Raw genomic sequence first — 54953 nt, 5'->3', positions numbered from 1 at the left:
GTGGCTCCCGAAAATGCCTTCAGCAAAAACAAAAAGAGTACCAGGCAAGCCCGATACTCTCTTTTTGCTAGGTCGATGCAAACTCAGCCTCATCAAGGAATGCGGCAACGGTTTCTCTGTACTCCTCGGGCTGTTCCCGATACGGCGAATGCGCGCTTTTTTCAAAAATATGCAGCTTTGCGCCTGGCACCCGGCTGCTGAAATAACTTGTCGACTCCGGGGTCGCTTCGTCAAAACGCCCGCACAGGAAAAGCGACGGAACGCTCAGGTCATGCAGCCTCGGTGTGCAGTCGAATTCCTTCAGGTTTCCGGTTACGCAAAATTCGGACGGTCCCCACATGGTGTTGTAAACTTCCAGGTTGGCGAGTTGCGATGTCATTTCCCTTTCCTCCGGGCTGATTTCAATCCGGCAGACGAAGTTTTTGGCGAATACACGCATCGCCTGCTGGTATTCCTCAGAATCGGTCGTGCCGTCCGCCTCGCAGCGGGCGATGACGGCCTGGGTTTCTTCCGGCAGCTCTTTTAAAAGGCGCTCCTGGTCTTTTGCCCAGCGGGGTGCGTCAAGGCAAGGGCTTGAAAAAATGGCGCTTTTCACGCCGTCCGGCTTTGTCAGCAAATAAGCCGCGAGTAATGTCGTACCCCACGAATGCCCGAGAATATGGACTTCTTTCAGCCCCAATTGCTCACGGACCTGCCCAAGCTCTTCGACATAGCGGTCGAGGTTCCACAGCGCTTTATCCGTAGGCCCCTTTGAACGCCCGGCGCCAAGCTGGTCATAGTAGACGACAGTCCGGCCTGTGTCTTCGGCAAGCTTGTCCAGCCGCTGTAAGGCATAGTATGAAGAACCGGGCCCTCCGTGCAAAACCAATAAAGGAACGGCGTTGGCTGCGCCATTTACCCACCGGTACCATACCTTTCCGCCCGTTACGTCCACAAAACCTTCTTTAATGTTCACAATTGTTCTCCCCCTGTTAAAACCAAATTTTGATTTGCAAATCCTCAACCAGTTAAAAATTCATAGACGACGTCATTTACAATATCGCGCATATCCGCCTCAGCTTCTGCTTCTTTCAGCCTATACACCCGTTCGCAAATGTCATTTACATCACGTTCGCCAAGCGGCTGGCTTTCACTCCCGTAATATTGCTTCAGGCAGTTTTTTATCATTTTTTTCACCAGTTTTTCGTCCATGAAAAGCACCTCAAGCCTTATTATAGCTCTTTTCCAAGGCATCCTGAAATGGTAATGGACCCTTTTTTTATAAAAGCTGTCGTAAAATTTCCATTGAATACGAACGCATATTCGCTTAAGATATGGGTATAATGATACGGAACAGATGTTCTTATTTTGGAAAAAGAAGGAGGGGAATTCAATGGTCGATTACAGCACATTGCCGCGGCACAAAGTTCTTTGCGTCGATATGAAGAGCTTTTACGCCAGCTGCGCGGCGGTTATGGAAGGGCTTGACCCGCTTGGCTGCTATCTTGCTGTAGTCGGCGACAAAGGGCGGGAAGGAAGCGTCGTTCTCGCCGCCTCGCCGCTTTTAAAAAAAGAATTTGGCATCAAAACCGGATCGCGCAAATTTGAAATTCCCGATGATCCGAAAATCCATGTAGTCGAGCCTAAGATGGGCATGTTTCTGAGGATTTCGACCGAAATCAGCCGCGTCTTTCACCGATATGTCCCGAAGGAAGCCATCCATACATACAGTGTCGATGAAAGCTTCATCAAAGTGGACGGGGCCGAAAACCTTTGGGGGGATGCGAAAACAATCGCGAAAAAAATAAAAGACGACATCGAACGGGAATTCCAGCTTCCGTGCGCAATCGGCATTGGCCCGAATATGCTCCTGTCAAAGCTGTGCCTTGACCTTGAGGCCAAGAAGCACGGGATTGCCGAATGGACGTATGAGGATGTCCAGAAAAAGCTTTGGAACGTCTCGCCGCTTAGGGAAATGTGGGGCATCGGCCGGCGGGTTGAAAGAACGCTGAATGGAATGGGAATTTTCACGGTCGGCCAGCTTGCCCGCTATGACCTTGAAACGCTTGAGAAGAAATTCGGCATCATGGGCAACCAGCTCTATTACCATGCCTGGGGCGTCGACTTATCGGAAATGGGCGCGCCGATCATCGAAGGGCAGATCAGTTTTGGAAAAAGCCAAATCCTCCTTAGGGATTACAAGGACGAGGAAGAAATTAAACACGTCATCCTTGAAATGTGCGAGGAGGTGGCGCGCCGGGCACGGACGCACCGGAAGGCGGGCAGGACGGTCACGCTCGGGATCGGCTACAGCCAGGATGAATTCGGTGGCGGGTTCCACCGCGCAAAGACGGTTGCCGAGCCTACCAATGTGACGATGGATATTTACCGGGTCTGCCTGGACCTGTTCCACCGGCATTATTCCGGCAAAACCGTCCGCCAGATTTCCATTTCGCTTGGAAATATTGTCGATGACGTTGAACTCCAAATGAGCCTTTTTGATATGGGTGCGGGGAAAAGAAGGGACCTCGGCTATGTGGTGGACCGTATCCGAAGCCGGTTCGGGTCGGGGGCACTGCTCCGGGCTGTTTCCTATACAGCAGCGGGAACTGCCAAACACCGCGCATCGCTGCTCGGCGGCCATAAGAAGTAACCGGGAAAGAGGGGAAGAAGATGATTCGCGACCGCGGCAGAATAAAATGGACATCCATGATGCTTCCCGAGCACGTGAAAATGCTCAGAGACTGGGTGAAGGAGGATTCGTACGAACAAAAAACGGAACTCGACGAGCAGCAGCTCGAACTGATGAACGAAACGCTTGCTGAAGCGATGGAATTCAACCAGGCGGTGGCGATTACCCACTACCGCCGGCACAACTACGAAATTTGCATCGGTAACATCCACTATTGGGACGAACTCGCCCACAAGCTCCACATCATTGACTCCGCGGGCACTGCCCGCCTCATCCCCATTGAAAACATTGCTGACATACGGCTCGCTGACAAATAGCTGCCGCCACAGGCAAAGACAAGCAGGTTCTCGACAAGAGCCTGCCTGGCTGCTGAAAATCTGCACTCATCCCACTAAAAGTAAAAACTGTTAACCAGTCCAATTCTCTCTATCGTAGAATCCCGAAACTCACTCGCCACCTTTTTTAAAAATTATCTTGAATTTCCCGAAAACTCTGATAGGATAATTTTAACAAAAGTCAAAGGGTGGAATCTTTATGGAAATTGAAATGATTTATGGGGACTTGCCAAAGCTGGAAACGGAAAGGCTCATTTTGCGGAAAATAACAATGAACGATGCGGAGGACATGTTCGCATACGGCTCCAATGAAGAGGTTGCAAGGTATGTGACATGGGATAAGCATAACACGATTGAGGACACCCGAGCCTTTATCGATTTCGTGCTTGGCAAATATGAAAACAAACAGCTTGCTCCGTGGGCGATTGAATCCAAGGAAACCGGAAAGATGATTGGAACAATCGATTTTGTAGCATGGCAGCCAAGGCACAACAGCGCGGAAATCGGGTATGTCCTTGCCCAGGGCCAGTGGGGGAAGGGAATCATGACGGAGGCCGCCACAGAGCTCATTAAATTCGGCTTTGAACATATGGACCTTGTCCGTATCCAGGCACGGTGCTTCACCGAAAACATTGGCTCAGCAAGGGTTATGGAAAAAGTGGGCATGTCGTTTGAAGGAATCAACAGGAAGGCCGCGTTCATTAAAGGAAAGCACCGCGATTTAAAAATGTATGCCATTCTCAAGGAAGACTTTGCACATTTGCAAAAAAAGGAAATGGAAGAAGCGGTCTAGCAAGGGGAAAAGACATGATCAGGCCAATCGATATTACAAATGAAGAAGAAGCACTCGACGTATTGCAAATTCAGATTCCATCCTATCAGGTCGAGGCGGAGCTGATTGATTTTCATGGCATTCCTGCTTTGTATGACACAACGGAAACATTAATGAAGTCCGGTGAAACTTTCTATGGCTATTTTGAAAATGGCAGCCTGTGCGGGGCCATTTCGTTTAAAACAGAAAACGGGACGATTGATATCCATCGCCTGATGGTCCATCCGAAACATTTTCGGAAAGGGATTGCCCGGCAGCTTTTGCACTGGCTGGAGCAAAACAATCGGGAGGCAAATAGATTAATAGTATCAACTGGCGCAAGGAATACCCCGGCTGTTCGTTTTTACGAGAAGAATGGGTTTAGGAAAACAGGGGAAGGAATAATTGCCGGGACACTTTCCATTGCTCATTTTGAAAAGCGACAAGCCGAATAGACTGAAAGCGGGGGATGCAAGATCGTTTTCCTGTGGCAACTGTCGATGGTAGTAGCGGTAATAACTCTCTTTTACGGCATTTTGGCAAAATCAAGGATTCTCCTGTCCATAAGCTTTGTCACCTCGCTGCCAATTGCCTATTACTTTTACGGGGCGAATAACGCATGGAAAATGGTTGCGCTCGTGCCATTTGCAATCCTGGCGGCAATCTTTGTTTTAGGAAGGAAGCGGAGCGGAACCGGGCGGCAAGGCTGAGGGTTTTAACTTGGTGGCCATCCGCTTTTCTCCTCTGTAACAGGAGCTGGCAGGAGCATTCTTAAAGAAAAAATAGCCGGAACCCGCTTGGAATAGTGATGGTTTCCGGCTTAGTTTTTATAGAGGCCCAATCATGTTCCTGATGTAACAGTCAGTCAATTTCCTTTATTGTTTCCCCGTATTTCAGGACAGTGTAAAGCGCTTTGCCATCACTGGGGTTGTCCTTCCCATAATCAATTGGCAGCAAAGCAAAAAAAATAAAATAGACCGAGAAATAGACAAATTGATAGAAAAACAGGTGCTTCGGCAATATTCCGAGATGGATGAGCGAGTTTACGATTAAAATGGAGAGGGCATTAAAGAGGATGCCTCCCGCATATATAAATGCGTATTTCCATCGGGACTCATTTTTAATTTCGGTATATTGGCAGGAAGCATCAACAAAGTACAGACTATGAACGTGAAACGTGCCAACGGAAAATAGTTTCCTTCCCCTGCCCATCGTTAATACCGGTTTGCCCCCAAAAAGGACAACAAAGAATGTATGGCCGGCGGCATGAACGAAGGATGTTAAAGGCAAAACGATAAAGAAGGCCCAAATAAACGTAATCATATCATTCCAGGAAAACATGCTGTCACCTCATTATATATGCTTCATTGGGCTTTTACCTCAAGAGGGACAGCTAAAACGTGTCAATATCTGCTAGCGGCAAGCAAAACGCAAGGCACCTGCGCATTTTGGCCGGTGCCTTGTAGTTTGCTATGCAGTTATTTATTGCCCGGCGGTTTCTTCCGGTACGCGCACCTGGGATTCGAACTGACCCTTATGCGTGCCGTCACAGAACGGCTTGTTTGAGGAAAGGCCGCAGCGGCACAGCGAGAAAGCAGGCTTTGACGGATACACATTTCCCTGGCCGTCAAGCAGTTCAACATCCCCGGTAATCCTGATTGAACCGTTGTCATTTACTTTAATTTGGACTTTTGACATTCATAATCCCCCTTTGTAATGATACTCCTTGATGGTAGATGCTAACCATGAAAAACGCAAATTTTTAGAATAACTCCCTCTTAAAACGATGAGCCAGGCAATCCCATTTTGGGCAGCCTGACAAAGGCTTCGAGAAATTCATCGATTGCTTTTTCATACTCTTCCCGGTTTTCATTGAATGACTGGGCGTGAAGACCGCTTTCAGCCATAAACAGCATTTTTGGCCCCTTTTTCTTGCTGTATAACGCTTCTGTCATCGATGGGAGGATAAAATCGTCTTTGGCGCTATGGATGAACAGAATTGGATGCTTAATATTATCGATTACAGATATCGGGGAAACCTCGCGGATTGAATAGTTGTCCCGAAATCGGAGGAAAAGATCCGCAAGCGGCAAAATCATGCCACCCGGCAAATTCATCTCCTCTTTCAACCGGTAGGCAAGCTGCTCCTTGAAATCGGAAAAAGGGCAGTCGGCAATATAAAAATCAGCGCCATCTTCAAGCATCCCGGCATAAAGGAGCATGGTGGCGGCGCCCATCGATTCACCGTGGATCCCAAGCAGCAGCCCGGGCCCGATTTCCCTTTTCAGCCAATCAACGACCGCTTTCAGGTCGAATTTTTCATAATGGCCGTAACTGGTCGTCTTGCCACCGGATTCCCCGTGGCGGCGATGGTCGAAAATAAGCACATTGAAACCGCGGGATAAAAATAAATTCATGTATTTAATTGAATTAAATTTGTTTTCGGTCACCCCGTGGCTAATGATCACATAACGGTTCGTCTCATGCGGCTCGGCAAGGATGCCCTTAAGGTCGTAGCCAAAAGGGGAGGGGATGCGGACGTCCCTTTTTTTCAAGGACTCATACTCCGTGTCGATAACCCTGCCAGCCTCGCGTTCACGTTTCAGGATAAATTCGTCCTCTTTTTTCTTCATGTACATAAGCCGATTTGTAAAATAAATCCCGGCTGCGGCAACAATCGTAAGCAGCGAGACAAACAAGCGAAGTGCTTTGCGCAAAAGAATCCCTCCGGCCACAATTTGCTTTCTTTCATTATTTTACCATCCGGGCAATTTTAAAACACGGCTGCAAGGAAAAAAGCCGCCCGGGGGAACGGCTTTAGCTATTGTTTCGAATTTTGCCTGTTTGTTGGATGAATTTCCTTTTCCAAATCCTCACGGGCAATCATCTGCCGTCCATCCTTTGCGGAAGGCTGGCCTTTCTGGCTGTATCCTTTGTCGCGCTTCTGGCTCATCGTGCATAACTCCCTTCATCTCACTACTATTAAGATGAACCCGGGAAGGATGGCTTATGCACCGGCCGAGGCGTGCAATTTGAAATAGGTGCTTTCGATAGGCCTGCTTACATGGGGCCGGACGATTTCAACGGCGTCCATCAAACTGTCCAGGGAAATGCCGGTCCTTATTCCCATCCGTTCAAGCATGTACACAACATCCTCAGTTGCGACATTGCCTGTTGCGCCGGGTGCGAACGGACAGCCGCCCAAACCGCCTGCTGAAGTATCAAAACGGTCGATTCCAGCCTGCATTGAAGCGAGGATATTCGCTAGAGCGAGCTTTCTTGTATCATGGAAATGGGCGGTAAGAAGGATTTCTGGAAGTTCCGCTTTCAGCTGTTTAAAAAGTGAGTAGGCCTCCGTCGGTACGGCCATGCCAATTGTATCCGCAACACTCAGTTCGTCGACTCCCGCCTTTGCAAAATCGGCGCAAAGCTTGATTGTATCCTCTTCGGGAACTTTTCCTTCAAAGGGACAATGCCAGGCAGTCGAAATGCACGCCCTTACAAAAAAACCCTTTGTTTTTAAGTCGGCGATAATTGGGCGAAGCTCTTCCATACTTTCGGCTGTTGTCTTATTGATATTCTTTTTGTTGAATGTATCACTGACGCCGACGAAGACGGCTACCGCTTTGCAATTTGTTTCCTGGACGCGTTCAATTCCTTTTTTGTTCGGTGCGAGAACGATGGAACGTCCCATCGGACTGGCGCAAGCGCTTACAACTTCAGCCGCATCCGCCATTTGGGGGACCCATTTTGGTGAAACAAACGACGTTAATTCCATTTCCCTGATCCCTGCATCCCGTAGTGCGTGGATGAATTGGACCTTGGCCTCCGTCGGTACAAAGCCTTTTTCATTCTGCAGCCCATCCCTCGGACCAACTTCAATAATTGTTGCGTTTTTAGGCAATTTAATTGCCATAAAACTCCCCTCCATTCATACTCATTTTAAGAGGATTTTTTTAAAAAATGCAAGTAGTGGATTAATTTTGACAATTTGAAAGGAATTTCGCACCTCAAACGAGAAACTATGTAGGGAAAAGAAAAGGGAAGGGGTAATGAAATGGAACGAACGGAAGTAGTTATCGTTGCAGCAGCGAGGACTGCGATCGGAAGCTTTAATGGAACCCTAAAAGGGATTCCGGCTCCCGAACTTGGGGCGCATGCCATTAAAGGCGCGCTTTTGCAGGCAGGGCTGAAGCCGGAGCAGGTAGATGAAGTCATCCTCGGCAACGTTTTGCAGGCAGGCCTTGGGCAGAATCCGGCGCGCCAGGCAGCCATTAAGGCGGGCATTCCTGAAAGCGCTTCCTCAATGACGATTAACAAGGTATGCGGGTCCGGTTTGAAGGCGGTCCACCTTGCCGCACAGGCAATCTTTGCTGGCGATGCGGAAATCGTCGTGGCCGGCGGAATGGAAAACATGAGCCAGGCGCCCTATCTTTTGAAAAATGCGAGGGATGGCTTCAAGATGGGGGACCAGAAGCTTGTCGACAGCATGATCAGCGACGGGCTCTGGTGCGCGTTCAATGATTACCACATGGGGATTACCGCTGAAAACCTGTGCGACCGGTACGGATTGACCAGGGAGGAACAGGACGCGTTTGCTGCGGCGAGCCAGGAAAAGGCCGCACGCGCAATTGAAGAAGGAAAGTTCAAGGACGAAATTGTTCCGATACATATACCGCAGCGGAAGGGGGAGCCGATTGTTTTTGATACGGATGAATATCCGAAAAAAGGGACAACTGCCGAGAAATTGGCCGGCCTCCGGGCTGCTTTTAAAAAGGACGGAAGCGTGACAGCAGGAAATGCATCGGGAATCAACGACGGCGCAGCTGCTGTAATCGTGATGAGCAGGGCGAAGGCAGAGGAACTCGGTATTAAGCCGCTTGTTGTGATTAAAGGAAACGGCAGTGCAGGCGTCGATCCAAGCGTAATGGGGATCGGTCCGGTCGAGGCGGTCAGGAAAGCGCTTCGAAAAGCTGATACTTCCATGGAAGAAATTGATCTAATTGAGGCGAATGAAGCGTTTGCCGCCCAGTCGCTCGCTGTCGGCAGGGATCTTGAATTCAATCCCGAAAAGCTGAATGTGAATGGCGGCGCGATTGCGCTCGGGCATCCGATTGGCGCTAGCGGAGCCCGTATACTTGTTACGCTTATCCACGAAATGAAACGCCGCGGCGCGAAGAAAGGCCTGGCGACGCTTTGCATTGGCGGGGGCCAGGGCGTTGCGACCATAGTAGAACTTGTTTAATTTTTGCCGGATGAAAGGAGAATTTTTATGAAAAGGATATGTACTTCGTTCCAGGAAGCAGTGGCGGATATCCAGGACGGCTCGACCCTGATGGTTGGGGGCTTCGGCCTGTGCGGGATCCCGGAGAATCTGATTCTTGCCCTAGTTGATAAAGGTGTGAGGGATTTGACGGTCATCTCCAACAATTGCGGAATCGATGATTGGGGGCTCGGCCTTCTTTTGCACAACAGGCAAATCAAAAAGATGGTCGGTTCGTACGTTGGCGAGAACAAGGAATTTGAACGACAGGTTCTGGCCGGCGAGCTCGAGGTCGATTTGCTGCCGCAGGGAACGCTTGCTGAGAAAATCAGAGCGGGCGGGGCGGGGATCCCGGCGTTCTACACGCCTGCGGGAGTGGGGACCCCGATTGCGGATGGAAAGGAAATTCGGGTATTCAACGGCAAGGAATATTTGCTCGAAGAAGCACTCGTTGCCGATTTCAGCCTGGTTCGCGCGTGGAAGGGCGATAAAATGGGGAATCTGGTGTACCGGAAAACAGCGAGGAATTTCAACCCGATGATTGCCGCGGCTGGAAAGGTGACAATCGCGGAAGTGGAAAACCTCGTTGAAATCGGGGAACTCGATCCGAATAACATCCACACGCCAAGCATTTATGTGCAGGCGATCATCCAGGGTGACCAGGAAAAGCGGATCGAGCGACTGACAGTCAGGAAATAGGGGAAAGGAGAGACAGGAATGTCCAACGATAAAGCAAACGTGCGTGAAAAGATTGCGAGAAGGGCAGAGCGCGAGATTCAGGATGGCTACTATGTGAATCTTGGAATCGGAATGCCGACGCTTGTAGCAAATTATATTTCCGATAATAAGCAGGTTGTCCTGCAATCGGAGAACGGGCTGTTGGGAATTGGTCCGTTCCCGGTTGAAGGGGAAGAGGATGCCGACCTGATCAACGCGGGGAAGGAAACGGTAACCGCGATTCCGGGCGCGGCTTATTTTGACAGCGCCGAGTCATTCGCGATGATCCGCGGCGGCCATGTCGATATTGCGATCCTTGGCGGAATGGAGGTTTCCGAAAAAGGCGACCTCGCCAACTGGATGATTCCGGGTAAAATGATCAAGGGAATGGGCGGGGCGATGGATCTTGTCCACGGCGCAAGGAAAATCATCGTCATCATGGAGCATACGAATAAAAAGGGCGAGTCCAAAGTCCTGAAGGAATGCACCCTGCCGCTGACCGGCAAAGGAGTCGTTACCCGGATCATTACGGAACGGGCGGTAATGGATGTAACTGAATCAGGATTGAAGCTAGTGGAAGTCGCCGAGGGCTACAGCATTGACGATATCGTCAATTCCACGGAAGCAAGCCTTGATACAAGCGGGGATGTCGCACTTAACGCATTTTAAGAACAAAATGCGCAAGCGCCTTGGTTAGCCCCGACAAGCATAAGACGGAGCACGCAGGACGAGCCAGCTCTCCGGAGGGAACCGGCTTATGACCTCGAGGGGCTAGGCGCTGGAGCTGGATTACGATAACTAATTTCGAGTTATCAAAAATGTTCAATTTTAAAGTTTGTTATAAAACCATAACAGGCGGGGGCCATGGTGCTTCCGCCTTTTTGCATTTAAAAAATATTGTATAATGGGAGTATCTGCTTAGAGGGAGATGGATTTATGGCAAAGAAAAAAAGACAGCCGCAGACAGCGCGGGTGCAAAAAGAAGATAAACCGCTTACCCTTGGGGATATGCTCAACAAGGATTTGGTCAACCAGCTGAAAAACCGCCAACAGGAGCTGAAGGCCGAGGAGGCGCGCAAGGCGGAAGAGGAAGAAAAACGCAAGCGTGAGGAGCGCAGGCTCAAAGAGAAAAATAAAAGCTTCGAGGAGCTTTTAAACGAGAGCGGAATGAACTGGAAGGAATTCAAATAGTGAAGCCGCCGCGTAAAGTCGAAGTTGTACCTTACCTGGAAGATTGGCCGGAAAGATTCGCGAAGGAAGCTGCTATTTTAATAGAAGCTTTAGCGACGGACGATACTGTTTTCCATCATATAGGAAGCACCTCGGTACCTGGCTTGAGTGCGAAGCCAATTATAGATATATTGGCTGAGGCGGGTTCATTTGATCATTTTGATAAGGCCGTGGATAAGCTGCGTCTGGCAGGCTATGAACCTCGTGGGGAAAACGGCATCCCCGGCCGCCGTTATTTCATTAAATATGATGAGGATGGGGAAAGGCTTGTTCACCTCCACGCCTTTGAAAAAGGCAGCCTGCAGATTAGGAGGCACCTCGTGTTCCGTGATTATTTACGGGTGCATCCAGAGCGGGCGGCAATTTATGGAAACGTGAAGGAAACCGGGGCCGGGCTGTTCCCCAGTGACATCAGTTCATACATAGCCTATAAAGAAAAGACAGTACTTGAAATTGAAAAGGAAGCATTCGTTTGGGCCGGCATCCGGGAATAGGTGCCGGCTTTTTAATCGTATTGCTGATTCCGTATGAAAACGCCCCGAGCCTGCCCTGACAAGAACCCTGTACAGTTAGAAGGAGGCCTCCCTCTAAGGAAAGCCCCCCATATTATCGATGCTCCGCATACACATTTGCTCTTGTCAGTTCCCTAATCAGGCTGATTTCCGCATCCGAGAGCGGTTCCCCGCGGACGGCGCTGGCGTTTTTCCTGACCTGTTCCACACTGCTTGCACCGGCGACGACTGCCGCCACGGCCGGGTGCACCAGATTATAGTGCAGGGCAGCCTCTTCAAGCGGGCGGGAAGCAAGTTTTTCTTTTAACAAAGGCATGAGGCTCTCAAGCTCGTCGAGGCTGTAATCAAGATAGCCTTTCCCGGATGCCTTATCGAGCATTTTTTCGGATAAAAGACCTTTGGCGACCGGGCCCCTTGTGACAACGCTGATTCCTTCCCTTTCCAGGAGGGGAAGGATTTCCTCTTCCGGGCGTCTGTCCAGCATGCTGTATTGGACCATGACGGACACAATTCCCGACTTTTCGGCATACTCCCGGACGACGTTGGGCCGGATGGAAGAGATACCGTAGTAACGGATCAGGCCTTCCGTTTTCAAATCCTCAAATGCTTCAATGGTTTCATCTATTGGATCTTCAATCGTCCCCCCGTGAAGCTGGTACAAATCAATATAATCGGTTCCGAGTCGCTTCAGGCTTCCTTTGACAGCTTCTTTAATATGTTTTTTGGACGGGTCCCAGCTCCATCCAGTTTTGGCTTCGTTCCAACGATTGCCCGCTTTCGTGGCAAGTATGACTTTATCACGGCACCCTTTCAGGCATTCACCGACGATTTTTTCATTTTCGCCAAAGTCATACAGGTCCGCTGTGTCAAAGTAATTAATGCCTTCATCGAGGGCGGCATCGATAATGGAACGTGCCTTGTCCAAATCGGTGCCAAGCGACATGCAGCCAAGCCCGAGCACACTTACATTCAAATCCGAATTGCCAAGCTTATTTTTCCTCACTGCTATCAACTCCTTGGCTCCTATTCTACCCAAAGCGCGGGACAGGCGGCAAACTGTTTGTTTTAACTGATCCACAAAGGTTTCGGGAGTGAGGCCAAGGACAGTTTCCGCTTAAAAGGCTTTCCAAAGCAGTCTGAGGAGGGTTTTGTATAAATAAAAGATAAACCCCTGATGTAGCGCAATCAGCGGCGTGGCCCCTTACGTTTTTCTGCCTCCGATTTAACCAGTTCAGCGACAGTCATGTACAATGTGCTGCACTCTCTCAATATATAGCGGATTTCCGCCGCCTTCCCGGATAGGACAAACCCTTTATCATGTATATAAGCCTTCATGAGTGAACTCCCCCAATTAAAGTATGATAAAATGTATGAACACCAAAATTGGAATAGAACAGGAGTGGCTTAGATGGGAAAGCTTGAAGAAAAAACGATCAGCACAGAAGAAATATTCAGCGGGAAGATCATTTCTTTAAGAGTCGAGGAAGTTGAACTTCCGAACGGAAAAACGTCCAAGCGGGAAATCGTCAAGCACCCGGGCGCGGTTGCGGTCATTGCCGTGACGGATGAAAAAAAGATTGTCCTTGTTGAACAGTACCGTAAAGCGATGGAAAGGGCGATGGTTGAAATACCTGCCGGGAAACTGGAGAAAGGCGAAGACCCAGCCGAATGCGCGAGCCGGGAGCTGGAAGAGGAAACAGGTTATGAATGCAAGGAAATGGAATGGCTTGTTTCCTTTTATACTTCACCGGGCTTCGCGGATGAACTCGTCCATCTTTATATTGCGAAGGGCCTTTCGAAAAAGGAGGGGGCAGCGGGACTTGATGAAGACGAATTCGTGAATGTCGAAGAGCTCACCCTCGACGAAGCGCTCGCTTATGTTAAAGAGAAGAAAATTTATGACGCTAAGACAGCCTATGCCATCCAATACCTTCAGCTGCGGAGGCTTTGAAAAACTAATGGCCCGATACTTCGCGGATCTCCATATCCATATCGGCCGGACCAGGAGCGGCAGGCCTGTAAAGATAACGGGGGCAAAATCGCTGACTTTTTCAAATATCATCAGCCATGCACGGAATGAAAAAGGGCTGGATATGATTGGCATTATCGACTGCCACTCGCCGGAGGTTATTGTCGAAATGGAAAGTCTGATAGCATCCGGGGAAATGGCCGTGCAGGCCGGCGGGGGGCTTCTGTACGGGGGAATGGCGGTCATTCCCGGTTCCGAACTGGAAATTTACGATGAACAGTGCAAAGGACCGATTCATGTACTTTGCTTTATGCCGGGTATTGAAGAAATGAAGGAGTTTTCCGTCTGGCTGTCGGAACGGATGAAAAACATTAACTTAAGCTCTCAGCGGATTTATACATCGGGGCGCAGTCTCCAGGAAAAGGTGAAACAGCTTGGCGGCCTGTTCATTCCCGCCCATGTTTTCACTCCCTTCAAAAGCCTTTACGGAAGAGGGGTTAGCCAATCGCTGAAGGAAGTATTCGACCCGGATCTGATTGATGGCATTGAGTTGGGGCTTAGCTCGGACACCAACATGGCGGACGGGCTCACTGAACTGCACCGTTACCCTTTTCTAACAAATTCGGACGCCCATTCCCTCGCAAAAATCGCACGGGAATACCAGGCGATTGAAATGAACGAACCGTCATTTATGGAGTTTTCACTGGCGTTGAAAGGAGAAGGCGGAAGAAGGATTCTTGCCAATTACGGGCTTGATCCGCTCCTTGGAAAGTACCATGGAACCGTATGCGCCGAGTGCCTGGCACCATTGGCTGTGGAAGGGGAGCCGTGCGGGGAATGCGGTTCGCGGAAAACAGTCAAGGGGGTGGCCGACCGGATTTCGGAGCTCTCGACTGCCAAAAATGGACCAGGTGGCAGGCCGCCTTATGTCCATCAAGTCCCCCTTGAGTTCATTCCCGGCCTTGGCCCAAAGCTGCTCCAAAAACTGTTATGGCATTTCGGAACAGAAATGGCAATCCTGCACGAAGTTCCCCGGGAGGCGATGGAAAAAGTCATTCCCGAAAAACTTTTGAAGCTAATCATCCTTGCCCGGGAAGGGAAGCTTTTACTGAAAGCGGGCGGTGGAGGAAAATACGGAAAAGTCGAGTCTTGAAGACAGTTAGCCCGCCTTTATTAAAGGCATATCGCTAATGGACAGGCATACAATGGTATAAACCGTCCTACAGGGGGAAATGCCATGAAAAAACGTATGAACCAGTCCGTCGAAGCAGCATATTTGGGCGAGAACTCCTCAGTTTTCCTGTTTGTATCCATTCTTTTTATGATGGGGGTTATTTTCGGAGCTGTAATCGTCAATAGCATGAGCTTCGATCAAAAAGAGGATTTGTTTTATTATTTATCACAGTTTTTCAGCCAGATTGCCAATGGAAAAACATATGCATCCGGAGAGCTATTCCTACAGAGCCTCCTTCATAACAGCAAATTTATCGCACTGATGTGGGTGCTCGGCATCTCGATCATCGGGTTGCCTGTCATCCTCATCCTTCTATTCATAAAAGGAATGGTTGTCGGATTCACAGTAGGCTTCCTCGTCAGCCAAATGGGCTGGAAAGGATTCGTTTTCGCATTTGTTTCCATTCTTCCGCAAAATGTGATCATCATTCCGGTGTTTATTGTCATGGCGGCCGTCTCGATTGTGTTTTCACTCAAGATGGTTGGCAGGCAATTTACAAAAAAGTTCAGCCAGCCAATCCTGCCCTTTTTTGGGCGGTATGTTCTTGTTCTGGCGGCCGCGATTGTCCTTCTGGCGCTGGCATCAGGCATCGAAGCCTACTTGTCACCAGGATTAATGAAAGCCGTCGCTGGTAAATGAACTGATAATCAATCACACCTAATAATGATTACAATTAGTTGTTGATAATTATTTTAGTTTTTTTCTCGCAACCTATCTGATATAATGAGAAAGGACAGTTGCGAGGGAGGACGAACGGATGGAAACAAGAATTGAAAGAATAAAAAAACAGCTGCATTCATCAAGCTACAAGCTTACTCCGCAACGAGAAGCTACCGTTCGGGTTTTATTGGAAAATGAGGAAGACCATTTAAGTGCGGAAGATGTCTATCTTCTTGTAAAGGAAAAATCTCCGGAAATTGGATTGGCAACTGTTTACCGGACTTTGGAATTACTTACAGAATTGAAAATTGTCGATAAAATTAACTTTGGGGACGGTGTCTCCAGATATGATCTTCGCCAGGAAGGGGCGGCCCATTTCCATCACCACCTTGTCTGCATTGAGTGCGGGGCAGTTGATGAAATACAGGAAGACCTTCTTGAGGATGTTGAGGAAATTGTTGAAAGACGCTGGAATTTTAAAATAAAGGACCATAGGCTTACGTTCCATGGCATTTGCCACCGCTGCCAGGACAAGGAAGAGCCGGCTGAAGAGTAACGTGCCCCATGGGAAACCATTTAAAAAATCAAGAATACTTAAAACCTGCCCTTCTCCAATGAAGGGCTTTTTGTATGGCTACGTTAAAGTACAATGTTCATTTTTTGGCCAGCTCGTTAATTACCATTTCTTGATGCATTCAGGAATCTTATTAAGACATATTCCAAGCAGTTGCTTCGGCCAATGAAAACCGTGTCGGCTGCGCTCCAAAAACACATGCAAAAATCAATGCCTTCCCAACACTTAAAAGGTTTCGAATTGCCGCGCCGGATTTTTCAGGTATAATATTCACTGTTTTGGGCATACCCTGTACTAAAAACCTGAAGATTCGGGGGAGCCGCCATGCTTGTATTTTGCCGGGCCATGTACAATGCCCTAAAAGTCCTGATCCTGTTCATAGCCTGCACGTTCCTCTTTTATTATGGTATGATGTGGGTACACGAGGAATATCAGAATTACCACCGGTACGACAAACCGAAAGGGGCCGCTGTCAAAGTGTCCAAACCATTGGATACCGGTAACCCCGAATGGCTTGACCGGTTGATGTTGTTCTATAAGAGCGGGGAGTAATGCAGTATGTTGGAAGATCATTTGAAAGATTTTATGCATTTTTTATTGGTGGAAAAAGGGCTCTCGGAAAACACGATGATATCGTATGAGAGGGATCTTAAAGCATATTTGCGCCATTTGAAAACGGTACAGACTATATCGGCGATTGATGAAATCCAGCGGACCCATATCCTCCAATTTATTGGGGAGCTTAAAAACGAGGGGAAATCGGCGAAAACAATCGCCAGGCATGTCGCGTCCATTCGCTCCTTCCATCAGTTTTTGCTGAGGGACAAGGCTTCGGACCACGACCCAACCGTCCATATTGAAACACCGAAGCTTGAAAGGAATCTGCCAAAAGTGCTTAGCATGGAGGAAGTTGAAACCCTTCTTGAAGCGCCTAAAGGATCCGGGCATTTTGGGCTCCGGGATAAAGCGATGCTTGAAATCCTTTACGCGACAGGTATAAGGGTGAGCGAGCTGATTGGACTGGACTTGGACGACCTTCACTTGAGCATGGGGTTCGTTCGCTGCATAGGAAAAGGAAACAAGGAGCGGATTATTCCTGTCGGCCGTACAGCAACAGAAGCGCTGCAAAGTTATCTGGATGCCGGACGCCCAAAATTTTTGCGACAGAAATCGAGGGAAGATGCCCTTTTTCTGAACCACCAGGGGAAGAGGCTTACCCGGCAGGGATTTTGGAAAATCCTCAAAAAACTTGCTTTCGATGCGGGTATCGAAAAGGATCTTACCCCGCACACACTCCGCCATTCGTTTGCGACCCATCTTCTTGAAAATGGGGCGGACTTAAGGGCGGTTCAGGAAATGCTCGGCCATTCAGATATCTCGACTACGCAAATTTACACACATGTAACCAAAGTGAGGCTAAGGGATGTATACAGCAAATTCCATCCAAGAGCTTAATAGAGTACGAGAGCGGGAACCGGCAAATATTGTCCGGTTTTTGCTATTTTTGTCATGGATAAACCGATTATTATTCTTGTAATTTCATAGCCGTTTAGTAAAATATAGATGTCAGACTTCTGACGTTTTTCCTATGGTTAGAGGATTTACTGATAGGGTAAACTAGCCCTGTCGTTGTCTCCATGAAGAAGGAGGAATTTGTAATGAGCAATACACATGAATTTAAAAGGATTTTTCTGATTGTAATGGATTCAGTTGGAATCGGTGAGGCGCCAGATGCAGAAAAGTTTGGCGATAAAGGGTCGGATACTTTTGGTCATATAGCCGAAGCAATGAATGGCCTCAATATGCCGAACATGGCAAAGCTTGGCCTCAGCAATATCCGTGAAATCAAAGGAATTGAAAAACAGCAAAAGCCGCTTGCCTATTTTACAAAAATGCAGGAAGCATCGAATGGAAAGGACACGATGACAGGCCATTGGGAAATCATGGGCCTAAATATTCAGACTCCGTTCCGTGTCTTCCCTGAAGGATTTCCGGATGAACTGCTTTCGGAGCTTGAAGCACGGACTGGCAGGAAAATCATCGGAAACAAGCCCGCGAGCGGGACGGCCATCCTTGATGAACTCGGCCAGGAACATATGGAAACCGGCGCGCTAATCGTATACACTTCCGCCGATTCGGTTTTGCAAATTGCCGCACACGAAGAGATTGTCCCTTTGGATGAATTGTACAAAATTTGCGAAATCGCCAGGGAACTCACTCTTGATGATCCGTACATGCTTGGACGCATCATTGCACGCCCATTCATAGGGGAGCCGGGGAACTTCAAAAGAACAGCGAACAGGCATGACTATGCATTGAAACCATTTGGCCGGACAGTCATGAACGAGCTGAAGGATTCAGGTTTGGACGTTCTTGCCATCGGGAAAATTTCCGATATTTACGATGGGGAAGGCGTTACCAAATCCCTTAGGACCGTTTCGAATATGGACGGAATGGATAAGCTTGTCGATACGCTGGAAATGGACTTTACAGGGCTCAGCTTTTTGAACCTCGTCGATTTTGACGCGCTCTACGGGCACCGCCGAGACCCGGAAGGCTACGGGAAAGCGCTGGAGGAATACGATGCACGGCTGCCTGAAGTTTTTGAAAAAATGAATGAAGATGATTTGCTGATCATCACGGCGGACCACGGAAATGATCCGGTCCATCCGGGAACCGACCATACACGGGAATATGTACCGCTCCTCGTTTATTCCAAAAAACTCGACGGAGGAAAGGAACTGCCGGTCAGGAAGACATTTGCCGATATCGGCGCCACGGTTGCGGAAAACTTTGGCGTGGCAATGCCAGAACATGGGGAAAGCTTCCTTCGCGAGTTGAAGTAACCTCCGCAGTGAAATTTAGGGAAAGCTTTCGGATTTCGAAAGCTTCCCCTTTTAGTATTAAGTGTACGGAAAAAACTTATCAGTGGGTGATAGTAATGAGGATGGTAGATTTAATCGAGAAGAAACGCGACGGACTGGAATTGTCGACGGAGGAAATCAAGTATATTATTGAAGGCTATACAAATGGCTCTATACCTGATTATCAAATGAGCGCGCTTACAATGGCAATCTTTTTCAAAGGAATGACAGAAAAAGAACGTGCCGATTTGACGATTGCAATGGCTGAATCCGGAGATCAAATCGACTTGTCGGGCATCGAGGGAACCAAGGTTGATAAACATTCAACCGGAGGGGTCGGCGATACAACGACGCTCGTACTCGGCCCGCTTGTCGCTTCGGTTGGCGTCCCTGTCGCGAAAATGTCCGGGCGCGGCCTCGGCCACACAGGCGGAACAGTCGATAAGCTTGAATCGGTAGCCGGTTTCCATGTGGAAATTGAGAATTCCGAGTTTATCAACCTTGTAAACAAAAATAAATTAGCTGTCATCGGGCAAAGCGGGAATTTAACTCCGGCAGACAAAAAGTTGTATGCGCTCCGGGATGTAACTGCTACGGTCAACAGCATCCCTCTCATCGCAAGCTCGATCATGAGCAAAAAAATTGCGGCAGGCGCGGATGCCATTGTCCTGGATGTGAAAACGGGCGCGGGAGCTTTTATGAAAACGCTTGATGATTCAAGGGAGCTTGCTAAGGCCATGGTCCGCATCGGAAACAATGTCGGACGGAAAACAATGGCAGTCATTTCCGATATGAGCCAGCCGCTTGGCTATGCAATCGGAAATGCCCTTGAGGTCCAGGAAGCAATCGATACATTAAAAGGCGAAGGCCCGGCGGATTTGACGGAGTTGAGCCTGACGCTCGGAAGCCATATGGTTTACGTTGCAGGGAAAGCCAGCTCCCTCTCCGAAGCACGTGGAATGCTTGAAAAAGCGATTCAGGACGGAAGCGCGCTCGAAAAAATGAAAGTGTTCCTAAGCGCGCAGGGAGGAGATGCTTCTGTTGTCGACGAGCCAGCCCGCCTTCCTCAAGCAAGCTTTATTTTTGAACTAGAGGCGAAGGAAGATGGCTTCGTTTCGGAAATTGTTGCCGATGAAGTGGGGACTGCTGCAATGCTGCTTGGGGCGGGACGCGCGACAAAGGAATCCGAAATTGATTTGGCGGTTGGAATCGTGTTGAAGAAAAAGATTGGCGACCAGGTCAAAAAAGGCGAATCACTGGCTGCCATCCACAGCAACTTCGAGAATATTGAAGAAGTGAAGAATAAGCTTTACAGAAGCATTAGGCTTTCGGGCGCGGCCGTAGAGAAGCCAACCTTGATCTATGAGGAAATAACAGAATAAAAAACCGTTAAAGAGGCGATTCGGAGAAACCGAAGGCGCCTCTTTTTTTGTTCATTTTGTATAAAACAACCATTTTTGGAAAGGATGGAGTCTATAAAGAATGGAGGGTTATGCAAATGAAACGATTAGGTTCACTGATTCTTGCTGGACTGTTAGCCATAACACTAGTTTCACCGGAAGCATCCGCAAAGGAAGCAACTGCCGCCGACCTAGCCCAGGAGGTAAAATCGGCCATTCTGATTGAAAGGGACACAGGAACTGTCCTCTATGAAAAAAACAGCCAAGAAGCCCTTCCCCCTGCAAGTATGACAAAAGTTATGACCATGCTTCTGATAATGGAAGCCCTGGATGAGGGGAAACTTGGAATCAACGAAAAAATCCGGGCAAGCGAATATGCAGCATCAATGGGCGGATCCCAAATTTTCCTCGAAGCGGGGGAAGAAATGACGACCAGGGAATTGCTGAAAGGAATTGCAATCGGGTCGGGCAATGATGCCTCGGTCGCTATGGCTGAGAGGATTGCGGGATCTGAGGAGGCCTTTGTCGACAGGATGAACAAAAAGGGCAAAGAGCTTGGCCTGAAGCATACCGTTTTTAAAAATACGACAGGACTGCCTGAACAAGGGCATTTAAGTACAGCCGCGGATATGGCAATCATGGCCAAGGAACTATTAAAATACGAGGATATTACAAAGTATACAGGCATGTATGAAGCGTATCTCCGGGAAAATACCGACAAAAAATTCTGGCTTGTCAACACAAATAAGCTTGTGCGTTTTTACCCAGGTGTCGATGGGCTGAAAACCGGTTTTACGGCAGAAGCAAAATACTGCCTCACAGCCACCGCCCAAAAAAATGGCATGAGGGTCATCGCCGTTGTCTTTGGAGCACCGACTTCAAAAGCGAGGAATGCCCAGGTGTCGAAAATGCTTGATTATGCTTTCGGCCATTATGAAACCCATCCGCTCTACCAAAGGAATGTTGCAGTTGGGGAAGCGGCAGTGAGCAAGGGCAGCCTTAAAAGGATTGAAGCTGTCACAAGCGAACCGATTTCCATCCTCACAAAAAAGGGAGAAAAAATCGATGATATCAAAAGGGTTATCAACATTAACAAAACCCTGAAGGCCCCTATCCAAAAAGGCGATAAAGTGGGGACGATCCGGCTGATGAAAGATGGCCGGCTACTGCAGGAAAGGGACCTGGTTGCAAGCAGGAATGTCGGCGAGGCTGGCTGGTGGACGCTGTACAAAAGGTCAATGGGGCTATTTACGAAAGCCGGAAAATGAATTGATGTCGAATTCGGAAACTTTTCAACTACCTTTAGCGAATTGCCACTAGTTTTGTCTTTGGAGAAGGATTTGGCATCACGGATATCGAATTGAACTCACTGTAAGGCGCCCCGCCAATACATGGGCGGGCTTAATTGGGCCGGATTTCGGACAATTGCCGGAGAAACAATTTAGGAGGCCAAATACAGTGAGTCTGAACATCGAAATGGAAGTAATGAGCGAAGTGTTATGCATCCGGTTAAGCGGCGAACTTGACCACCATACCGCTGACGGGCTGCGATCCCAGGCAACGGACGCCATTGAGTCGCAAGGGATCCGCCATATTGTCATGAACCTGGAGGGGCTGACATTCATGGATAGTTCCGGCCTGGGCGTCATTCTTGGGCGATATAAACAGTTGAAGCAGCTTCATGGGGAACTGGTCGTATGCTCCGTCTCCCCAGCGGTAGAAAGATTGCTGGACATGTCAGGCCTGTTTAAAATTATCAGGATGGAACCAACCGAAGCCTATGCGCTCCAACGATTGGGGGTTGCCTGATGCGAAACGAAATGAGCCTGCAATTTAGCGCTCTTAGCCAAAATGAATCTTTTGCCAGGGTGACGGTAGCCGCGTTTATCGCCCAGCTCGACCCGACAATGGATCAATTGACCGAAATCAAAACTGTCGTTTCAGAAGCAGTCACGAATGCTATCATCCACGGTTATGACAATGATCCGAATGGGATCGTCTATATCGACGTGGCGATTGAAGCTGAAACGGTTGAAATCACCATTAAAGACAAAGGAAACGGGATAGCGGATATTGAAGAGGCACGCCAGCCGCTATTCACAACAAAGCCGGAATTGGAGCGCTCAGGCATGGGGTTCACGATAATGGAAAACTTCATGGATGAAGTTGACATCCAATCCGAGCGTGGAAAAGGCACGGAAATCAGGTTACGGAAGAATTTATCCCGAAGCAAGATGCTTTGCAATTAAGGAGACCGCCTATGGACGTAGAGGTCAAAAAAGAAAGCAACCAGCCGTTTCTAAAGGACCATGAGGTAAAGGAGTTAATTAAAAGAAGCCACGAGGGTGATGAACAAGCCCGCGATATAATCGTCGAAAAAAATATGAGGCTTGTCTGGTCCGTAGTCCAGCGGTTTTTGAATCGCGGATATGACCCGGACGACCTTTTCCAAATCGGCTGCATCGGCCTGTTAAAGTCGGTGGATAAATTTGATTTATCGTATGACGTTAAATTTTCGACTTATGCGGTGCCGATGATTATCGGGGAAATCCAAAGATTCATCCGGGATGATGGAACGGTAAAAGTAAGCCGTTCGCTGAAAGAGACCGGAAATAAAATTCGCCGGGCAAAGGATGAATTATCGAAGTCGCTCGGCCGTGTTCCAACTGTCAATGAATTATCCGCCCATCTTGGGATCTCGCCCGAGGAAATCATCCTCGCCCAGGAAGCTTCCCGTGCCCCGGCTTCAATTCATGAGACGGTTTATGAAAACGATGGCGATCCCATCACGCTCCTCGATCAAATCGACGATGGCAATGATGGGAAATGGTTTGATAAAATAGCCTTGAAAGAGGCGATTCAAGAATTGGATGAAAGGGAAAAGCTGATTGTATATTTGAGGTATTATAAGGACCAGACACAATCAGAGGTAGCCCAGCGGCTTGGGATTTCCCAAGTACAGGTATCCCGTTTAGAAAAGAAAATATTACAGCAAATGAAGAGCCATATGGATTATTAAATCCATATGGCTTTTTTTGTTGTCCAGGTAATTATACTATTGAACATTTGTGGATAACTCGAATTAAGTTATTGTAATCCAGCTCCAGCGCCTAGCCCCTCGAGGTCATAAGCCAGTTCCCTCCGGAGGGCAGGCCCATCCTGCGGGCCCCGTCTTATGCTGGTCGGGGCTGACCAAGGCGCTTGCGCATTTTGTTCCCCCTAGAGGGCTTTACCCTCAATTTATGAGGCAATTATTGCCTTTCATTAAGGCGGCCTGTTTCAACCATACTAGCAATACAAGGAAAACTATGTCTGGAAGTGAGTGTTTTGGAAAAAACAATCTATATCCGCATGAGGAACAGAATGTTTGCCAGTCAGGACCAGGAAATCATGATTGGCGATATCGCCCAGATTCTCGCACCCGAAGGCATGGAGCGGGCGATTAAGGAATTGTCCATCCACCAAATCACGAAGAAAGACAGCAATTTTGTCGTCATTGATGCCATGAAAGTTATAAGAAAAATAACAGGGGTGTTTCCCGGATCCGACATTCAGGCAATCGGGCCCGCCCAGACTTTAATTGAAGTGAAAATCGAAAAAAGGCGCTTGCTCTCATTGCCTTTTTTTATCTTAATATGGCTCTTGCTCTTTTTCGGATCAGCGATGGCGATAATGAACTTCCATGATGATGTCAGTATGAAAAGCGTCCAGGCCAAATTATACMCCATTATTACCGGGGAAGTGTCAGACACGCCACTGTTGTTCCAAATCCCTTATTCCTTTGGGCTTGGGATAGGGATGGTCCTGTTTTTTAACCATATTTTCAAAAAACGGATTAATGAGGAACCCAGTCCATTGGAAGTTGAAATGTTCAATTACCAGCAGGCCATGGATAATTACGTAATAATCCATGAAAATCGGGAGAGTATGAAGCGCCTTGACGACAATTGAAGTCATAATGACGGTATTTATTGCCGTAAGCGGCGGGCTTGCAGTGGGTTCCGGATTTGTGGCTTTTCTGACTGTACTTGGGATTATCCCGCGCCTGGCTCAAATATCGAAAACCGCAAATAAAGCTGTCTGGTATGAGGCAGCTGTTATTATCGGTACAATGGCTGGAATTTATGGGGGCCTCAGGGACCCAGTGCTGGGGCTTTCCCCTTACTTCCTAATCCCAATGGGCCTTGCGGGGGGACTTTTTGTTGGCATGATTGCCGGCGCGCTTGCGGAGGTTCTCAATGTCATTCCCATCCTTGCAAAAAGGCTGAACATTGACGGAAAAATCATCACACTGCTCATGGCTGTTGTTTTTGGAAAAATTTTTGGTTCGCTCTTTCAGTGGCTTTATTTTATAAAACGCTAACCGACAGGAAAGGAGGGGCGTTGCCGAATGCCCAGGAAGGTAATTTTGATTACCGATGGCGATGAGTATGCGAGGAAGGCTGTCGAACATGTAGCGGCGGAAATTGGCGGCCGATGCATATCCCTGTCTTCAGGGAATCCATCTTTGCTTGGCGGGCCTGACCTTGTCCGGCTCATCCAAAAGGCCGAAAAAGACCCGGTACTAGTCATGTTTGACGATAGCGGGCTGATTGGGGAAGGACCCGGCGAAGCAGCTTTGAAATATGTTGCTTCCCATCCTGATATCGAAGTGCTGGGCATTGTGGCAGTTGCTTCAAACACACACCAGGCGGAATGGACAAGGGTCAACGTCTGTATAGACCGGTTTGGGGAATTAACCCCAAATGGCGTGGATAAGTTTGGTGTACAGGAAATGGAAACCGGAAGAATCTATGGGGACACTGTCTATTGCCTCGATAGCCTGGATGTGCCCGTTATAGTCGGGATAGGCGATATCGGAAAAATGGCGCGCAGGGACCACTACGCTTTGGGTGCCCCGATAACGAAAAAAGCCGTTGAGATTATTCTCGAAAGGAGCGGGTACTATGATCAGCAAGAATGAGGAGAAGACGCTGCTTCCTAAATCCCTTGCAGAAATTGAAACGTATATGAAGGAACATGCCGGCCTCGGCAAAAGCTTCGACCTTGGGGTCAGAAAACTAAAGATCCTTAGGAAGGATGTCCATTTCTACTACGTAAACGGCCTTTGTGATACTTCATTTATTATTGAAATCATTGAAACACTGACCGAACAAAATGAAAGTAAAAAAATGGTTTCGGGAATTCTCCAGTATCTCGAACAAAACCTCGTCCATCAATCCGTTACGAGGGTTTATTCAATTGAGGATTTTGTTACCGCTGTCCTCTCGGGCCTCGTTGTGTTCGTAATGGATGGGGAAGGAATTGGCCTGTCGGTTGATACTAGAGGATACCCGGGAAGGCAGCCCCAGGAGCCTGACACTGAAAAAGTAGTCCGGGGATCAAGGGACGGCTTTGTGGAAAATATCATTCTGAACACTGCCCTGACGAGGAGAAGGATCCGTGATGAGAGGCTCCGGTTTGAGATGATTCACGTCGGATTAAGATCAAAAACGGATATTGCGATTGGTTATATAGAAGATGTCGCCAATCCTGGCCTTGTTGATAAAGTTAGGAAAGAGCTAAAGGCCATTGAAGTGGATGGCCTTCCAATGGCGGATAAGACGATTGAGGAGTTTATTGTAAAACAAGGTTTTAACCCGTATCCTTTGGTGAGGTACACGGAAAGGGCGGATGTCGCTTCCGTCCATTTGCTTGAAGGGCATGTGCTGATTTATGTCGACACTTCACCAAGCGTCATCATTGCACCAGCAACGTATTTTCACCATGTCCAGCATGCCGAGGAATACAGGCAATCTCCCGCGGTGGGAACGTTCGTGCGTTGGACTAGGTTTTTGGGAATCCTATCTTCCATCATGCTCCTCCCGCTTTGGTATTTATTTATCGTCGAACCAAGTCTGCTTCCAGAAAAATTATCGTATATCGGACCGAACGACAAAAGCAGCATCCCTATGATCATTCAGCTGATTCTTGCGGATTTGGGGATTGAATTCCTTCGGATAGCAGCCATCCATACCCCTACGCCGTTATCCACGGCGATGGGGTTGATAGCGGCTGTCTTAATCGGCCAGATTGCGGTGGATGTAGGCCTCTTTGTGCCGGAGGTCATTCTTTATGTGGCTGTATCGGGGATTGGAACGTTTACAACACCAAGTTATGAATTGAGTGTGGCGAATAAAATTTTCAGGTTCATGCTGCTAATCATCGTAGCATTCTTCCACACCCCCGGTTTTATTATCGCGACTACGGCCTACCTGCTATTTTTAATCCGTATAAAATCATTTGGGATTCCTTATTTATGGCCATTTATACCGTTCGATCCGAAAGCGTCTATCCAAATATTGATTCGCAGGGCGGTTCCCGGTGCCATCCTTCGCCCGAAAATCATGAACGCAAGCAATCGTTCCCGCCAATCCTCCAGGTGACGGAAATGCATTGCGGTTTGGGGTAGGATATGCTAAAGTAATTTTTAATTAAAAAAGGACGGGCATATTCGTTTCTGGACAGCACCAGCCAAGGGCCTGTCCTTTTCTTTACCTGAATGCCCGGTACATGATTTGACGCCATTTTAGCAGGGAGAGGGAAATTCATGCATTTTCATGGGACGGTTGGAGTAAATCAGGCGGGGAATCTGGAAATCGGTGGAGTCGACGCCATTGAATTGGCAAACCGGTATGGAACCCCGCTTTATGTATATGATGTCGCTTTGATCCGGGAACGGGCCAGAGGATTTAAACGCGAATTTGAAAAACAGGGCGTAAAGGCCCAGGTCGCCTATGCAAGCAAGGCATTCTCGACGATTGCAATGGTCCAGCTTGCCGCCGAAGAAGGCCTGTCACTTGATGTGGTTTCGGGTGGAGAGCTGTATACAGCCCAGGCAGCGGGTTTTCCGGTTGAAAAAATTCATTTTCATGGCAATAACAAAAGCAGGGAAGAATTGGAGATGGCAATCGGACTTGGGATAGGCTGTATTGTAGTCGACAATTTCCATGAACTTTCCATGCTGCAGGACATATGCGCAGAAAGGAATGCAAAGGCTAAAATCCTGCTGCGAGTAACCCCGGGAATTGAAGCACACACACATGACTACATCCTTACGGGGCAGGAAGATTCAAAGTTTGGTTTTGACTTGGTCAACGGCCAGGCTGAACGTGCTTTGAAATTCGCCTTGGAAGATTCCTGTTTTGAATTGCTTGGCGTACACTGCCATATTGGTTCACAAATTTTCGAAACAACCGGCTTTATCCTGGCTGCGAGGAAAATAGTTGAAAAACTGGCCGCCTGGAAAGATGCCTATTCTTTTAAAACAAAGGTCCTTAATCTTGGAGGCGGCTTCGGAATCAGGTATACGGACGAGGACAACCCGCTTCCGCCATCGGCTTACGTGAGCGAAATTATTGCTGAGGTAAAACAACTGGCAACAGCCCATTCAATGGAAATGCCGGAAATTTGGATTGAACCGGGCCGCTCGCTTGTAGGTGATGCAGGGATAACCCTATATAAAACGGGCTCGAGCAAGGAAGTCCCCGGGGTCAGGAAATATCTTGCTGTCGACGGGGGAATGACCGATAACATCAGGCCGGCCCTCTACCAGGCAAAGTACGAGGCTGTCCTGGCTTCAAGGCCACTGGCTGAGCCGAAAGAAACCGTATCGATCGCGGGTAAATGCTGCGAATCGGGCGATATGCTCATTTGGGATTTGCCGCTGCCTGAGTCCGGGCAGGAGGAAATTCTCGCTGTATTCTGCACAGGCGCTTACGGTTACTCAATGGCCAATAATTACAACAGAATACCGCGCCCCGCGGTTGTGTTTGTCGAAAATGGACAAGCCTCACTTGTAGTCAAAAGGGAGACCTACGACGACCTCCTTCAATATGACCTTCCGTATGTATCTTCAGAAAAAAAAGCAACTGCCCGTAAATAGGGCAGTTGCTTTTTTGATAAAAAGTATCCAACTGGACGAGCCTAAGAATAGCAAAATTTCATTCAATCAATAACGTAATCTATTGCTTTACTTACTCGAAAAAAGAGCGGATGGCATCCGCGATACTTTTGAAAAACTTCTTCAGATTTGCCAAAATCCCTTTCCCTTCTTCAGAATCAAGGAATTTTGAAAATTTGTCCTTCGCCATGTTCAGCTGATCCCCGACCTGTCCCCAGTCAATGTTCAAGTCCTGGAGCTTTTTGAAAAGGGCGGTCAGTGACTGGAGCTCTTCGCTTGTTAAATCAACTTTAAGCTCCTTGGCCTGTTGTTGAATCAATGCTTTAAGTTCCTCTTCGTCCTTCGGTTTTTCTTTTGCAATTTCTTCCTTTACCTTCGCGATCAGCGCTGATGCATTTTCCTTGCCGATTGAATCGCCAAGCTTAGCGGTTTCGACCATTTCCTGGTTCGCCGCCTGTTTTATTTCTTCAGGGATTGTTTCGTCTGCGGAAATTTCATACGCCTTAATGATGCCTGTAAGGGCCGCTGTTCCGGAAACGGCAACCGGGGCAGTAATATAGATGCTGGCGTCTTTAACCCCCGCTGTCATGAGGGCATTCAGGTACATTTCATCCGTTACCCATGTAATGTTTTTTGTTGTGACGGTAAGGCCTGTATCCTTCTTTTTCATCGTAATGGCGGAAGAGGAAATCGCCCTCGTGCCGATCATTGCTTTTGGCACGTATTTCCCCAAGTATTGATGCTCTTCCTTATTTGATACCGTAACTACCTGGACATCCCCGGGAGCGCCCATTTCTTTTAAAAGTGCTTCTTTTTGCACATCAGACAGGTTTTCGCCCAATGTCACAATCATATCTCCTTCGGCCAAATCCGCCGAAACAGTGAACGGCATTGCAAAAATGCAAACTGCCGCCAGAATACAAAAAATCTTTTTCATAATTCCCTCCAAAAGGTGGTATAAATTTTCCCCGTAGCCAAGGCAGTGATGGTTAGAAACCTAGACCGAAACTTCCTGCGGGCAAGGGGTATGGATAAAAATCTTATTATAGTGTAGAATGGTTGGCATTGGCATCCATTTTTATTGGAGGTGGGACCAATGCCGTATAAAAACAACTTGGTGCTCCTGCTCGTTCTAATAGCCTTCGCCTTCGTTTGGGGGATCATTTACTGGATCTTTATTTCATGGCCTTTTGTTTGAAAAACATTGCCCGGCCACCACTTGCCTTGTCCCTAGTTGCCCCGGTCCGCGAAATTATGTATGATTAACGATAGCGTAACTTCGGGGGACAATAAACATATACTAATCAAAAACCATCCAATCCAAAAAACATGGTTACAGGAAAGGCCTATAACTATAATGAGGGATCAAAATGTTAATACGCTATAAAAAACAGTTTGAAAAGATAGCAATGGGACTAATGTCTTTCATGCCTGGCGAAAAAGATATTAAGAAATTGCAGCAATCCATGAAACAATACGAAACTGAAGAAGGCTGGCAGCTTTTCCTCTGGAAGGAGGAAGACATCACCGGACTGATCGGCATTGTCCATACAAGTGATGATACGGCCGAAATCCAGCATATTTCCGTTAACCCATCCCATCGTTGCCAGGGAATTGGGCGTGCCATGATTGAGGGCATCCGGGAAATGTTTCCGGACAAAACAATCGAGGCGAACGAATTGACCGCTCCGTTTTTGGAGAAGTGCTCACAAAGTGAAAGCGCGGGAAGTGAAGGTTAATCACTTCCTGCGTTTTGTTTTCTCCGTTCAAGTGCCTTTTTCCTTTCCAAAATGACCTGGGACCGGTCACGGACCTTGTGGCGGTCAATTATACTCCCGGGAGGCAAACCTCCATCCCTGCACCATTCAGCCCCCATTAGGCGGCAAGCCTCGATGCACTGCTCCTCAAGTTTGCCGTCCTTGATTGGAATAATGATCCCATTGTACTCTTTTCCATCCTTTACCCTTAAAATCAGCTCGTCTAATCGCAAAATTAATTTTTTGCCATCAATTCCAAGTGTATCAAGGGTCGAATCCTTGCCGCTTAAAATTGTCCTCGCTTTTTGAAGTGTGCGCAAAGCGCCGGCCGTATTGCCCCTTCGATAATGGTAACAGCCCACAGCGAGCTGGATGAAGCCCACCCAAATGGAGTCCTTGTTTCCTTTGTCTTGCTCTTTCCAATAGTCCTCCAATAGTTCATGGCATTCAAAGTAATCACGGTCGCCATGGAAATGCGCCAAATAGTTGATAAATGCATCCGGATACATGCCATTCCTCCCGAAGTTTGCTTGGTCTACAAACAGTTTATCACAAAGGGACGGCAAAGAGCCCGCAAGGCAATTGCGGGCTCTTATGCGAAAGAATCGTCCATTGGTTAATACCAGGCTGCACCTACGATGACTAGCAGGATGAAAAGGACAACAATTAAAGCAAAACCTGCCCCGAAACCACAGCGAACTCCATCTCCCATATTATAACCTCCTATTGGTTTTGTATCTTTTCCATACATGCTATGAATGAGCCAAGCTGTGTGTCTGGGCGCAAAACATGATAATTGTTTTTCCAATTCCGCCAAAATCTACCCTCTCCGGGCAGTTGCATTAAATTCTTGTTGGAATAACACATTTTAATCCACTATACTAGTAATAGTCTAAACTAAATACATACAACAGAACTTTGGTGAAAATTTATGCATTATAATGTGAAGCTCGATACATTCGAGGGGCCGCTCGATTTGCTGCTCCATTTAATCAATACGCTTGAGATTGATATATACGACATCCCGGTCGCCCGGATTACCGAGCAATACCTGCTTTACATCCACACAATGAAAGAGCTGAAACTCGACCTTGCAAGCGAATACCTTGTCATGGCCGCGACGCTTTTGGCAATCAAAAGCAAAATGCTGCTTCCAAAACAGGAAGAGGAGCTGTTTGATGAGGGCGATGAAACCGGTTTTGAAGAAGATCCGCGAAACGAACTCGTCGAAAGGCTGATTGAATATAAAAAGTTCAAGGAAGCGGCACTCGAATTAAAGGGATTTGAGGAAGAACGGAGCCTGATTTACACGAAAGCGCCGAGCGACCTTTCCGAATACCAAAAGGAGGCAGCCACACAGCGTGCGCTCGCTCCCTCCGTTTCTCTTTATGACATGCTCGCTGCATTCCAGAAACTTATGCGTAGAAAACGCCTGCAAAAACCGCTTGCAACCAAAATTACCCGGCAGGAAATCTCTATTGAAAAAAGGATGGATGATATCCTTGCCTTGCTGAGCAGCAAGGCAGAGGCAGTCGATTTCTATGATTTGTTTCCTTCATCGGAAAAAGAGTATATCGTCGTGACGTTCCTTGCGGTGCTTGAACTAATGAAACGGAACGAAATCCTTGCCGAACAGGCCGAAAACTTCGGTGGGATTCAAATCATACCAGCACGGAAAGGAGCAGCGGCAGTTGGATATTATTAATTACCATAGCATTCTAGAGAGCCTTCTATTCGCCGCGGGGGATGAAGGCCTTTCCATCAAGCAGATTGCCGAAGTCCTGGAAGTGGACGAAGAGAGGGCGGCAAAAATAATCGACGAACTGAAGGAGAACTTTGAAAATGATCCGGGGCGCGGCTTAGTYGTCATCCTTTTGGCTGGCACGGTCCAGCTTGGCACAAAAAAAGAAAATGCACCATACTTGAAGAAACTGGTGGAAGCACCGGGTTCAGCTAGCCTTTCGCAGGCAGCGCTCGAAACTCTTGCCATTATTGCCTACAAACAGCCGATTACAAGGGCGGAAATAGAAGAAATACGAGGGGTAAAAACAGAAAGGCCCCTTCAAACATTGATGTCGAAAGCTCTTATTAAAGAAGCTGGCCGGGCTGAAGGTTCAGGGCGCCCCTACCTGTATGGGACAACGAAAGAGTTTCTTGATTACTTTGGCCTGAAAAGCATCGATGAACTTCCGCCACTACCCGACAAAAATGAAGATGAATTCATCCAGGAAGAAGCCGACCTGTTTTTCGGGAAATTCCAAGAGTGAAGCAGGGGACGTATCCCTCGCTTCATTCCCTTCTAGGAAGCCATGAGGAAGCGGTACTTGCCAATGGAATATGCTACTATGTAACTATGATTGATGATAAGGAGAGGGAAGCCGTCATGATGATTAAAAAGAGCATTGGATACGAACTTGAAAAAGAAAAGTCGAATACTTCCGAGGATTTTTTTAACAGAAGCGAACTTACATATAGTGATGAAGGCAAGGAAAAAACGCTCCATGTGCTTTACCTTCGTTATTTTGATGAAAAATTTGCCGAATTTGTGCCGTTTGAACACGACCCCCTATTTAAGGCGGGAGGGAAAGAAATTTTCTTTAAAGATTTGGTCGCACTTGTCTGCATGATTAAAAATCCGGGCCTGCGAAACCGTAAAAGGCTATACCTTCACACACAAAAGGAGTTTGCTTCCTATTTCAAGGGAATTGACTACTCAAAGGTGCAGGGGATTTTTGAATCACTTGAATCCAAGGGAAGTTATGACCTCACTTCCCCACTTGATTTTGTTCTCGAGCATAATTAAGGGCGAGTCATAAATGAGTAAAAGATTTTAAACTATCAAGACAAAAAACAGGGGAAACCCTGTTTTTGTTGTCTCCGGAGACATGCTAGCAAAAAAGCAATGCTTGTTTTATCGTTGCTTTTGGTCGCCGGTTGAGAGTGGTGTTGAATCGTCCATCATCCAAAAGGTGAAAAATAGCGTTGGCGAATTGCCAGAGGGAAACCAAAAATATACGCTGTTATGATTTGAACAGTGGTGGTCAAGGGTTCCTTCGGGCGTTAAAAGAAGATTTGGTGACCCGAATGGTTGTCACAAGTTGTTTTACTAAAACTGCCCTCCTCATCGTGTTGTTGGTCATAATGGCCAGCGACCGGCATAAACTTGTACAAATACAAGTAGGAGTGCGAACCCGCAATGAAAATAGTGAAACGACCAGCCATCATCTTTCTTCTCTTTATCCTCATTCTAGGCATTATTCCATTGCGCCCTGTAGCGGCATTTTCGGTTAGTGGACAAGCTGCCGTATTAATGGAACAAAAAACCGGCCGTGTTTTATTCGAAAAGCAGCCCCATACTCCAATGAGGATTGCAAGCATAACGAAAATCATGACCGCAATCCTGGCGATAGAGTCAGGTAAGTTGGACCGTTATGTCAAGGTCAGTGAGCGGGCGGTCCGGACCGAGGGGTCGTCGATTTACTTGAAGCCAGGGGAAAGAATAACACTTGAAGACCTTGTTTATGGACTTATGCTCCGGTCCGGGAATGACTCGGCCGCCGCGATTGCCGAATTTGTCGGGGGAAGCGAAGAGGGGTTTGCTTTTTTAATGAATCAGAAAGCGGCGGAAATAGGTATGTACAATACTGTCTTTTCCAATCCGCATGGGCTTGACAACAAAGAAAACCATTTTTCAACGGCGTATGATATGGCTTTGCTGACCAGGTATGCTATGAATAATGAGGTGTTCCGGAAGATTTCCGGGACTAAGGTCCACCGGGCGCCGAATCCGGAAGAAGCCTGGGATAGGGAGTGGAGGAATAAAAACCGTCTCCTTTCCATGTACTCCTACTGTACCGGCGGGAAGACCGGGTATACGAAACGGGCGAAAAGGACGCTTGTGACAACGGCCAAAAAAGGGGACATGGAACTGATAGCCGTTACCCTTAACGCACCGGACGATTGGAATGACCATATTGGCATGTTCGAATCCGGGTTCGCGACCTATGATATGGCAGAGGTTCTGCCTGAAGGAAACATCCGGTTGGAAAAAGAGCCATACAAAAATGGCGACATCTATATAAGAAATCCTGTTCTATACCCTTCCACGGAAAAGGAAATCGGCAAATTCTCAGTTGAATACAAGCTGAAACACCCAAAAAGGGGGAAATTCCCCGGAGAAGCAGCCAATGGGGTAGCCGAAGCCGGTAAAGCAATCATTTACCTGGATGGAAGGGCGATCAAAACCGTTTCAGTCCTTTTTAAGCCCCATGAGAAAAATAAAACCGGATATCTCTTCGGCTTCAAGCAAATGATGGTTAAAGTAATGGGTTTAAAAAGCAATGGTTAATTATATATGGGTTATCTTAACCTTGATTGGAATCGTGTTTGCGATGTTCAATGGAACGATGCATGAAGTAAACCAGGCAATATTCAAGGGGGCGAAAGACGCCGTAACTCTTTGCATTGGCCTCGTGAGCATTCTTGTCTTTTGGCTTGGGATGATGAAAATTGCGGAGGAAGCCGGTATTTTGAAATGGCTGGCCAAAATTTTCAAGCCGATTATCAGGCCTCTTTTTCCGGAGGTGCCGGCCAACCMCCCCGCCATGGGATATATCCTCTCAAACATCATTGCCAACATGTTTGGCCTTGGAAACGCCGCCACCCCCCTTGGCCTAAAGGCGATGGAACAAATGCAAACCTTGAACAATAGAAAAGATACGGCGAGCCGCTCGATGGTTACGTTCCTCGCAATTAATACCGCGAGCGTAACCATTTTGCCGACGACCGTAATCGCCATCCGATTAAATTACAATTCGGCTTCCCCGGCGGAAATCGTCGTTCCCACCTTGATCACTACCATACTCTCGGCGATTGCCGCTATCCTGATAGACCGGTATTTTTATTGGCGAAGAAGCCGTAAAGGGGGATGAGATGGGAGCTATCGCAAATATTTCACTTTGGTTTATCCCTTTGACAATTGCTGCCATCCTGATTATCGGAACTCTTAAGCAAGTGCCAACCTATGAAAGCTTTGTTGACGGAGGGAAGGAAGGGATCAAAATTGCTGTGTCCATTATTCCTTTCCTTGTCGGCATGTTGGTCGCAGTATCAATTTTCAGGGCATCTGGGGCACTGGATGCATTGACTGGCTGGATCAGGCCATGGCTTTCGAATATGGGCCTCCCGCCGGAAATTGTCCCGCTCGCCCTTATTCGCCCGATTTCAGGTACTGCGGCGCTTGGGATGACGAGCGACCTTATTGCCACGTACGGCCCAGACTCGTTCCCAGGCCGCCTAGCCTCAATCCTCCAGGGGAGCACGGACACAACCTTTTATGTCCTTACAGTTTATTTTGGCTCGGTTGGAATCAGGAAAATGGGCGATGCATTGAAGGTCGGATTGCTTGCTGATGTTGTTGGCATCCTCGTTGCAATCTTTGTCGCCCTTCTTGTTTTTTGAAAAATATCACGCAAAGAACCATCCTTTGCCCGCCTGCAATTCTACAGGCGGGTTTTGCATTTCGTATTTCCCATTGTCCAAGGTTTATGGCGCTGCTTCCGGAAAAAGGTTTTCAGACTTTGAAATCAGGAGGAATTGTGTCATAATTCATTAGAAAACAATTTCACTATAATTAAATAGGAATTTATTGAGGTGGCATAGATGGAACGGTTGCAAAAAGTTATCGCCCGGGCGGGAATCGCTTCGAGAAGGAAAGCGGAAGACTTGATCAAGGGAGGTAAAGTAAAGGTTAATGGCAAGGTCATTACAGAGCTCGGAGTAAAAGTATCTCCATCAGACAGGGTGGAAGTGGAAGAGGTTCAGATCCAGCGTGAAGAACCTGTTTATTTCCTATTTTATAAACCGCGCGGAGTCATCTCGACGGTCAAGGACGAAAAGGGCAGGAAGGCTGTAACAGACTTTTTTCCCGATATTAAAGAAAGGATTTTTCCGATTGGGCGGCTGGATTATGATACTTCGGGCCTCCTGCTCCTGACGAATGACGGCGATTTTGCGAATTTGCTCATGCATCCGAGGAGTGAGATTGATAAGGTGTATGTGGCAAAGACAGAAGGCATCCCTCAAAGGGAAGCTTTAAGGAAGCTTGAAAAAGGAATTAAGCTGGAGGATGGGAAAACCGCGCCTGCCAAAGTAAAAATGCTTTCGAGCGATAAAAAGAAACAAACCGCCATCATTGAGATTGCCATTCATGAAGGCAGGAACAGGCAGGTAAGGCGGATGTTTGAAGCTATCGGACATCCCGTTGCCAAGCTGAAGCGTGAACGGTATGCATTCCTGACACTTGGAGGCTTGAAAGCTGGTGAAATGCGCGAGTTGACTCCTCATGAGGTAAAGCAGCTCCGGGCACTTGCCATGCAAGCGGGCAGAAAGAATTCATAAATCTGTCACAATTTCTAAAACGTTTACACAGTGGTCATGTTGAAAAGTGATATAATTTAGCAGAACATTGATTATTTTTTGGGGGAAACGCAATGAAAAAACGGCGGTTGGCAATAAGGACAGCCATTCTGGTGCTTTTGGTCGCAGCCGTAGCCTACACGCTCTACGCGAATTTTACAAAAGAAGAGCGAGCGAGGGCAAAAGCTGGTGACATAGCCCCGAATTTTGTCCTAACAGATCTAGAAGGCAATAAACACAAGCTGTCAGACTATAAAGGGCAGGGGGTATTCCTGAATTTCTGGGGAACATGGTGCAAGCCATGTGAAGAGGAAATGCCCTATATCAACAACCAATACAAACAGTTTAAAGACAAAGGGGTACAGGTGCTTGCTGTCAATATTAGCGAATCGAATGTAGCTGTTAGCAGCTTTTCGGAAAAGTACGGCCTTACATTCCCGATTCTCCTCGACAAAGACAGCCAGGTTATGAACACTTACGGGGTTGGCCAGCTTCCGGCTACGTTCCTTGTGGATAAGGAAGGAAAGATTGTTAAATATCATACTGGCCAGCTGACGGAGCATACAATCAAACAATTTATGGAAAGCATCGAACCTTAAAAGAATATAGGGAGTTTTTAAAATGAAGGATGTCAAGTGTGAGTGCGGCCATGTGAATCCCCATGGCACGGTGCTGTGCGAGGCTTGCGGAAAGGCGCTTGATGAATCCGCAGCTGCTGAAAAGCTGCATGACATGCGCTATGAAGGAAGCTCCCGGCGCTCGCAGACTTACAACAAAACAATCGTTGATAAGATTTGGAACTTTTTTTCTTCTGTAAAGGTGGGGGTATGGCTCATTGTCATCACCCTGGTTGCATCGGCAATCGGGACAATCCTGCCGCAGGAAATGTACATACCTCCTGTTATGCCCGCGGCAGAGTATTATGCGGACCAGTATGGCTGGGCAGGGAAGATTTATTATGCACTTGGCTTCCATAATATGTACAGTTCGTGGTGGTACCTCATCCTGATTGCGATGATTGGCATCTCGCTTGTCATTTGCAGCCTTGACAGGGTTATCCCGCTGTACAGGGCTTTGAAGGCGCAAAGGGTAATCCGGAATGACGGTTTTTTAAAAAAACAACGGGTATTCGGGATTACTGAAAATGTTGCGGGCGATGCGGTTATTGAAACAGTGAAGAATAACCTTGAATCGAAAAATTACAAGGTCCGGGAAGATGGCGGGAACCTTCTTGCCGAAAAAGGCCGGTTTTCCAGATGGGGCCCTTATGTGAATCATGTTGGGCTGATTATTTTCCTGATTGGCGGAATGCTCCGCTTTGTCCCGGGAATGTACATTGATAAAGTCCTTTGGATCCGTGAAGGGGAAACGAAGGCAATACCGGGTACTGAAAATGAATATTACCTCCAGAACAATAAATTCATCCTTGAAGTATACGACAAAGAAAAGGACGACCCGGTTTTCAGGGAGGCGCTTGAAAGGGCGGGGACTGTTGCGAAGACGTACCAATCCAATGTGGTGCTGTACAAAAAATCGTCCGATTCGCTGCCCGGTGAAAAGCCAAAGCTTATAAGAGTGAAAGACTCTGAAATTCGAGTCAATGAACCTTTGAAATTCGAAGGGTTTGCCCTTTACCAGGTAGATTACAAGCTGGATGAACTGAATACGATGACTTTCTCCCTAACGGAAAAAGAAACAGGAAAAGCTTTTGGTGACATAAAGATAGATTTGTATGAACCACAAAAAAACTATGAGCTTGGGAATGGTTACAAAGTCCGCCTCCTAGGCTATTACCCTGATTTCGAATTTGGGGAGGACGGGGAACCGGACACGAAATCAAGGATTCCGAATAATCCTGCGTTTGTGTTTAAAATGATTACACCGGATAAACCGGAAGGCGAAGTCAGCTTTGCGGCAATCAGACAAACGATTGAGCCTGAAGGAAGCAATAAGTATAAAATGCAATTCAAGGCAGTCGAAACGAAGAATGTGTCCGCCCTGACAGTCAGGAAGGACAGGACCCTTTGGCTGATCGCGCTTGGAGGCCTTATTTTCATGATTGGAGTTGTCCAGGGATCCTACTGGAACCACCGGAGGATTTGGATACAGAAACGGGATGGGGATATTTGGGTTTCCGCCCATACGAATAAAAACTGGCATGGGCTTAAGCGTGAAATAGACACGGTCCTTGCAGGCACAACAATAAAGATTCCTGAAGACCAGCTTCAGGAGAGCAAACCGGAAGGAGAGGCGGAACTTGGTTGAAATAAGCAGTAATTTGCTATTCATAGCATTTATTTTATACCTGATAGCCACGCTGCTATTCGGCGGTTCAATTAAGACGGCAAAAAACAGCAAATGGGGACTCCTTGCAATCTCAACAGCGATTGCGGGGTTCCTCGCCCAATTAGGCTATTTCATTACAAGATGGATTGCCGCGGGGCATCCGCCGGTCAGCAATCTGTTTGAATTTACAACGTTTTTTGGAATGGCTCTTGTCGGCGCTTTCATTTTAATCTATTTTATTTATAAATCCAATTTACTTGGACTTTTCACAATGTTTATTGCGCTTATGGTCATTGCATACGCGAGCATGTTCCCAAGGGATATAAGCCCGCTTATCCCTGCATTGAAAAGTTATTGGCTCCACATCCATGTGACCACAGTTGCCATCGGGGAAGCAATCCTGGCAGTGAGTTTTGGAGCCGGCCTTATCTATCTACTGAAGGCCATTGACCAGACTGTTTCGAGTAAACGGACATTCTGGCTTGAATCCATTATGTTTTCAATTGTTTGTGTAATTGGCTTTATTGCCGTTTCAACAGGTTTTGCCTCTGCTGGCTACGAAGCGAAGTTCAATTGGGTGGAAAAGTCAGGAAAGCAATCTGTCTTGGAATACCATCTCCCTGCCCTTGTTGGCCCGCATGAAGGGGAACTTTTGACAGAAGGAAAGTTTAAGCCGATTGTAGAAATGCCTGCCATAATCAACGCGAAGAAATTGAATACAGTGATTTGGTCGTTTTTGGGAGGAGCTATTTTATACGGCGCCATTAGGCTTTTCCTCAGGAAGAGAATCTCAGCCGCGCTCCAGCCGCTTGTCCGGGGAATCAACCTGGATTTGTTCGACGAAGTAAGTTACCGATCGGTCCTCATTGGATTTCCCGTGTTTACGCTCGGAGGCCTTGTTTTTGCAATGATTTGGGCACAGATTGCCTGGACAAGGTTTTGGGGATGGGATCCCAAGGAAGTATGGGCGCTGATTACGTGGCTATTTTACGCTGCTTTTCTTCATTTAAGGCTCTCAAAAGGGTGGCACGGAGAAAAATCCGCATGGTTAGCGGTAATTGGTTTTGCCATCATCATGTTTAATTTGATTGCGGTCAACCTTGTTATAGCGGGACTGCATTCGTATGCAGGTTCATAAACGGCCCAAATGCCGCATACCGGGATTAATTCAGTAAGCTTTAGCTTAGGGGCAGAAGAACCTTTGAACTACAAACCCCTCGCCCCTCGAGCCATTCATTATAATAAGCCCCGCATGCAAATGCCGAGGCTTGTAAAAGTTAGCAATCTTCAAACTTATTTTGTAAACTATTTGCATGGGGGGATTAATTGTGGAAAAAGACGTTAAGATTTTGGTTGTTGATGATGAGGAACGCATCCGCAGGCTGTTGAAAATGTATCTTGAGCGTGAAGATTTTCTCATCGATGAAGCGGAAGATGGCAATGAAGCGTTGGCGAAAGCACTTGCAAACGATTATGATGTTATCCTGCTGGATTTGATGATGCCTGGAAAAGACGGCATCGAGGTATGCAGGGACCTAAGGGAGAAAAAATCAACGCCAGTCATCATGCTGACGGCAAAAGGAGAAGAAGTAAACCGCGTCCAGGGCTTTGAAGTCGGCACGGACGATTATATCGTAAAGCCGTTCAGCCCGCGTGAAGTGGTCCTAAGGGTTAAAGCGCTTCTTCGCCGTTCGTCACAGACGAGCTATCTGGCGACAGACACGGTTACAAAGGACGTAATTGTTTTTCCACATCTTACAATCGATAATGATGCCCATCGAGTCACTGCGGACGGAAAGGAAGTCAGCCTTACCCCGAAAGAGTATGAGCTGCTCTATTTCCTGGCAAAATCCCCGGATAAGGTTTTTGATAGGGAGCAGCTTTTGAAAGAGGTTTGGCATTATGAGTTTTTTGGTGACCTCCGAACAGTTGATACCCATGTGAAGCGCCTGCGGGAAAAACTAAACAAAGTATCCGAACAGGCCGCCCGAATGATTGTGACAGTTTGGGGAGTGGGGTACAAGTTCGAGGTCGTGAATGAATGATCCTTCTTAGAAGTGTAGTCGGTAAACTCTGGTTTACCATCCTTTTGCTTGTTTCCTTTGTCCTGTTTATCTTGACAGTCATGCTGCTGGAATTCTTCGAAAACTACAGCATTATGGAAACAAGAACAAAAATGACTGATACAGCCGAGAAGATTGCCCATGTCCTGGTCAAACATCGGGACGACGACATAAGCGTCGGCCTCGAGATATCCTGGGAAATTCTCGATCATAATACAAAGGCAGTTATCATAAAAAACCAGGATGAAGTGTATTATTCACCCAATACCGATCCTGACAATAGGCTGAGCCTTTCCGGAATTTACAATGATCCGGAACTATCAAAGGTTATTAAGGAAGGAAAAACCGCAAGGAAGGTTACTACACTTTCCCTTGTTGACAAAAAGGACGGGCCTACTTATTCCATCATAGGGGTTCCTTTGCAAATTTCGGGCAAGGAAAAAGGCGCGGTTTTTATTTATCAATCAATCGATGTTGTAAAAGAAACAACGCGGTCAACAACTAAATTCATCTTACTTGTCGCGGGTGTGGCGATTGTCCTTACAACGATCTTCGCCTTCTTCCTTTCAACACGGATTACTGCTCCGCTGAGGAAGATGAGGGAAGCAGCGTTTGAGGTTGCGAGGGGAAAATTCGATACAAAAGTACCGATATTGACAAACGATGAAATCGGGGAACTGGCTACCGCATTCAACCAGATGGCCCGCCAGCTGAAATTCAATATGAACGCCCTCAACCAGGAAAAAGAGCAGCTTGCCAGCATCCTTAGGTCCATGGCCGACGGGGTCATTACGTTCAACAGGGATGGGACAATCTTGATTACGAATCCACCCGCCGAACGTTTCCTGCAAAACTGGTATTACGATAAAGGGGCCGTGGCCACCGGGACAGAAGAAATCCCTTCTAAAGTCATGGAACTGTTTCAGCAGGCGGTTGATACGGAAGAAGAGCAAATCGGCGAATTATCAATGATGGGGAGGCACTGGGTCATCCTTGTCACCCCGCTGTATAGCTCGAAGTTTGTCCGGGGTGCGGTAGCTGTCGTAAGGGATATGACCGAGGAACGGAAGCTTGATAAGCTCCGCAAGGATTTCATCGCGAATGTCTCCCACGAACTGCGGACGCCTATCTCCATGCTGCAAGGATATAGCGAAGCGATTGTCGATGATATTGCAGGATCGGAAGAAGAGAAAAAGGAAATGGCGAAAGTGATTTATGACGAATCATTAAGGATGGGAAGGCTCGTTAACGAATTACTTGATCTTTCACGCCTTGAGGCAGGCAATATTCAACTCCAGGTTGAGGAAATCGATGTTTCTTCATACATTGGAAAAATCATTCGGAAATTCCAGGGTCTTGCGAAGGAGAATGATATTCACCTTACCTATGGAACGAATGATCCCGATTATTATTTTCCGATGGACGCCGATAGGATTGAACAGGTCTTGACGAATCTGATTGACAACGCCATACGGCATACGCCAAAGGATGGAATCGTCGATGTAGTCGTCCAGGGCGATGACCGCGGCCTCCAGGTTCAGGTTGCCGACTCGGGTTCGGGCATTCCCGAAGAAGACTTGCCATTTGTTTTTGAGAGATTCTATAAGGCGGATAAAGCGAGGACCCGCGGGCGCGCGGGAACGGGCCTTGGACTTGCCATTGTTAAAAATATCATAGAAGCCCATAAAGGACATATTTCCGTCCAGAGCAAGCTTAGCCACGGAACGACATTTACATTCTTCCTTCCTCGAAAATAAGCAATATTCCGGGAATTTTGACGTTTAATCTTGTTACATGGGAAACAATTGGCCCGCACGGCATTGGTGCGGGCCATTTTTCTCTTTATCAGCAGTAAAAATTATTTGTCAACAAATTGAATGAAATGAAATATATTTGTAATATTTTCCTTTCATTTTATTGCCAAAAAGACTATAGTAAAAGGTGTAACTTTATTTATCGAATGTCGTCTAAAACAATGAACGGGGAGGAATCGTGCATGGACTCCGTTTTTACTGAACTTTATAAAAAATACCACCAGGATGTTTTCCAGTTTCTTTTTTATATGGTCCGCAGTAAGGAACAAGCAGAGGATTTGGTACAGGAAGTGTATATTCGTGTTTTAAAATCGTATTCCCGCTTCGAGGGGAAGAGCAGTGAGAAAACATGGCTCTTCTCAATAGCCAGAAACGTTGCCATCGACCATTTTCGCAAACAGAAAGGCTGGAAACAAAGGCTTCTTGATAAGTTTGATTGGTCGACCGCACAAGTAAAGGACAATCAGCCGTTGCCGGATGAAATTGCCATGCAAAGGGAAGAAGTCCAGGGAATGTTCAAAAGCCTTGATGTTTGCACAGTCGACCAGAGGGCTGTGATCATCATGAGGTACCTTCACGAATTGTCGATTACGGAAACAGCCAATGCATTGGGTTGGACCGAGAGCAAGGTGAAAACAACGCAGCACCGGGCCATCAAGGTCTTGAAAGCCCAAATGGAATCGCTTTTTGAAACGGAGGGGTATTTGGATGAACAAGCGAGGGTGGAGCGATAAGCAGGTAGAAGACTGCATTAGATTTTTACCCAAAGTAACTGACAATCGCGACCCGCGGGACATTTTTCAAAATGTTTCCATGAAAATAAAGCAAAAACGCAGGAAAGCGGTGGTTATGCCAGGTTTTGCCGCGGCGGCTGCCGCGTTGGTGCTATTCCTGCTCCTTTCCCCGGGAGTTTTTAATAAGGACCCGGGCAAAGAGGTAGCCCTGGAAGGAAAGCGGGCTCCTGATTCTGCTGAAATTGCCGTAAATAAAGACCAAGCTGGCATAGCCAGCAAAAAGGGACCTGAGGCAGGCGCCGGGGAAAATCAAGGCATCGGGATTCTTTCGACGGTACAATCGAAGGAATCGGCAATTTCCCTTTATGAAGAAGAGGTTGCCGAAGACGAGGCTGCCGTAACAGTTTGGGTTCCTGACAAGGGGGTAAATTACCTGGTTCCTGTCAGTGTCACTGTCCCTAAGGAAAAGGGAGAGAACTGGCTCGATCGCTTTGAAACAGCAGTTAATAGCCTGAAGGAAACGGAATGGGGCCTTAACGACTATTATCCGCTCGATGCCGAATTTTCTCTTGAGGGCGAGGATACTCTCGTAGTCGATGTGCCGACCGGGCACCAGTTTGGAATGAGTACACTTACAGAATATTTACTTATGGAGTCGCTGGATGAAAACCTATCTTCCAACAGCACGGTTACAAATATAAAATTCAGGACGGATGGAAAGCCTGGAATTTCGCTCTCTCATAAAGGGGATATAAGCGATGAACCCGTCGATAGGAAGAAGAACAGGGCGTATTTCTTTGTCCGCCAGGAAGGCCGCGGGCAGCCTTACTTGGTTCCATCGCTAGAGCAGTACCCTGATGTGGCAAAAGCGCTCGATGTGATGAAAACTGGAAGTGAGAATGGCGTTTTCCTTGCATCCATCCCACCGGCGCTGGATATAAAGGAAGCAGTTCCACATGGAGAAACACTTGCCTTGACACTGGCCAATCATGTTGAATTAGAAAATAGCCCTGATAACCAGCATTCTTTCGAGGCCATATTAATGGCTGCCAAGGAATTTGGATTCAAGCAAGTAAAAATTGAAAACGCGCCAATCCCGCAATTGGGGCCGTTCAATTTAGCTTCCGAAAACAAAGTGCCGATTGGCCCAAATAAAATGCATATACAATAATAGAAAAGCCTGCCGGCCCGGCAGGCTTTTTGTTTGGGTTCTTTTTAATGCGATGGAGTCTTGCATGTACACACAGAAGCATTTGCTTATTTTTGGAAAATCACCTGCTTATGCATAACCAGTATCCATGCTCCAAATTATAACAAATGTGTCTTCGGGGTTCTAACAATGGAAAAAAAGGCATAATGTGGTTTGGACGCAAACGCATAAGGAGGTAAACTTCATGAAGGAATATATAGTCAGGTTTTTAATAGCTGGAATAATGGCGGTTTGTATTTCTTTATTGTTTCTTGGCAGCAGGCAGGCAAACGCAGAAGAACTTAATACTGCCAATAAGGAAAAAGTGGAATGGATTTGGCCCGCTGAAGGCATCATTTCTGATACGTACGGGACCCGGAGCGGGCGCCATAAGGGAATTGATATTGCCGGGAGCCATGGATCGGCGGTAATCGCGGCAATGGATGGGAAAGTAATAAGATCATATCTATCCTCTACATATGGAAACGCTATTTTGATTGAGCACCCTAATGGCTATGTGTCCGTCTATGCCCATCTTGACAAAAGGTTGGCGGATGAGGGAGAGCAAGTGAAAAAGGGCGAAAAAATAGGGACTATGGGCAATACCGGTTTTTCAACTGGCGTCCATCTCCATTTTGAAATACATCAATCCGAATGGACGTTTAAAAAGGAAAATGCAATCAATCCTGTTCTGGTATTGGGGCGTTTTGAGGAGGGGGATTTTATAGCGGCGGGTTTTAATAGCGGAAAGCCTGCTGAAGTTGTCCAAACTCCCAAAACAACGGTTATGGGGGCAGAAGATAAGGTAAAAACAATTCATATTGTAAAAAAAGGGGACACACTTTGGGATATTGCAATGTCTTCAGGAATTGAAGTGTATGAGCTAATCGAAATAAATGGCCTTGAAACGATTACGATTTTTCCGGGACAGGAGCTAAAGCTGCAAAAGTGGGAGCCAGAACCGTTCCCCAAAGGGAGCGCCGCGCTTAACTAAATTGCCAATGGAAGATTATTTAGTTAATATTTTACAAAAAGAAAAAAACGCACGGTTGTTCACAAATTTAACACAGGCAATACTATTTCAAAAAATGGGGGTTTTTAGTATAATATATTTGTAAACTAAATAATGTCTATCTTCGGGGCTGGGTGAAATTCCCGACCGGCGGTGATAAGCTTTTGGCTTTAGCCCGCGAGCTGCTTTTTTGCGGCAGGATTTGGTGAGATTCCAAAGCCGACAGTAAAGTCTGGATGGGAGAAGATGGAGGTTCCGCCGGCGTTCAAAAAATGGTGTTTTGAACGTTTATTAAGCATGCCTCTGTAAAAGTCTCCCTCAAGCTGCCGGGCTTGAGGGTTTTCTTTGCAATGGGGTGCTTATGCTGAATCTTTCTTCTTTGGTGATGGACACAAAAGGAGAGAGGAAAATGAAGAAACTGACTTTGAAGGCTATGGTGGCAATTGGGATGCTGAGCAGTATATCGTATATCCTTATGCTGTTGAATTTCCCGCTGCCGTTGTTCCCGAATTTCCTGCTGATTGATTTCAGCGACATTCCGGCATTAATCGCGGCATTGGCGTTTGGCCCTGTTGCGGGAATATTGGTTGAGCTGATTAAAAACCTGCTTGATTATTTCATGACAGGGAGCCAGACAGGGGTACCTGTTGGCCACATTGCGAACTTTCTCGCAGGCGCCCTTTTCATCCTGCCAACCTATTTTGTCTATAACAGGATTAAAACAAAAAAGGGCTTGTCAATCGCTCTTATTGCGGGAACAGCCACAATGGCGGTTCTTATGAGCGTCCTGAATTATTACATTATCCTGCCAGCCTATACGATGTTCCTGAACGCTCCGGCGATGGCGGATTCGGAAGCGCGAAAGCTCATTGTCATGGCGATATTGCCCTTTAATATCCTGAAGGGTGCCATTGTATCTTTGTTATTCATCCCGCTGTATGTAAGGATGAATGTGTGGATCAACAGGCAGGCATCCGTTTAATTGAATCTTTTTTATAAGGCAGCGGCAAAAGCCGCTGTCTTTTTGCTTCGGAAAATGGAAAAATAAAAAAATCCCCACCGGAATGGCAGGGATATGTAAATGTGAACATTATTCGAACTTTGTTGGATTACCGTCAAATGGTTCGTCAGCCACCTTAATGGAATCAGTTGGGCAGCCTTCAAAAGCGTCCATCATGTCGTCAATTAGCACATCTGGAATTTCAACGATACCTTCGTTGTCATCCAGAGTTACATACGCGATGCCCTCATCATCATAATCATAAATGTCTGGTGCCGCTGCGCCGCAGGCTCCGCAAGCGATGCAAGTTTCTTTGTCTACAATCGTATACTTTGGCATGAAAAAAACCCTCCCGTTGGTTTTAACAATTATTTAACTCATAATCTGGAAACGCATACTGCATTTCTATTGTAAAAAAGAATTGGAAACTTTTCAATAGATATTACATTGATAATGTTTATCAGTAGCGGAGGCATTCGATATTATTCCCTAAATTCAGCCGATGTCCGACACACTTTCATGGTAAAATGAAGTGAACCTGCCATCGGTGGAAAAATAATAAAACGGGATTATGGTGAGTAAGATGCAAAATGTCGACGAAAAGCCTGGCATCCTATTTTTCGATGTGGCCATTCTATATTGCCTTGGCCAATTGAAAGGCGAACGGACGATTTATTCCATATACCATTTGCTTAAAGGTAAAAAATCCGCCCAAACCATTCAGGATGCACATTTGTTTTCCCTTACCGCTTTATTCATGGCGCATGGTAACTTGGCCAGGGAACATATTGAGGATGCGATTCAAAGGCTGAATGGGCGGGGTCTTATCCGTGAGGTGTGTGCCCAGCGATATATCCTTACTGATAAAGGCGGAGAATGCCTTGAAGCGGAACTGGCCATGAACCCGCTTCCCCCTGATTTGCAGGGGTGGAAATACCATTTGGGAGCCCAGCATCTATGGGAAAGGCTCTCGCTCCTCGTCCAGGTGTGTTCCCATATCGCAAGGAAAGAGACCCGCTATGTTCCTGTCCAAAAAAAACGCCACACCCAGCTATGGATCAAAAGTTTTCTTGGCGGTATGGAGCTTGGACAGAGAGAGGCGCTTCCCGGCGTATTATATAGGGAGCTGTCATCTGTACTCGGGGAAAACGAAAACATAAACCCGGACGTCCTTGTCCTGAGGCTGACAGGCTTTCAATCGGCAGGCTTAACCCCGCAACAAGCCGCCATGGAGCTTGGAATGGACGAGTTCCGCTTTCACTTGGAATTTCTTGCGATCCTCCATTACATATGCAAAAAAGCGGGCGGGGAAAAAGGGGAATTTCCTCTCCTTCGCCATTTACTATCGGTAGAGGGTGCCGGTACGCCGCTGACGCTAACATCAAGGCAAACCCTCAAGTTTTTAAATAAGGGGATGTCAATTGATTCAATCGCGGCTGCCAGAGGATTAAAGAGAAGCACAATCGAGGACCATATTGTCGAGATTGCCTTGAACGTCGACGGTTTTTCAATCGACCCATTTGTGGAGCCGGAAGAACAGAATAAGATTATCAGCCTGGCAAAACATGCATCCACACGGCAACTTAAGGAATTAAGGGACTTATCTGGAGGCCTCTCCTATTTTAAAATACGGCTTGTATTGGCAAAGCTAGGTGAAGGAAAATGATTGAACAAACGCTTTATCGTTATTTCGGATTTACCTCATTTCGTCCGGGACAGAAAGAAGTAGTCATGTCACTGTTAAACGGCATTGACACGCTTGCCATGCTCCCGACAGGCACAGGCAAATCGCTTTGTTTCCAGCTGCCGGGCTACATATTCGAAGGAGCGGTCGTCATTGTATCGCCGCTGCTTTCGCTTATGCAGGACCAGGTCGAACAGATGATGAAGAGGGGGGAAAAGCGGGTTGTGGCGTTGAATTCGTTTTTATCGCCCGTTGAAAAAAAGCATGCTTTAGCATCGCTCCATCGTTATAAATTTATCTTTCTATCGCCGGAGATGCTTGGATTTCCCCATATTATCGAAAGGCTCAAAGAGATTCGCGTCTTCCTGCTTGCGATTGATGAAGCACATTGCATTTCGCAATGGGGCTATGACTTCAGGCCGGATTATCTCAGGCTTGGAAGCTTCCGTGAAAGCATGGGCAATCCCTTGACCCTTGCCTTAACAGCGACAGCCACTCCCGAAGTACGGGATGATATAGCCAAAAGCCTAGGGATTGGCCAGTGCGCGAGAATTGAAACGAGCATCGATCGGCCAAATATTTCGTTCCACATTGAAAAACTCGAAAGCCCAGTAGAAAAAAACGCTAGGGCCCTATACTGGGCGAAAGAATTAGAGCAGCCTGGAATCGTCTATTTTTCCAGCAAAAAAGCCGCTGAACAAACTGCAGGCTATTTCAGGGAAAATGGACTTGCAAGGGCGATGGCATACCATGGCGGCATGGATATTGAACAACGAGTATTGATCCAGCAGCAATTCCTTAACGGGCAGCTTGATGTGATTTGCGCGACGAGTGCGTTCGGTATGGGAATCGACAAGGAAAATGTCCGCTATGTCATGCATTACCACATGCCTATGCAAATTGAATCCTATCTTCAGGAGATAGGCAGGGCTGGAAGGGATGGAAAGCCTTCCGCCGCAATCCTTCTTTATTCCGAAGGCGATGAACAGCTTCAATACTTTCTTGCCGAAAGTGAGCTTCCAACAAGAGGGCAACTGGATATATTCTTTACGTCGCTAGGTGGGACATCGTCAAAACTTGCTACCTTAAAGGAAATGGAGCAGGCTTCCTTCACTGCGGGGCTTTCTGACACTCAATGGCGATGGCTTGCGGGTTGCCTTGACCGGGAGAATGAGGTACCATATCCGCAACTAAAAGAAGAGCTGGCCAGATATATTACAGGAAGGAATTCTGCGAAAATGGAATATATCCGCCAAATACGCGATTGGATTGACTCACCAGGCTGTCTTCGAAATTACTTTTTAAGGTATTTTCAGGAACCTGAATTGATTCAGGGCCGGCCATATTGCTGTGATAATTGCGGGCTCGACATGGGCATATACAGAAAGGGAGAGGGAGACATTCGTCTGGAGGGAAAAACGAAAGCCTGGAAGGAAAGGCTGTCCGAACTTTTATTAGGTGAAGAATATGAAGAATAGGCAAAGGCAAATAATAGGGCAGCTAACCGACCGGGAATTGCTTTTCCATTTATATGGGACACAAGCGCTTCTCCTTGCCATTTCCGCTGTTTTGGGTTGGATGTTTTTTGAAAGAGGCCATATTATTGGATTGTTTGACTGGGAGGATCCGGCCATTTGGAAGGTTGGGATACCTGCTGGCCTTGCGGTTGTCATCCTTGACGTTCTTTTGATGAAGGCCCTTCCTTCCTCGTATTTTGATGATGGAGGGCTGAATGAAAAGATTTTCAGAAGAAGAAGTGTACCGCATATCGCGCTTATCGCGGCCATTGTCGCAATAAGCGAAGAAATCCTGTTCCGGGGAATCATTCAGGAAAAAACAGGGCTGGTTATTGCTAGTATAATTTTTGCTATTATCCATTATCGTTATCTATTTAACTGGTTCTTGTTTTTAAATATAGTGGCGCTCAGCTTTTTGATTGGGTCACTTTACAGCTGGACCGAAAATCTGGCTGTCACGGTCGCCATGCATTTTACAATTGATTTCCTCCTGGGGGTTGTGTTGAAGAACAGGAATAAACAAGGAGGTTAAGAGATGAAAAAGGGAGATCCATATCTTGAACAGGTTGAAAAGCACCGGCAAAAAATACATAGGACAAAGCCGGAAACAGGTGAGCCAGCCAAGCTGCCTCCAAGATCAAGGGTCCATCAAAATAAGAAAAAGAAAACAAGGCTAAAGCTTAAATATCCGGTTATCCGCCTGCTTGTTTTGTTTTTTGTATTACTTCCTTTGGCTGTTTTCGCTGTCATATCAAATTTGGAAAACAACAAATCGGCGAACTCGACGGAAGAGGGCGGGATTGAAACGGTAAATTTTGAAGTTAACGATCCACACGAACAGGCGCATGAGCCAGCGGATGAAGGAGAGATCGGCCAGGAGCAGGACACGGATGAAAAACCCGCAGGCTCCGATACTCCCGAAAATGGAGAAGAAGGAAGCGGCGGCCAAGTGTCTCCCGGAAAAAGCGCATCCCAAGATGGGAAGGATTCTTCTGAAAAAGCGCCTGCATCAGGCAAAGATTCAAGCGTCCGGGGAGGCATCAGCGCGGGGGGCGAAAACAGCCGGAAAACCGGAACCTCAGAGGGGGCCGTGAAATACCATACCGTCAAACCTGGAGAAACGTTATACAGAATCGCGATGATGTACTATAACTCCCAGGATGGAATTGCGAAAATCAGGCAAGCAAATGGAATTATCGAAAATGAAATTAAAGTGGGACAGACCTTGAAAATACCGTTAAACTAAGGCAGCCGTGCAAGCGGCTGTTTTTATTCTGCCTTAAATGGCGGCAAGACGCCCAATGATTAAGAACTCACTTAATCCTTGGATTCATTCACATACATACTACTTTGGACAGGCACATACATTGTAGTAGGTTCTTCCTTGGAATGAACCGATAATGAGTGGACAGTCCATGGAATGGGAGGGGAAGGATGGAGGATTCAATCAAAATGCTAGACCACAGGACCGATCTTGCCACAAGGCAAATGCTCGAAAATGTAGTGAAGCGGAAAAGGAAATTTGATAAGGCGAAATCAAGGCACCATATGGCTATATTCGCTACCCTAGCAATGGCCTCAGCCTTTTTGGCTTATCTTTATACCGCGGTTATCAACAATTATTCCTACTCGTTCTATGCAATGTTTTCCGCGTTTTTCCGAAAAAGCGCCAGTATATATTTTCTAGTTGGAACGGTTTCGCTTTATGGATTGATGACCATGTTAAAAGAACAGCGTGATAAAAAGGAAAAAGAATATCATGACTTAAGGTGCGAAATCGTCGACAGAAGCAAAGACCTATGGAAAAAGGAAGACGAATGGAAATCGAGGCATATTGTTTTTGAAATGATGAAAAGAGAGTTTGATATCAACCTGTACCATGAAAAAAAATAGAAGCCGCCGCATGGCTGCTTCTGTTTTTTCTAAAATATTTTTTTCCTGTCGCGTTCTTCTTTCAAAATTTCCACAGCCTCTCGGAACCGCTGAGAATGGATGACTTCCCTTTCCCGGAGGAATCTTAGGCTGTCGTTTATGTCCGGGTCATCACTCATATCAATGAGCCATTGGTATGTGGCGCGCGCTTTTTCCTCTGCCGCGATGTCCTCGTACAAATCCGCGATTGGATCACCCTTCGCCTGAATATAGGAAGCCGTCCAAGGAATGCCTGCAGCATTTTGGTAAAAGAGCGCCTTGTCATGGTTTGCGTAATGGTCTGTAAGGCCAGCTGCTTTCATTTGTTCCGGAGTCGCATCTTTTGTTAATTTATACACCATTGTTGCAATCATTTCCAGATGGGCGAACTCCTCAGTGCCGATATCTGTTAGCAGCCCGATAATTTTATCCGGAATGGTGTAACGCTGATTTAAATACCGTAATGCTGCTGCCAGCTCCCCGTCCGCACCGCCATATTGCTCAATCAGGAATTTGGCGAGCATCGGATTGCATTTGCTGACTTTCACAGGATACTGGAGTTTCTTTTCATATACCCACATTGATCTGTCCTCCTTTCGCCCCTATATTTGCCATGGCCAGGGGGCATCATCCCAATTYCATGGATAGCCAGAGTAGCTATTCCCGAATTGCATAAGCGGTCCATATTGACTCTCATAGAGTTTTTTTATTTTTTTCCTTTGTTTTGCATAATGGTTGAACTGTTGGATGGCATCCTGGTCGGCTGGATGCGTATCGAGGTATAAAGTTAATTCAACAAGGACAAAATCGACAGCCTGCAGCTGTTCCAATAACTCATAAAATTCCGGCGGCAACTGTTTCAAAATGGATTCCCCTCCCTTGTGGGTTCAGCGGGTCCGAAATAGGGGTCGTAAAATGCCTGCCAAAGCGTCCCTTTCATTAGCGCGGTCCTTGGCGGGAATTGTGGGAGATTGGCGGGTTGAAAACCCATATATAGGTTAGGGGGCGTTGAGTAAACTTTTGCTTTCATTGGGGGGCAAGGGTCAAACGGGCTTGCATATGGATAGTACGTTTTAAAATGAGTGAACATTCCATCCCTCCTCATAAATGTCATTTAAGTTTATGAGTTTTTTCCATCTTCATGCCATAATAATGACGGCAATCATTAATGAAGCAAACAATTTTCCGATGATAAAATGGCGGACGAAAAAAGGTTTGAAGGAAAATGTGTTGAAGTATATAAAGGTAAAGATATAATTGGCGGGGKGATTTAATTGTTTGTTAAAAGCATCATGATTCCAAAGTTCAAATGCCATACGGTTCAGGGAGCTGACAATGTGAAAAAGGCTCTTCAACTTCTCGAGGAGCAGCAAATCGATGGGTTGCCCGTTTTGGATGGCGACCAATATGCCGGCATCGTAACCCGATATAGGATTTATGAACAATGTTTCCTTTCAGACAAGCCAAAGGATGAATTTCTGGAAGAAACGAGAATATCGGATATTGCCACACATCAGGAAGAATTTCTCGAAGGCGGGGAAATTTTCGAAAATACCTTAATGAAGTTAAGAAATTTCCCGTTAATGGCCGTCGTCGACAAGGGGATGAAATTTTTGGGTGCGGTTACGCGCTATGATGTCCTGGAACAATTCCAAAGCGCATTCGGAATGAACCAGCCGGGAGTCAGGATTGCCTTTACTTCTGTGGAGACAGAAGGCAGGATTGCGCGACTGGCGGAAATCGCCCATCAATTCCATGAACATATCATTTCACTCGTAACATTTGATGAAACCGACAAATTGGTTAGAAGGATTGTCATGAAAATTGAAAAAAAGGATAACATAGACAAGTTCGTTAAGAAGCTGGAGGAACATGGTTTTAGAATTTTGAATATCCACGAAGATGAATAGCATCTGTCAAGTTGGAGGCTTGCCCCTCATACGCTGGTATGGGGGGTTTTTCTATGATGGCTGCAATATTGTTGGTAGCAGTGTCATTTACAGGGGGTTATCTTTTCATCGAATGGCTTGAAATTGGCATACCGTTTTATCTGCATGTTTTCGTGTTGGACCTGATTTTGAGCCCGGTTGAATTTTTGGCGGCGTCTATTGCGTTCTTTTCGTGCACGGTGGCAAATTGGCGCCTGCTTAGTCCTTTCATGGCTAGGAGGACTAGGGGAAGAGGAAAACGAAAAGATACAATTCCTGCATTTATTGGCTTAGTTGGTCTGTTTCTTGTTTTTGTTCTGCTGTTTGTTTTATCCCCTGTACATGCGGTTGTTCTCTTCGGCTCCAGCCTCGTTTATGGTATGATTTCAATATACGTTTAGATTTTTCTGGGGGGAGCTGAAAGGAATTGGCATTATACACGCTGGCTGCGATAGCGGCTGCAGGGGTCTTCCTCCTTTTGTATATGGCTAGTCTGGCATTCGGGAATAATGTGGAAAAACACGAATTGGAATTTGGCGATTTTCCAAAATCCTTCGGCACATTGACGATTTTTTTCATATCGGACATCCATCGAAGGCGGATAGCGGATTCAATCGTATCCGAGGCAAAAGGGAAGGCGGATATCGTCATTATTGGGGGCGATTTGATGGAAAAAGGGGTACCCTTAGACCGGGTCAAATTTAACATCGAAAAGCTCCGGACGATTGGTCCTGTATATTTCGTATGGGGCAACAATGATTATGAAGGTGACTATCGTGACCTTGACGCGATGTTGCTTGATATGAAGGTGAAAATACTTGATAACACCGCCGTGTTATTCGAATCTGCTGAAGGCGGGAAGGTGGCCTTGCTTGGTGTAGACGACGCGGGGCTGAAGAAGGACAGGCTTGATTTGGCCTTGATGGATGCCGAACAGGGGTGTTTTACCATCCTGGCGAGCCATAATCCGAAGATTATCGATAAAATAAAGCCGGAAGATGGCATATCACTTCTGATTAGCGGACATACCCATGGAGGCCAAATCCGGATCTTCGGTTTCGGCCCTTATAAAAAGGGAGGAATTGAGACAGTTCGCGGAGTTGTGCGGCTGATCAGCAACGGATATGGGACCACAGGCGTCCCCCTAAGGCTTGGGGTTCGTTCAGAATGCCACCTTATCACTTTAAAGCCTGGCATGCTGCGGGAATCAACCACAATGTTACATCAGAGTGAAATTCTTTAATTAACATATTTGGATTGTTCAATTTGTGATTTGGTATGGACGGGGGAGTATGAATTGCCGGTTAGGGAAGGGAAATACAATATTAAAGCCGTTTCAAAACTTCTTGGAATCCAGCCTGGCACTCTGAGGGCGTGGGAAAGGCGCTATGGGATTATTTCCCCTGGAAGGAGCGAATCCGGACACCGCCTCTATTCGGAAAACCAGGTTGAGATTTTG

General features: G+C 46.9%; 69 protein-coding genes and 1 riboswitch (1 of these 70 running past the window's edge). Of the genes, 53 read left to right on the top strand and 16 right to left on the bottom strand.

Translation table 11 applies throughout. The features are described 5' to 3' along the window. Positions 1 to 67 precede the first annotated feature (67 nt). Complete coding sequence (locus tag ADU24_RS12995) at positions 68 to 955, bottom strand: proline iminopeptidase-family hydrolase (protein WP_053367040.1); 888 nt, start codon at positions 953 to 955, stop codon at positions 68 to 70. Between the two features lie 44 nt (positions 956 to 999). Further along, a complete protein-coding gene (locus tag ADU24_RS12990; RefSeq protein ID WP_053367039.1) occupies positions 1000 to 1191 on the bottom strand; it encodes a YqzH family protein in 192 nt (63 codons plus the stop codon). Between the two features lie 181 nt (positions 1192 to 1372). On the opposite strand from ADU24_RS12990, the gene ADU24_RS12985 reads away from it, so the two are divergent. The 5 genes from ADU24_RS12985 (at position 1373) to ADU24_RS12965 (ending at position 4527) form a co-directional block, all read left to right on the top strand. Continuing rightward, positions 1373 to 2632, top strand: a complete 1260-nt coding sequence (locus ADU24_RS12985; protein ID WP_053367038.1) for a Y-family DNA polymerase — start codon at positions 1373 to 1375, stop codon at positions 2630 to 2632. A gap of 20 nt (positions 2633 to 2652) precedes the next feature. Further along, positions 2653 to 2988, top strand: a complete 336-nt coding sequence (locus tag ADU24_RS12980) for a YolD-like family protein (protein WP_053367037.1) — start codon at positions 2653 to 2655, stop codon at positions 2986 to 2988. 217 nt (positions 2989 to 3205) lie between these two features. Next, the gene (locus ADU24_RS12975) at positions 3206 to 3799 is read left to right on the top strand and encodes a GNAT family N-acetyltransferase (RefSeq protein ID WP_053367036.1); all 594 of its coding nucleotides are present in this window, start codon (positions 3206 to 3208) and stop codon (positions 3797 to 3799) included. Between the two features lie 14 nt (positions 3800 to 3813). Then, positions 3814 to 4272, top strand: coding sequence for a GNAT family N-acetyltransferase (locus tag ADU24_RS12970; protein WP_053367035.1), 459 nt, complete (start codon positions 3814 to 3816; stop codon positions 4270 to 4272). A gap of 45 nt (positions 4273 to 4317) precedes the next feature. Continuing rightward, complete coding sequence (locus ADU24_RS12965) at positions 4318 to 4527, top strand: hypothetical protein (RefSeq protein WP_053367034.1); 210 nt, start codon at positions 4318 to 4320, stop codon at positions 4525 to 4527. Between the two features lie 151 nt (positions 4528 to 4678). Here ADU24_RS12965 and ADU24_RS12960 read toward each other — a convergent pair whose 3' ends face one another. The 5 genes from ADU24_RS12960 to ADU24_RS12945 all read right to left on the bottom strand — a co-directional run bounded on the left by ADU24_RS12960 (position 4679) and on the right by ADU24_RS12945 (position 7733). Beyond that, positions 4679 to 5158, bottom strand: coding sequence for a hypothetical protein (locus tag ADU24_RS12960; RefSeq protein ID WP_053367033.1), 480 nt, complete (start codon positions 5156 to 5158; stop codon positions 4679 to 4681). A gap of 141 nt (positions 5159 to 5299) precedes the next feature. Beyond that, positions 5300 to 5515 (bottom strand): CDGSH iron-sulfur domain-containing protein, encoded by a 216-nt coding sequence (locus ADU24_RS12955; RefSeq protein ID WP_053367032.1) that lies wholly within the window; start codon positions 5513 to 5515, stop codon positions 5300 to 5302. A gap of 80 nt (positions 5516 to 5595) precedes the next feature. Continuing rightward, entirely contained in the window at positions 5596 to 6534 is a 939-nt protein-coding gene (locus ADU24_RS12950; RefSeq protein ID WP_053367031.1) for an alpha/beta hydrolase, read from the bottom strand. 104 nt (positions 6535 to 6638) lie between these two features. Further along, entirely contained in the window at positions 6639 to 6770 is a 132-nt protein-coding gene (locus tag ADU24_RS23675; RefSeq protein ID WP_269432234.1) for a hypothetical protein, read from the bottom strand. Between the two features lie 54 nt (positions 6771 to 6824). Beyond that, on the bottom strand, positions 6825 to 7733 hold the full coding sequence (locus ADU24_RS12945) for a hydroxymethylglutaryl-CoA lyase (protein ID WP_053367030.1): 909 nt from the start codon (positions 7731 to 7733) through the stop codon (positions 6825 to 6827). Positions 7734 to 7874: 141 nt separating this feature from the next. On the opposite strand from ADU24_RS12945, the gene ADU24_RS12940 reads away from it, so the two are divergent. The 5 genes from ADU24_RS12940 (at position 7875) to ADU24_RS12920 (ending at position 11521) form a co-directional block, all read left to right on the top strand. Beyond that, entirely contained in the window at positions 7875 to 9062 is a 1188-nt protein-coding gene (locus ADU24_RS12940; RefSeq protein WP_053367029.1) for an acetyl-CoA C-acetyltransferase, read from the top strand. Positions 9063 to 9089: 27 nt separating this feature from the next. Further along, positions 9090 to 9779, top strand: coding sequence for a CoA transferase subunit A (locus tag ADU24_RS12935; protein WP_053367028.1), 690 nt, complete (start codon positions 9090 to 9092; stop codon positions 9777 to 9779). Between the two features lie 18 nt (positions 9780 to 9797). Next, the gene (locus tag ADU24_RS12930) at positions 9798 to 10466 is read left to right on the top strand and encodes a CoA transferase subunit B (protein WP_053367027.1); all 669 of its coding nucleotides are present in this window, start codon (positions 9798 to 9800) and stop codon (positions 10464 to 10466) included. A 267-nt stretch (positions 10467 to 10733) separates the two neighbouring features. After that, complete coding sequence (locus tag ADU24_RS12925) at positions 10734 to 10988, top strand: YqkE family protein (protein ID WP_053367026.1); 255 nt, start codon at positions 10734 to 10736, stop codon at positions 10986 to 10988. Continuing rightward, positions 10988 to 11521 carry a GrpB family protein gene (locus ADU24_RS12920; RefSeq protein ID WP_053367025.1) on the top strand — a complete coding sequence of 178 codons (534 nt, stop codon included), beginning with the start codon at positions 10988 to 10990 and terminating at the stop codon, positions 11519 to 11521. Before ADU24_RS12925 ends, ADU24_RS12920 begins: the two co-directional genes overlap by 1 nt. A gap of 112 nt (positions 11522 to 11633) precedes the next feature. Here ADU24_RS12920 and ADU24_RS12915 read toward each other — a convergent pair whose 3' ends face one another. Together ADU24_RS12915 and mciZ are read right to left on the bottom strand one after the other, a co-directional pair. Next, a complete protein-coding gene (locus ADU24_RS12915; protein WP_053367024.1) occupies positions 11634 to 12542 on the bottom strand; it encodes an aldo/keto reductase in 909 nt (302 codons plus the stop codon). Between the two features lie 182 nt (positions 12543 to 12724). After that, entirely contained in the window at positions 12725 to 12874 is a 150-nt protein-coding gene (gene mciZ / locus ADU24_RS22610) for a Z-ring formation inhibitor MciZ (protein WP_082306904.1), read from the bottom strand. Positions 12875 to 12947: 73 nt separating this feature from the next. On the opposite strand from mciZ, the gene ADU24_RS12910 reads away from it, so the two are divergent. The 17 genes from ADU24_RS12910 (at position 12948) to lysA (ending at position 28164) form a co-directional block, all read left to right on the top strand. Then, a complete protein-coding gene (locus tag ADU24_RS12910) occupies positions 12948 to 13490 on the top strand; it encodes an NUDIX hydrolase (RefSeq protein ID WP_053367023.1) in 543 nt (180 codons plus the stop codon). 7 nt (positions 13491 to 13497) lie between these two features. Then, entirely contained in the window at positions 13498 to 14661 is a 1164-nt protein-coding gene (locus tag ADU24_RS12905) for an endonuclease Q family protein (protein WP_053367022.1), read from the top strand. Between the two features lie 84 nt (positions 14662 to 14745). Further along, the gene (gene spoIIM / locus ADU24_RS12900; RefSeq protein WP_053367021.1) at positions 14746 to 15381 is read left to right on the top strand and encodes a stage II sporulation protein M; all 636 of its coding nucleotides are present in this window, start codon (positions 14746 to 14748) and stop codon (positions 15379 to 15381) included. A 118-nt stretch (positions 15382 to 15499) separates the two neighbouring features. Continuing rightward, positions 15500 to 15958, top strand: coding sequence for a ferric iron uptake transcriptional regulator (fur, locus tag ADU24_RS12895; protein ID WP_053367020.1), 459 nt, complete (start codon positions 15500 to 15502; stop codon positions 15956 to 15958). A 342-nt stretch (positions 15959 to 16300) separates the two neighbouring features. Further along, the gene (locus ADU24_RS12890) at positions 16301 to 16528 is read left to right on the top strand and encodes a YqzK family protein (protein WP_053367019.1); all 228 of its coding nucleotides are present in this window, start codon (positions 16301 to 16303) and stop codon (positions 16526 to 16528) included. A gap of 9 nt (positions 16529 to 16537) precedes the next feature. Next, positions 16538 to 17431: a site-specific tyrosine recombinase XerD gene (gene xerD / locus ADU24_RS12885; RefSeq protein ID WP_053368920.1), complete on the top strand. Its 894-nt coding sequence runs from the start codon at positions 16538 to 16540 to the stop codon at positions 17429 to 17431. A gap of 203 nt (positions 17432 to 17634) precedes the next feature. Beyond that, positions 17635 to 18822, top strand: coding sequence for a phosphopentomutase (gene deoB, locus ADU24_RS12880; protein ID WP_053367018.1), 1188 nt, complete (start codon positions 17635 to 17637; stop codon positions 18820 to 18822). A 95-nt stretch (positions 18823 to 18917) separates the two neighbouring features. Continuing rightward, the gene (locus ADU24_RS12875) at positions 18918 to 20222 is read left to right on the top strand and encodes a pyrimidine-nucleoside phosphorylase (RefSeq protein WP_053367017.1); all 1305 of its coding nucleotides are present in this window, start codon (positions 18918 to 18920) and stop codon (positions 20220 to 20222) included. A 116-nt stretch (positions 20223 to 20338) separates the two neighbouring features. Next, the gene (locus ADU24_RS12870) at positions 20339 to 21508 is read left to right on the top strand and encodes a D-alanyl-D-alanine carboxypeptidase family protein (protein WP_053368919.1); all 1170 of its coding nucleotides are present in this window, start codon (positions 20339 to 20341) and stop codon (positions 21506 to 21508) included. Positions 21509 to 21698: 190 nt separating this feature from the next. Beyond that, entirely contained in the window at positions 21699 to 22049 is a 351-nt protein-coding gene (gene spoIIAA, locus ADU24_RS12865; RefSeq protein ID WP_053367016.1) for an anti-sigma F factor antagonist, read from the top strand. Continuing rightward, positions 22049 to 22489: an anti-sigma F factor gene (gene spoIIAB, locus ADU24_RS12860; RefSeq protein ID WP_053367015.1), complete on the top strand. Its 441-nt coding sequence runs from the start codon at positions 22049 to 22051 to the stop codon at positions 22487 to 22489. The genes spoIIAA and spoIIAB overlap by 1 nt, the downstream gene beginning before the upstream one ends. Before the next feature lie 11 nt (positions 22490 to 22500). Further along, positions 22501 to 23259 carry an RNA polymerase sporulation sigma factor SigF gene (sigF, locus tag ADU24_RS12855; protein WP_053367014.1) on the top strand — a complete coding sequence of 253 codons (759 nt, stop codon included), beginning with the start codon at positions 22501 to 22503 and terminating at the stop codon, positions 23257 to 23259. Positions 23260 to 23603: 344 nt separating this feature from the next. Further along, the gene (locus ADU24_RS12850) at positions 23604 to 24191 is read left to right on the top strand and encodes a stage V sporulation protein AA (protein WP_331457044.1); all 588 of its coding nucleotides are present in this window, start codon (positions 23604 to 23606) and stop codon (positions 24189 to 24191) included. Further along, positions 24178 to 24603, top strand: a complete 426-nt coding sequence (locus tag ADU24_RS12845) for a stage V sporulation protein AB (RefSeq protein ID WP_269432233.1) — start codon at positions 24178 to 24180, stop codon at positions 24601 to 24603. The genes ADU24_RS12850 and ADU24_RS12845 overlap by 14 nt, the downstream gene beginning before the upstream one ends. Before the next feature lie 27 nt (positions 24604 to 24630). Beyond that, the gene (locus ADU24_RS12840; RefSeq protein WP_053367012.1) at positions 24631 to 25203 is read left to right on the top strand and encodes a stage V sporulation protein AE; all 573 of its coding nucleotides are present in this window, start codon (positions 24631 to 24633) and stop codon (positions 25201 to 25203) included. After that, on the top strand, positions 25187 to 26665 hold the full coding sequence (locus ADU24_RS12835) for a spore germination protein (RefSeq protein ID WP_053367011.1): 1479 nt from the start codon (positions 25187 to 25189) through the stop codon (positions 26663 to 26665). The genes ADU24_RS12840 and ADU24_RS12835 overlap by 17 nt, the downstream gene beginning before the upstream one ends. Before the next feature lie 164 nt (positions 26666 to 26829). Then, positions 26830 to 28164: a diaminopimelate decarboxylase gene (lysA, locus tag ADU24_RS12830; protein ID WP_053367010.1), complete on the top strand. Its 1335-nt coding sequence runs from the start codon at positions 26830 to 26832 to the stop codon at positions 28162 to 28164. Between the two features lie 91 nt (positions 28165 to 28255). Here lysA and ADU24_RS12825 read toward each other — a convergent pair whose 3' ends face one another. Beyond that, positions 28256 to 29122, bottom strand: coding sequence for a DUF1002 domain-containing protein (locus tag ADU24_RS12825; RefSeq protein WP_197277574.1), 867 nt, complete (start codon positions 29120 to 29122; stop codon positions 28256 to 28258). A gap of 430 nt (positions 29123 to 29552) precedes the next feature. Between ADU24_RS12825 and ADU24_RS12820 the strand changes: the two genes are divergently transcribed. Beyond that, on the top strand, positions 29553 to 29921 hold the full coding sequence (locus ADU24_RS12820) for a GNAT family N-acetyltransferase (RefSeq protein ID WP_053367008.1): 369 nt from the start codon (positions 29553 to 29555) through the stop codon (positions 29919 to 29921). Here ADU24_RS12820 and ADU24_RS12815 read toward each other — a convergent pair. Next, positions 29918 to 30448 carry a DUF309 domain-containing protein gene (locus ADU24_RS12815; RefSeq protein ID WP_053367007.1) on the bottom strand — a complete coding sequence of 177 codons (531 nt, stop codon included), beginning with the start codon at positions 30446 to 30448 and terminating at the stop codon, positions 29918 to 29920. The genes ADU24_RS12820 and ADU24_RS12815 overlap by 4 nt on opposite strands. 107 nt (positions 30449 to 30555) lie before the next feature. After that, on the bottom strand, positions 30556 to 30651 hold the full coding sequence (locus tag ADU24_RS22605; protein WP_082306903.1) for a YjcZ family sporulation protein: 96 nt from the start codon (positions 30649 to 30651) through the stop codon (positions 30556 to 30558). 219 nt (positions 30652 to 30870) lie between these two features. Between ADU24_RS22605 and ADU24_RS12810 the strand changes: the two genes are divergently transcribed. The 16 genes from ADU24_RS12810 (at position 30871) to ADU24_RS12735 (ending at position 46436) form a co-directional block, all read left to right on the top strand. After that, complete coding sequence (locus ADU24_RS12810) at positions 30871 to 31644, top strand: segregation/condensation protein A (protein WP_053367006.1); 774 nt, start codon at positions 30871 to 30873, stop codon at positions 31642 to 31644. Next, the gene (gene scpB / locus ADU24_RS12805) at positions 31631 to 32206 is read left to right on the top strand and encodes an SMC-Scp complex subunit ScpB (RefSeq protein WP_053367005.1); all 576 of its coding nucleotides are present in this window, start codon (positions 31631 to 31633) and stop codon (positions 32204 to 32206) included. Before ADU24_RS12810 ends, scpB begins: the two co-directional genes overlap by 14 nt. Next, complete coding sequence (locus tag ADU24_RS12800; protein WP_331457043.1) at positions 32203 to 32742, top strand: hypothetical protein; 540 nt, start codon at positions 32203 to 32205, stop codon at positions 32740 to 32742. Before scpB ends, ADU24_RS12800 begins: the two co-directional genes overlap by 4 nt. Before the next feature lie 393 nt (positions 32743 to 33135). After that, positions 33136 to 34287, top strand: coding sequence for a D-alanyl-D-alanine carboxypeptidase family protein (locus ADU24_RS12795; protein ID WP_053367004.1), 1152 nt, complete (start codon positions 33136 to 33138; stop codon positions 34285 to 34287). Beyond that, the gene (locus ADU24_RS12790) at positions 34280 to 34870 is read left to right on the top strand and encodes a nucleoside recognition domain-containing protein (RefSeq protein ID WP_053367003.1); all 591 of its coding nucleotides are present in this window, start codon (positions 34280 to 34282) and stop codon (positions 34868 to 34870) included. Before ADU24_RS12795 ends, ADU24_RS12790 begins: the two co-directional genes overlap by 8 nt. A 1-nt stretch (position 34871) precedes the next feature. Beyond that, positions 34872 to 35399, top strand: a complete 528-nt coding sequence (locus ADU24_RS12785) for a spore maturation protein (RefSeq protein WP_053367002.1) — start codon at positions 34872 to 34874, stop codon at positions 35397 to 35399. 201 nt (positions 35400 to 35600) lie between these two features. Then, entirely contained in the window at positions 35601 to 36338 is a 738-nt protein-coding gene (rluB, locus tag ADU24_RS12780; RefSeq protein WP_053367001.1) for a 23S rRNA pseudouridine(2605) synthase RluB, read from the top strand. 92 nt (positions 36339 to 36430) lie between these two features. Further along, positions 36431 to 36955, top strand: a complete 525-nt coding sequence (resA, locus tag ADU24_RS12775) for a thiol-disulfide oxidoreductase ResA (protein WP_053367000.1) — start codon at positions 36431 to 36433, stop codon at positions 36953 to 36955. Between the two features lie 22 nt (positions 36956 to 36977). Continuing rightward, entirely contained in the window at positions 36978 to 38621 is a 1644-nt protein-coding gene (gene resB, locus ADU24_RS12770) for a cytochrome c biogenesis protein ResB (protein WP_053366999.1), read from the top strand. Continuing rightward, entirely contained in the window at positions 38614 to 39780 is a 1167-nt protein-coding gene (gene ccsB, locus ADU24_RS12765) for a c-type cytochrome biogenesis protein CcsB (protein WP_053366998.1), read from the top strand. The genes resB and ccsB overlap by 8 nt, the downstream gene beginning before the upstream one ends. Positions 39781 to 39955: 175 nt before the next feature. Then, positions 39956 to 40687 carry a response regulator transcription factor gene (locus ADU24_RS12760; protein ID WP_197277509.1) on the top strand — a complete coding sequence of 244 codons (732 nt, stop codon included), beginning with the start codon at positions 39956 to 39958 and terminating at the stop codon, positions 40685 to 40687. Further along, positions 40684 to 42462 carry an ATP-binding protein gene (locus tag ADU24_RS12755; RefSeq protein ID WP_053366996.1) on the top strand — a complete coding sequence of 593 codons (1779 nt, stop codon included), beginning with the start codon at positions 40684 to 40686 and terminating at the stop codon, positions 42460 to 42462. Before ADU24_RS12760 ends, ADU24_RS12755 begins: the two co-directional genes overlap by 4 nt. Positions 42463 to 42680: 218 nt before the next feature. Further along, the gene (gene sigX, locus ADU24_RS12750; RefSeq protein WP_082306902.1) at positions 42681 to 43253 is read left to right on the top strand and encodes an RNA polymerase sigma factor SigX; all 573 of its coding nucleotides are present in this window, start codon (positions 42681 to 42683) and stop codon (positions 43251 to 43253) included. Beyond that, positions 43228 to 44424: a hypothetical protein gene (locus tag ADU24_RS12745; protein ID WP_053366994.1), complete on the top strand. Its 1197-nt coding sequence runs from the start codon at positions 43228 to 43230 to the stop codon at positions 44422 to 44424. Before sigX ends, ADU24_RS12745 begins: the two co-directional genes overlap by 26 nt. A gap of 223 nt (positions 44425 to 44647) precedes the next feature. Further along, the gene (locus tag ADU24_RS12740; RefSeq protein ID WP_082306901.1) at positions 44648 to 45436 is read left to right on the top strand and encodes a peptidoglycan DD-metalloendopeptidase family protein; all 789 of its coding nucleotides are present in this window, start codon (positions 44648 to 44650) and stop codon (positions 45434 to 45436) included. Between the two features lie 134 nt (positions 45437 to 45570). Next, positions 45571 to 45706: riboswitch (FMN riboswitch) on the top strand. Between the two features lie 157 nt (positions 45707 to 45863). Further along, a complete protein-coding gene (locus ADU24_RS12735; RefSeq protein ID WP_053366993.1) occupies positions 45864 to 46436 on the top strand; it encodes an ECF transporter S component in 573 nt (190 codons plus the stop codon). 108 nt (positions 46437 to 46544) lie between these two features. On the opposite strand, the gene ADU24_RS12730 is transcribed toward ADU24_RS12735, so the two are convergent. Beyond that, entirely contained in the window at positions 46545 to 46793 is a 249-nt protein-coding gene (locus ADU24_RS12730) for a ferredoxin (protein ID WP_053366992.1), read from the bottom strand. Between the two features lie 244 nt (positions 46794 to 47037). Here ADU24_RS12730 and ADU24_RS12725 point away from each other — a divergent pair, with 244 nt between their 5' ends. The 5 genes from ADU24_RS12725 (at position 47038) to ADU24_RS12705 (ending at position 51548) form a co-directional block, all read left to right on the top strand. Next, positions 47038 to 48120, top strand: a complete 1083-nt coding sequence (locus tag ADU24_RS12725; protein ID WP_053366991.1) for a helix-turn-helix domain-containing protein — start codon at positions 47038 to 47040, stop codon at positions 48118 to 48120. Further along, the gene (locus ADU24_RS12720) at positions 48117 to 49616 is read left to right on the top strand and encodes a RecQ family ATP-dependent DNA helicase (RefSeq protein WP_053366990.1); all 1500 of its coding nucleotides are present in this window, start codon (positions 48117 to 48119) and stop codon (positions 49614 to 49616) included. The genes ADU24_RS12725 and ADU24_RS12720 overlap by 4 nt, the downstream gene beginning before the upstream one ends. After that, the gene (locus ADU24_RS12715; protein ID WP_053366989.1) at positions 49606 to 50187 is read left to right on the top strand and encodes a CPBP family intramembrane glutamic endopeptidase; all 582 of its coding nucleotides are present in this window, start codon (positions 49606 to 49608) and stop codon (positions 50185 to 50187) included. The genes ADU24_RS12720 and ADU24_RS12715 overlap by 11 nt, the downstream gene beginning before the upstream one ends. Positions 50188 to 50190: 3 nt before the next feature. Next, on the top strand, positions 50191 to 50901 hold the full coding sequence (locus ADU24_RS12710) for a LysM peptidoglycan-binding domain-containing protein (RefSeq protein ID WP_053366988.1): 711 nt from the start codon (positions 50191 to 50193) through the stop codon (positions 50899 to 50901). Positions 50902 to 51089: 188 nt separating this feature from the next. Then, positions 51090 to 51548: a YpbF family protein gene (locus tag ADU24_RS12705; RefSeq protein ID WP_053366987.1), complete on the top strand. Its 459-nt coding sequence runs from the start codon at positions 51090 to 51092 to the stop codon at positions 51546 to 51548. A gap of 29 nt (positions 51549 to 51577) precedes the next feature. Here ADU24_RS12705 and ADU24_RS12700 read toward each other — a convergent pair whose 3' ends face one another. The 3 genes from ADU24_RS12700 to ADU24_RS12690 are packed head-to-tail and all read right to left on the bottom strand — an operon-like array spanning position 51578 to position 52656. Then, positions 51578 to 52147 carry a manganese catalase family protein gene (locus ADU24_RS12700; RefSeq protein ID WP_053366986.1) on the bottom strand — a complete coding sequence of 190 codons (570 nt, stop codon included), beginning with the start codon at positions 52145 to 52147 and terminating at the stop codon, positions 51578 to 51580. A gap of 21 nt (positions 52148 to 52168) precedes the next feature. Further along, entirely contained in the window at positions 52169 to 52429 is a 261-nt protein-coding gene (locus ADU24_RS12695; protein WP_053366985.1) for a spore coat protein CotJB, read from the bottom strand. After that, positions 52426 to 52656 (bottom strand): spore coat associated protein CotJA, encoded by a 231-nt coding sequence (locus ADU24_RS12690; protein WP_053366984.1) that lies wholly within the window; start codon positions 52654 to 52656, stop codon positions 52426 to 52428. Before ADU24_RS12690 ends, ADU24_RS12695 begins: the two co-directional genes overlap by 4 nt. Positions 52657 to 52840: 184 nt before the next feature. On the opposite strand from ADU24_RS12690, the gene ADU24_RS12685 reads away from it, so the two are divergent. The 4 genes from ADU24_RS12685 to ADU24_RS12670 form a co-directional block, all read left to right on the top strand. Then, positions 52841 to 53476, top strand: coding sequence for a CBS domain-containing protein (locus ADU24_RS12685; protein ID WP_053366983.1), 636 nt, complete (start codon positions 52841 to 52843; stop codon positions 53474 to 53476). A 53-nt stretch (positions 53477 to 53529) separates the two neighbouring features. After that, a complete protein-coding gene (locus ADU24_RS12680) occupies positions 53530 to 53895 on the top strand; it encodes a hypothetical protein (RefSeq protein WP_053366982.1) in 366 nt (121 codons plus the stop codon). Positions 53896 to 53978: 83 nt separating this feature from the next. After that, positions 53979 to 54737 carry a metallophosphoesterase gene (locus tag ADU24_RS12675; protein WP_053368916.1) on the top strand — a complete coding sequence of 253 codons (759 nt, stop codon included), beginning with the start codon at positions 53979 to 53981 and terminating at the stop codon, positions 54735 to 54737. A 54-nt stretch (positions 54738 to 54791) separates the two neighbouring features. Further along, a protein-coding gene (locus tag ADU24_RS12670) for a MerR family transcriptional regulator (protein ID WP_053366981.1) crosses the window boundary here: on the top strand, positions 54792 to 54953 show its start. It continues 750 nt past the right edge of the window; only the first 162 of its 912 coding nucleotides appear in the window; it begins with the start codon at positions 54792 to 54794; its stop codon lies beyond the right edge, outside the window.

This window comes from Bacillus sp. FJAT-27245 (assembly GCF_001273955.1).
In the GTDB taxonomy this organism is placed as follows: Bacteria; Bacillota; Bacilli; order Bacillales; family Cytobacillaceae; genus Bacillus_D.
Note: the sequence above shows the minus strand (reverse complement) of the source record. Positions and strands in the feature narration are given on the sequence as shown.

Excerpts from the sequence above, each read along its gene's own strand:
- ADU24_RS12990 (WP_053367039.1), bottom strand. The coding sequence starts at position 1,191 with ATGGACGAAAAACTGGTGAAAAAAATGATAAAAAACTGCCTGAAGCAA.
- ADU24_RS12985 (WP_053367038.1), top strand. The coding sequence starts at position 1,373 with ATGGTCGATTACAGCACATTGCCGCGGCACAAAGTTCTTTGCGTCGAT.
- ADU24_RS12980 (WP_053367037.1), top strand. The coding sequence starts at position 2,653 with ATGATTCGCGACCGCGGCAGAATAAAATGGACATCCATGATGCTTCCC.
- ADU24_RS12975 (WP_053367036.1), top strand. The coding sequence starts at position 3,206 with ATGGAAATTGAAATGATTTATGGGGACTTGCCAAAGCTGGAAACGGAA.
- ADU24_RS12970 (WP_053367035.1), top strand. The coding sequence starts at position 3,814 with ATGATCAGGCCAATCGATATTACAAATGAAGAAGAAGCACTCGACGTA.
- ADU24_RS12965 (WP_053367034.1), top strand. The coding sequence starts at position 4,318 with ATGGTAGTAGCGGTAATAACTCTCTTTTACGGCATTTTGGCAAAATCA.
- ADU24_RS12960 (WP_053367033.1), bottom strand. The coding sequence starts at position 5,158 with ATGTTTTCCTGGAATGATATGATTACGTTTATTTGGGCCTTCTTTATC.
- ADU24_RS12955 (WP_053367032.1), bottom strand. The coding sequence starts at position 5,515 with ATGTCAAAAGTCCAAATTAAAGTAAATGACAACGGTTCAATCAGGATT.
- ADU24_RS23675 (WP_269432234.1), bottom strand. The coding sequence starts at position 6,770 with ATGAGCCAGAAGCGCGACAAAGGATACAGCCAGAAAGGCCAGCCTTCC.
- ADU24_RS12945 (WP_053367030.1), bottom strand. The coding sequence starts at position 7,733 with ATGGCAATTAAATTGCCTAAAAACGCAACAATTATTGAAGTTGGTCCG.
- ADU24_RS12940 (WP_053367029.1), top strand. The coding sequence starts at position 7,875 with ATGGAACGAACGGAAGTAGTTATCGTTGCAGCAGCGAGGACTGCGATC.
- ADU24_RS12935 (WP_053367028.1), top strand. The coding sequence starts at position 9,090 with ATGAAAAGGATATGTACTTCGTTCCAGGAAGCAGTGGCGGATATCCAG.
- ADU24_RS12930 (WP_053367027.1), top strand. The coding sequence starts at position 9,798 with ATGTCCAACGATAAAGCAAACGTGCGTGAAAAGATTGCGAGAAGGGCA.
- ADU24_RS12925 (WP_053367026.1), top strand. The coding sequence starts at position 10,734 with ATGGCAAAGAAAAAAAGACAGCCGCAGACAGCGCGGGTGCAAAAAGAA.
- mciZ (WP_082306904.1), bottom strand. The coding sequence starts at position 12,874 with ATGAAGGCTTATATACATGATAAAGGGTTTGTCCTATCCGGGAAGGCG.
- ADU24_RS12910 (WP_053367023.1), top strand. The coding sequence starts at position 12,948 with ATGGGAAAGCTTGAAGAAAAAACGATCAGCACAGAAGAAATATTCAGC.
- ADU24_RS12905 (WP_053367022.1), top strand. The coding sequence starts at position 13,498 with ATGGCCCGATACTTCGCGGATCTCCATATCCATATCGGCCGGACCAGG.
- spoIIM (WP_053367021.1), top strand. The coding sequence starts at position 14,746 with ATGAAAAAACGTATGAACCAGTCCGTCGAAGCAGCATATTTGGGCGAG.
- fur (WP_053367020.1), top strand. The coding sequence starts at position 15,500 with ATGGAAACAAGAATTGAAAGAATAAAAAAACAGCTGCATTCATCAAGC.
- ADU24_RS12890 (WP_053367019.1), top strand. The coding sequence starts at position 16,301 with ATGCTTGTATTTTGCCGGGCCATGTACAATGCCCTAAAAGTCCTGATC.
- deoB (WP_053367018.1), top strand. The coding sequence starts at position 17,635 with ATGAGCAATACACATGAATTTAAAAGGATTTTTCTGATTGTAATGGAT.
- ADU24_RS12875 (WP_053367017.1), top strand. The coding sequence starts at position 18,918 with ATGAGGATGGTAGATTTAATCGAGAAGAAACGCGACGGACTGGAATTG.
- ADU24_RS12870 (WP_053368919.1), top strand. The coding sequence starts at position 20,339 with ATGAAACGATTAGGTTCACTGATTCTTGCTGGACTGTTAGCCATAACA.
- spoIIAB (WP_053367015.1), top strand. The coding sequence starts at position 22,049 with ATGCGAAACGAAATGAGCCTGCAATTTAGCGCTCTTAGCCAAAATGAA.
- sigF (WP_053367014.1), top strand. The coding sequence starts at position 22,501 with ATGGACGTAGAGGTCAAAAAAGAAAGCAACCAGCCGTTTCTAAAGGAC.
- ADU24_RS12840 (WP_053367012.1), top strand. The coding sequence starts at position 24,631 with ATGCCCAGGAAGGTAATTTTGATTACCGATGGCGATGAGTATGCGAGG.
- ADU24_RS12835 (WP_053367011.1), top strand. The coding sequence starts at position 25,187 with ATGATCAGCAAGAATGAGGAGAAGACGCTGCTTCCTAAATCCCTTGCA.
- lysA (WP_053367010.1), top strand. The coding sequence starts at position 26,830 with ATGCATTTTCATGGGACGGTTGGAGTAAATCAGGCGGGGAATCTGGAA.
- ADU24_RS12820 (WP_053367008.1), top strand. The coding sequence starts at position 29,553 with ATGTTAATACGCTATAAAAAACAGTTTGAAAAGATAGCAATGGGACTA.
- ADU24_RS12815 (WP_053367007.1), bottom strand. The coding sequence starts at position 30,448 with ATGTATCCGGATGCATTTATCAACTATTTGGCGCATTTCCATGGCGAC.
- ADU24_RS22605 (WP_082306903.1), bottom strand. The coding sequence starts at position 30,651 with ATGGGAGATGGAGTTCGCTGTGGTTTCGGGGCAGGTTTTGCTTTAATT.
- ADU24_RS12810 (WP_053367006.1), top strand. The coding sequence starts at position 30,871 with ATGCATTATAATGTGAAGCTCGATACATTCGAGGGGCCGCTCGATTTG.
- ADU24_RS12795 (WP_053367004.1), top strand. The coding sequence starts at position 33,136 with ATGAAAATAGTGAAACGACCAGCCATCATCTTTCTTCTCTTTATCCTC.
- ADU24_RS12785 (WP_053367002.1), top strand. The coding sequence starts at position 34,872 with ATGGGAGCTATCGCAAATATTTCACTTTGGTTTATCCCTTTGACAATT.
- rluB (WP_053367001.1), top strand. The coding sequence starts at position 35,601 with ATGGAACGGTTGCAAAAAGTTATCGCCCGGGCGGGAATCGCTTCGAGA.
- resA (WP_053367000.1), top strand. The coding sequence starts at position 36,431 with ATGAAAAAACGGCGGTTGGCAATAAGGACAGCCATTCTGGTGCTTTTG.
- resB (WP_053366999.1), top strand. The coding sequence starts at position 36,978 with ATGAAGGATGTCAAGTGTGAGTGCGGCCATGTGAATCCCCATGGCACG.
- ADU24_RS12760 (WP_197277509.1), top strand. The coding sequence starts at position 39,956 with ATGGGGGGATTAATTGTGGAAAAAGACGTTAAGATTTTGGTTGTTGAT.
- ADU24_RS12755 (WP_053366996.1), top strand. The coding sequence starts at position 40,684 with ATGATCCTTCTTAGAAGTGTAGTCGGTAAACTCTGGTTTACCATCCTT.
- sigX (WP_082306902.1), top strand. The coding sequence starts at position 42,681 with ATGAACGGGGAGGAATCGTGCATGGACTCCGTTTTTACTGAACTTTAT.
- ADU24_RS12745 (WP_053366994.1), top strand. The coding sequence starts at position 43,228 with ATGAACAAGCGAGGGTGGAGCGATAAGCAGGTAGAAGACTGCATTAGA.
- ADU24_RS12740 (WP_082306901.1), top strand. The coding sequence starts at position 44,648 with ATGAAGGAATATATAGTCAGGTTTTTAATAGCTGGAATAATGGCGGTT.
- ADU24_RS12735 (WP_053366993.1), top strand. The coding sequence starts at position 45,864 with ATGAAGAAACTGACTTTGAAGGCTATGGTGGCAATTGGGATGCTGAGC.
- ADU24_RS12730 (WP_053366992.1), bottom strand. The coding sequence starts at position 46,793 with ATGCCAAAGTATACGATTGTAGACAAAGAAACTTGCATCGCTTGCGGA.
- ADU24_RS12725 (WP_053366991.1), top strand. The coding sequence starts at position 47,038 with ATGCAAAATGTCGACGAAAAGCCTGGCATCCTATTTTTCGATGTGGCC.
- ADU24_RS12720 (WP_053366990.1), top strand. The coding sequence starts at position 48,117 with ATGATTGAACAAACGCTTTATCGTTATTTCGGATTTACCTCATTTCGT.
- ADU24_RS12715 (WP_053366989.1), top strand. The coding sequence starts at position 49,606 with ATGAAGAATAGGCAAAGGCAAATAATAGGGCAGCTAACCGACCGGGAA.
- ADU24_RS12710 (WP_053366988.1), top strand. The coding sequence starts at position 50,191 with ATGAAAAAGGGAGATCCATATCTTGAACAGGTTGAAAAGCACCGGCAA.
- ADU24_RS12705 (WP_053366987.1), top strand. The coding sequence starts at position 51,090 with ATGGAGGATTCAATCAAAATGCTAGACCACAGGACCGATCTTGCCACA.
- ADU24_RS12700 (WP_053366986.1), bottom strand. The coding sequence starts at position 52,147 with ATGTGGGTATATGAAAAGAAACTCCAGTATCCTGTGAAAGTCAGCAAA.
- ADU24_RS12690 (WP_053366984.1), bottom strand. The coding sequence starts at position 52,656 with ATGTTCACTCATTTTAAAACGTACTATCCATATGCAAGCCCGTTTGAC.
- ADU24_RS12680 (WP_053366982.1), top strand. The coding sequence starts at position 53,530 with ATGATGGCTGCAATATTGTTGGTAGCAGTGTCATTTACAGGGGGTTAT.
- ADU24_RS12675 (WP_053368916.1), top strand. The coding sequence starts at position 53,979 with ATGGCTAGTCTGGCATTCGGGAATAATGTGGAAAAACACGAATTGGAA.